This window comes from Sphingomonas sp. BK036 (assembly GCF_004216825.1).
In the GTDB taxonomy this organism is placed as follows: Bacteria; Pseudomonadota; Alphaproteobacteria; order Sphingomonadales; family Sphingomonadaceae; genus Sphingomonas.
Window position 1 is genome coordinate 170,774 of record NZ_SGXR01000007.1, and the last position, 57,671, is coordinate 228,444.

Sequence of the window (57,671 nt, forward strand, 5' to 3'; positions counted from 1 at the left end):
GGTCAGCCACTGGCCGCGTCCCGCACGACGATCGCGGCATGAACGATGCGGTAGGCGCGCTTGCGAAACGCCGGGATGCGGCAAATCGCTCGGCTCTCCGGGTCGCGGAACAGCGGCGTCTTGCCCTTGGGGTTGGCAACCACCTCGAAACGGCTGCGGTCGCTTCCGTCGCTGAAGCGCATGGGCTCATCGAAGATGATGGTCTGCCCGGGCTTCGGGGTCGGCTTGGCCCGGTCGAGTTTACGCGCGAGGAGGTTGGCGCGGCACCGCGCACGCCACGCCAAGGCATATTCGCTGTCCGTCTCGGTCAGCTCGTCGAGGATCGCGGCCGGGCACTCGCTTTCGTTCGGCCCGACCGTTTCATCCATGTCCTTATAGCCGAACGTACATCCGTCGCGCGCGCCGGTGCTGGTCTTGGTGAGGCAGACGATGCCGAACACGACCCGTTCGGCGTCGTCGACGAGGCGCTCGCAAGCGGCGTAATAAGTCGATCCAACCATGGCTGACGCGAGCACTGTTAGGCGATGGGTGTCACGCTGGTAGGTGAACTGGTTGTCGAGATAGGAACGCGCGGAGGCGTGGCAGCCCATATCGCGCATGAAGAGCCAACCCATGATAAGTCTCCGATGATGTGAGGGATCAGGCGGCAGCGGCGAGGCGCGGAGCGCCAACATCGCCAACCGTCGCGGTGAGCCGGCGCTGGAACGTGGCTGCATCCAGCAGCTCGGCGATCGGTGCGCGTTGAACGGGGCCGGCGTGTTCGCCACCCCGGCAGCGGTTGAAGGTGATTTCGCTGTCGGGGAGGAAGCTGTGCGGACGTACGCGGATCGATAGATCGGCGTGGCGCAACTCGGTCGTGCCATCGTCTGCGATACCGCCCATGGCGGTATCGATACGGACGTCATGCGCCTCGAGGCCGATGGCCTCGGCAAGCGAAGCGAGTGCGAGGCGTGCCTGCCGATGGAAGGTGCGTTTCGCCGTTGCGTCGCCGGCGACGCTGTTGCCGGCGATGTCGAGCAGCGCGGATCCGGCGATGGCGCTGTTGCGGTCTTCCGCCCGGTGAAGACGCAGTTCGTTTGTGCTGGGCGCACCACGTTCGGCGACGGCCGCCAGATTGCGGATCAGCAGCAGGATCGACGCATCGCGGTCGATCGGCTTGCCGGCACGCCGGCAGTCGTCGACGCCAGCGTTCAAGGCGTGGATCGCTGCGGGCAGGGTGCCGAGCGCCTCGGGAGACAGCGCCTCGTCGTGGCGGTAGTGGGTGTCGTAGAGCATGGTCGAACCTCCTGAGCGCCAAGGCGCGCTCAAAAGGCCGAAGGCTCCCTCTCCTCCGTGGACGTGGCCATGGTCAGAGCATTCCGCCTACAGGTTTGGCCGAGCGGGAGGCCGCGTCATAGCCGTATTGCCAAGCCGTGCGGAGCTTGCTCCCTCGGCGGTAATGGCAACGCTCGTTGCCCATGACGAAGCAGCGCCATCCCGATTTCTCGGCTTCCACAGCGGGTCTTCCCGCGTGGGACCGAGCAGGTCCATGAGATCGACTCGCGTGGCGGTGTTCATGGCGGGCCTGCATGGTCGCCGAATGCGCCGTCAGGGAGCGTCCAGCGATCCGTCAGGATCGAGAGACGCCAGACCGGGTCGTCGGCTTGCGCCAATTCGTCGGGATGGAGCGTCGCAGCAGGGACCGCCGTGCCACGATCAGCGAGCTGCGTGACGGTGAGCGTGCGATGGATGGTCTTGCCACTCGCGGCTTCGCGAGCCACGACCCGTCGGAAGGCGGCAGGGAAGACGAGCCGGAGCGTCGCCCATTGAGCGGGCGAGCCGAAGATGCAGGCTCGGCAGGACAGGCGGCCCCAACCCAGGACGTAGGCCGGGTGGGGACGGATCCGCACTTGCGCGATCACGTTCCAGATCAGTCGCTCGGTCCAGTCATGGACCGGGCGCCAATGATCGACCGCACGCGCGAGGGTGGAGGTGCGATGCGGCTCGAGCGTTGCATAGCGCGCACGCGAGGGACTTTCCTCGGCGCGCTCGCCGGTGATGACGAGCGTGCGGCCGTCGAGGAAGCGCGGCTGATTCCGGATCGAGGCCGCGAGGACGTCGATCTTCAGCGCGGGGCTGCACCAGCGCACTCGAAGATCGGGAGACGTCTGGGGAAAGAGCCCGCGCGTGCCGGCAGGGCCATTGCCCCCGGCACGGCCGATGCCGGTCGGCGTCTCGAACGCGATGGGCGCGGTCGGCGCGTCGTCGCGCGCCAGCTCGCGCGCGAAGCCGCCCTCGCGCCACGAGACGTAGAGCGCGATGCCGAGATGGTCGGCGATCGCGCGGACATAGGCGGGCGTGCACGGCCAATCCATGAAGGTCGGGCCGTCGCCATCGACATCATGGTGATGCAGCTCGATCGCGTGCGCCGGCACGCCGAGGCTGAGGAGGTGGAGCAGGGCGGCAAGGCTGTCCTTGCCGCCACTGAACGCCACGACGAAGCGCCGGTAGGCGCCAAGGTCGGGGTGGGCGGCCGGAGCGGTCATGCTGCTTCACGGATCTGTTCTTCGGGTTCGGCCGAGGCATCGAGGCCGGCTGCGCGAAGTAGGTAGCCGGCTGCGGCCTCGGCCTTGGCGGCTGCGGTCATGATCGCGCGCGAGTCCTTGCGCAGCACCTTAAGCCACGAGCCGATATAGGCGGCGTGGTCGTCCATATGCGACGTCGGCAGACCGAGATCGGCACCGAGCAGCGCTGAGGTCATCTCGGCGCAAAGCTCCTCGAACGCGTAGGCGTCGTCGCCGAAGCGCTTGCCGAACGTGCGATCGAGCCGGTCGGGATGGCCGGTCCAGTGGCCAGCCTCGTGCGCGAGCGTGGCGGCGTGGTAGGCACGGGTCGAGAACAGCTCGACGGGCGGCATGGTGATGGTGTCGGCGGTGCAGTCGTAGAACGCGCGATCGCCGCGCATGTGGACCGTTGCGGGCAGCGCATCGAGGAAGCGCTGCGCTCGCTCGGGCAGCGCATCGGCCGGGGGCACGATGCTGACTGGGCTCGTGTAGAAGTCGGGAGACAGCCCGTCGATCTGATCGCAGTTGAATACGGCGTAGGAGCGCAGCACGCGCCGCATTTCGTCGGTCGTGTCGCCGGTGACGACGGACTCGACGGTCTTGCTGTAGGATTTATAGAAGATCGCGATCTGCGACCGCTCGCCCTCGCGGACCTGACCGCCAAGCGCCTGCGCCTGCTTGTAGGTCATCCAGGTGCGCGAGTTGTAGCCCGCGCCCTCGGCGCAGAGCCACAACCAGAAGCAGTTAATGCCCTTGTAGGGGTCGCCGGTCGCACGCAGCGGACGGCCGCCCACGCCGGGGCGCCACGGCTTAACCCAGGGACGGACCCCGGATTCCAGCTTGTCGATGATAGTGTTGGTGATGATGTCGGCAGGCGAGGGCTTGTCGGTGATCTGTGCCAAGATCGGTCTCCTGATTGAGGTGAGGCAAACCCGTGTGAGCATCCTCCCCTCTGGAAAGGGACGGTGCCGGGTCACAAAAAGAGGGGCGACACTCCGAAGAGTGCCGCCCCCAGGTGCCTCGAAAGGTGCAAGCCGGCGTCAGGCCGCTTGGCTGAAATCCTCCTCTTCCTCGTGATCGATCACTGCGTCCTCACCGGTATCGAGGTCGGTATCCTCGTCCTCGTCCGGATCGGTGCCGATCTCGTCATCGGCGAAGCTGGAGCGCAGCGGGATGCGCGCCACCTTCTCTTGTGCCTCGAAGCGCATGGCTTCCGGCAACCAGCGGCAAGCCTTCTCGCGGACCTCGGCTTCGACGATGCCTTGGCCATTGCACAGCGAGGCACAGGTGGCAGCGAGGTCGCCCTTCTTGGCGTCCTTGTAGCGGCCGCGCAGGATCGGGCCTCCGATCTCCTCGAGCGCGTCGAGCATGACGGTCTTCTTGACCCGGCCGAAGAAGTTTTCGGCCGTCGGGCGCCACCAATTCTCGACCTGGATGTCGAGGACGCGACCGAGATGGTCGTGGAAGCCGTTGCTCCGATACCCCTCGGCGACGTTGAGCGTCGGTTCGAGAGTTCGTGCTATCGAGTATGAAACCCATGCGCCCCGGGCATCGTCATCGAGCGCCCGGAAGGCGTCGAAGCGCGCGGTCATGGTCGGGAGACCCGCCCAGCTCGTGTCGAGCTTCTGGCGCTGGTCCTCGATCGTCTGCGATGCCATCGATCCCTCGTCGCGGAAGGCGAAGATCGGGAAGCCCGCGGCGCCGGACTTCAGGGTCGAGTGGTTCGGGATGTGGGCCTGCTCGAAGACCACGTTCTGCGCCATCAGGAAGATGGTCAGGTCGAGTGCTAGTCCCAGGTCGCTGGCAACGTGAGCGACGAGGATCTGGCGGCGCTGCGTCGCCAGTTCGTCGATCAGCGTGGCGCTGAGCTTCGCACCCTGTTCGCCGTCGCCGGCATCGCCGTCCCCGGCTGCGCCGCCTGACCCCTTGGGCTGTGCGTTCGGATCCACCACCGGCTTTTCGCTGAACAGGCGGGTGTGGACGCGGGGTTCACCGTCTCCCCCGATATAGACGAACGTGCCGATCTGGCTTTTAAGCGTCGGATCGATCTCGTGACGGGCGTCCTCGATCGTCTCCAGTTCGCGCTCAATCGCCTCGATGCGCGCGTTCGCCGCCTCGGCTTCGGCGCTGCCGTCGGGCAGTTCCTGCTCGAGCTGGTCGATCAGCGCGTCGTTCTCGGCCGACAGAACCTCGACACGCGCGGTCTCGTCCTCGGTGAGAGCGCGGGCGGGTGCGTGATACTCGTGAAGCTGGCGTTCGAGATCGTAGGGGACGTGCGTCGCCGCGATCGGCGTGACGAACGCGAGGCCCTGGTCTCGCGCCAATTCGGCCGCTGCGGCTTCGAGCTTCGAGGCGGCGAGTGTCTCGATCAGGTCGACGTCGATCCAGTTCTCATCGCCTTCCGTGGCGAACAGGTCGCCCTCGATGCGACCGCCCGCTGCGACATAAGCTTCGCGCCCAACGAAGCGCGCTTTGGCGTCGTTCGCCTTGACGGTGCCGTTGAGGATGGCGCGGCGGATATTGTCGGGGTTGTCGCCGTAGTAGGACGTTTTCATTTGCGCGAAGACGCGCGTCTGGCGATCGACGTCTGTGGTGACGGCGTAAGCCTGCGCTACGCCGAGCGTGATCTCGCCGGCTGCGAGCGCCTCGAAGACAGGCGGGGCGAGTTCGGCAAGGCGAACGCGCTGCTCGACAAAGCGGGTGGTCACGCCCTGACGCTTGGCGACGTCCTCGGCGGTCATGCCCTTCTGGATCAGGAAGTTGAATGCGGCGCACTCGTCCGCCGGATTCATCGGCACGCGCTGGAAGTTCTCGGCGAGGCTTGCCTCGATCGCGTTGTCGTCGTCGCTAAGCACCAGGACGGGGACGGTGTGGTCAGCGGGGAGGGTGCCCTGATCGATCAGGAGCTGGAGAGCACGCAAGCGGCGACCGCCCGCCTTCACGGTGAACGTACCCGCCTTCTTCAGCGGAGTGACGATCAGGTTCTGCAACAGCCCCTGGGCAGCGATGTTGACGGCGAGGGTGTCGATCCCTGCGTCACGATTGGATTTGCGAACATTGTCCTTCGACAGCGACAGGTTCTTGACCTTTACGGACTGGATCATTGGTCGTCTCCGTTTGGAAATGGCGCGCCGCGTCCCGCGGTCACGCGAGCCTGGTCCTCCAAGCTCACAAAGCCGAAGGCTCCCTCCCCTCCCTTTGGTGGCCCGGAAAGAGAGCCCTGGTTGGGTCAGGCGGTGATGCGGTCGATCACGGTCGCGGCCGTCGCGACGGGAATGAACATCCGTGTCTTGTGCTGGATGATCTCGGTGAAGCATCCGGCCGCCTTCAGTTCGAGCAATCGCGTGTGCGGCCAGTCGAGCAGCTCAAGGCGCTGCTGGCCGGCGACCAGGCTGCGCTTCAGCCGGTACGTACCGAGCGCGGTGATCTCAGCCGTCCCCATGACGTGCTTGGCGGTCTCGGCACCCGACACCGTGATGGTGGCGGCGATGCCGAAGGCGTCCGCGAGCTTGGTCACGAGAGGGGCGGGGACGATGCGGCCAAGGAAGGACTGGCCGTCATCGGTGTTGAGACGCCAGACCTGGACGTGATCGTCGGGCAGGCGGTCCCAGACCGGCAGGAGCAGGCCGGTGACAAGGTAGAGCGTGTTGGTCCGGGTCTTGCCCGACATCTCCTCGACCTCGGCCTGCCAGAGCGCGGAAAACTCCGCCTCGCTTGCATCTTCCCACATCGTTTCGAGGAGAAGATCCTGCCGCATCCGTTCGGTGCGCGTCGGGCGGACCAGCTCGTACCGGCGCACGATCTCGCCATCGTCATCGGTGAGCGAGTAGGTGCTGCACCGGATGGCGGCCTTGCCCGACTTGCGGTTGACGATCGGGCGGGCGTCGTCGCTTAAGGTTCGCAAAGCGCGATCAAGCGCGAGCGGCTTGTAGCGCTCCTCGGTCTCCAATCGTAGGATCTCGGTCTCGGCGCCGCTGGTCTGGTCGCGCCGGATGACGGTGCGATCGAGGATGGTGATGCGCTCGGCGTTGATGCTCTCCACGCCAAGATCGAGCGTGCCGGTCTCTTTGGCCGCCTCGATCCGCGCCTCGATCAGCCCGAGATATTCGTCGAAGATCGCGTTTTGCATGGCGATGCGCAGCGCGAGGATGCGATTGAGCCAGCGCTGGATCGGGGGCATCTCCTCCTTCAGGCCGCCACCTTCGCCCTCCAGCTCAAGGCCGGTCAGTTGCTGAAACTCGTTCAGTGTGGTCGAGCGCAGCTTGCCATTGGCGAGCAGGCGGAACCACTGTTCGAGCGACTCCTTGGCATAGCCGCTTTCGAGATTGTCGCGCGGATCGAATAGGCCCTGACCGCCCGTCTGGCGCTGGCCGCGAGTGAGCGCGCCCAGGCTGTCGAGCCGGCGCGCAATCGTCGAGATAAAGCGACGCTCGCCCCGGCAGTCGGTCGACACTGGCCGGAACAGTGGCGCGGTTGCCTGATGCGTGCGGTGCGTGCGGCCAAGCCCCTGGATGGCGGCGTCAGCACGCCAGCCCGGCTCGAGGAGGTAGTGGTTGCGGCGCAACTGGTTTTCGCACGTCAGGCTCGCATGATAGCTGCGGCCGGTGCCGCCAGCGTCGGAGAAGATCAGGATCTTCTTCTGCCCCCGCATGAAGGCGTCTGTCTCGGCGAGATTGGTGCGGGGCGAGCGGCTTTCGACGCGCTGGCGGCCGTGGGCGCCCATGATGACGCGCCGGCTGCGGCCCGTGACCTCGGCGACTGCATCGGTGCCGAAATGCCCGATAATGTGATCGAGCGCGGATCCGACAATCGGCAGCGCGCAGAGCTGCTCGAGAAGATTGTCGCGCATCTCCAGCGCCTCTCGGGCGAAGACGGGGCGGCCGTCGTCGTCCGACATCGGTTCGGAGCGCGTTTTGCCGGTCTCGTCGACAAAGGTCTTCATTTGCCGGACCGGGAAAGCGGCCGTGAGGTACGACATGAGAAACTCTCTCGGCGAAAGTTCGATGTCGAGATTGGCGCGTTCCTCGACCGTAAGGGCCGCCAGTGCCCGGTTGAGCATCGCCTCGGACGTCGAGACGAGCTGGATGACGACGCTCTCGCCGCGCGCGAGATCGGCGCGGATCGCGGGCACGAGTGAGGGCAACTTCATGCCGATCAGGAGTTGACAGAAGAACCGCTGCTTGGTGGACTCGAAGATCGACAACGCGGCCGCCTTGGCGCCGCTGTTATAGGTGTCGTTCGAGAAGCTGTCCGTCACGCGGGTCGCGTCCAGGGCGGCGCGCAGGTTGCTGTGGATGATCGACCAGGCGTCGGCGTAAGCGTCGTACACTTCTATCTGATCGACCGTCAGCTTGTGTTCGAGGATCTCGTACTCGACGCCGGCGAAGCTCAACGCGCGCGAGACGTAGAGTCCTTGCATCTTCAGGTCGCGCGCGATCAACTCCAGCGCCGCGATCCCCCCTCGGCGCAGGGAGTCGACGAAGGTCCGGCGATCGGCGAACGCCGTGCCCGGACCCCACAGGCCGAGCCGCGTGGCATAGGCCAGATTGTTCACGTCCGATGCCCCGGTCGCAGAGACGTACAGGACGCGGGCGCGCGGCAGGAGATTCTGCAGGCGTACGCCGGCGATCCCCTGGTCGGAGCCTTGTTTGGTGCCGAAGCGGCCTTCGCCGCCTGCGACACCGGCCATCTCGTGCGCCTCGTCGAATACGATCATGCCGTCATAATCGTCGCCGACCCATTCGAGGATCTGCTGGAGCCGGGTGCCCTTGTCACCGCGATTGGAACGCAGCGTCGCATAGGTGAGGAACAGCACGCCTTCGGCCGCGCTGATCGGCGTGCCGAGTTTCCACTGGTTGAGATGCTGGATGTCGAGCGCAAGACCGCCAACGGCGGTCCAGTCGCGACGCGCATCTTCGAGCAGCGTCTCGGTCTTGGAGACCCAGATGTGCTTGCGACGACCGCGCAGCCACTGGTCGAGGATGATCGCGGCGACCTGGCGGCCTTTTCCGGCGCCGGTGCCGTCGCCGAGGAAGAAGCCAGTGCGGTACGGACGGCCATCCTCGGATGGTGCGATCGAGAGACCTTCCTCGACGGGTTTGAGCAGCCCGGGGATGTTGCGCTCGAAAGCGTCGCCGGCATAGATCAGCGTCTCGAGCTGCGCGTCGGAGAGCGTCTTCGCATCGACGACGGCTTGGGGCAGAGTCGGGACATAGATCGGCCGCGGCGCCGTGATGGAGCCCATGGCGATCGACTCTACCAGAGCGGTCGGATGCGCCGATGCGCAGGGGATGGCGATACGGCTGGGCCGATAGGGCAGATAGACGCCGACCGCTTCGCCGGTCGGAAGCGGCTCGGCGAACACGGTGTAGTCGATCGGGGTCGCGGTCTGCGACCGCGCGGCTTTTGCGGGCGGTGGGCCCAGGCGCGGTTGGCTCGCCAAGCCGCCAAGAAGCGAGCTACGCCCGCCGGGGCGGGTGAGCAGCGAGGCCGTGCGTGCAATAGGTGCGGCTACGGGCGGAGCGTTTCGGGCAGCGATTGCTGCGAGCGCCTCGGCGAGTGTCGCGCAGCGGATCAGCTCGGCCGGCGTGCCGGTTCCCTTTTCCAGCACCATGATCTTCACGGTCTGGCTGGTGCCATGCTTGGCATAAGCGTTCGCCGGCAGTTCGAGGTGCAACGTCAGCGTGCAGCCCTCGGTCGCCTTCCCCCAGGCGCCGCTTGACGTGTCGATGCGGTCGGGCAGGATGGCGGCGCAGCGGCCTCCGGTACCGAGACGCATCAAGGCGGCGCGTAGATGCCGCAACGCTGCTTGGCGGTCGGCATGACGACCGACGCTGCGCGAGAACGGGGGATTGATGAGGACGGCGGTTGGCCGGATGGCTGGTGCGAGGAAATCGTGGATCAACTCGGCATCGTGCCGCATGACAGCCACGCCCGGGAAGGCGGCTGCGAGCATCTCGGCGCGGGCCGGATCGATCTCATTGAGGACCAGGCGTGCACCGGCGCGATGCGCGAAGGCGGCGAGCAGGCCGGTGCCGGCAGAGGGTTCAAGGACCAGATCCGTGGCGGCGATTCTGCCAGCGAGCGTAGCGAGATAGGCGATCGGGCCAGGGGTCGAGAATTGCTGGAGTTCGATCTGCTCTTCGCTACGAACCGTGTGCGTAGGCAGGCTGCCGACCAGCGCGATTAGCGCGGCAAGACACGATCCTGGATCAGCAGAGAGATCGGCGCTCGCAAAGTGCATGACCTGGGCGAGTTCGAGCATGTCGTAAGCGTCGCGAAGCGACCAACGACCATCGGCCGAGGAACCGCCATAGGCCTGCTCCATGACCCACAGCAGGGTGTCACGCTTGAGCGATCCTTGTTTAGCGATGGTGTCGGCGACGGCCTTGGCGGCCGTGATCGAGGGTTCGGTAAAATCGAGTTCGAGAGCTGAAGCTGAGGTACGCATCGAGGGCTTCCTTCTTGTCGCCCGGTGCTCATCACCGGATCAACAAGCCGAAGGCTCCCTCTCCTCTCACCCGTGAGGTGGGGGTACCGCCTGACGGCCGCGCCACGCGTCGTTCCAGTCGTCATACCGCTCGGGGAGACGCACTTCGAGCACCCGCCCGTTGGCCACGAGGTGATCACGCGCGCGTTCCAGACCAGCCTCTGCCGGCTTGCCGCGGTCGCCGTAGACAATGACCCGCCGAACCTGCGTCGGGATATCGACCAGCGCCAACCGCTCGATACCTCCCAGCGCCCAGGTCGGCGTACCGAACCATTGCATCGCCGACAACGCATCCTCGATCCCCTCCGCAAGGCCAAGCTCGTCCGTCGCGGGTGCCAGGCGGATCGCTGCACCACCAAGCAGGCCGAGCGCTACCTTCGGACTTGGCAGGGGCTTGCGGGTGATGACCTGCAGATCAAGGAACGTCCGCTGGACGGCAACCACCCCGAGGTCGTTTTCGACTGCGGCAATCATTGCCGGCAGGATCCGACGCGACGGTCCTTTACCCAACACGGTTCGCGCATTGTACCGTAGCTTTGCTGACAACGTCGTCAGAGCGCGCGCGTTCAGATAGTCTTCGGCCGGGGTGCCGGCGATCGGGATGCTGGAACGCCAGAGGCGGCGCGCGAGCTCACTGAGATCGCGCTCGGGCATCCGCTCTGGCATATCGAGCGGGCTTCGATCGTGAAGGTGCATTCGATCGAGTGCTTTTAGAACATCCGTCGTTTCGCAACCTGCGAAGCAATGAAACAGGATGGCGCGATCGCCGAGGCGTACTGAGAGGCTGGGTGTTCCGTCATCATGAGCTGGGCAGCGGCACTCGCCGCGCGTGCCCCGCCACACGCCGCCAAGCTTCTCGACAATATCGCGCGCACGCGCTTGAGCATCGGGCGGCAATCGGGACATGAAGCTCGGTCCGGGCGAAAAGAGGGTGATCGACATCCATAGCTCCGACTTGGGTAAAATCGAAAATCCAGTCGCACCCTTTCCTCCAGGTCATGTCACGACCCGTCTATCCTGTAGTCTCCGACTGCTTTTCCATGCGCCTGAGATAATTATAGAGCGTGGACCGGCTGACCTTGTGCTGCCTGGCAACCGCAGAGGCGCTCATGACCTTGGTATCAGCCTGAATCTTTTCCCAGTCTTCTGCGCGTAAGATCGCCGTACGACCGGCTACGCGCAGCCCGTCCTCTTCAGGACCCTTCGCGGCCGACAAGGCCGTATAGGCAACAGTGATCGCGATCAGCGTCTCTTTCCATGCATCACGCCCGCTATGGAGATTGTTATGGAGGACCTGCAGGCAGATTTTTCGCTCGGTAATATCTGACAGCGTTTCCAGGAGGTCCTTGCCCGAGACGGCAATGCATTCGAGGCGAAATATGACCAGCGTATCATCGGTCTGCAGCCTGCTGAGCAGCGCTGACCGTCTCTTTAAATCACGCGGGTGGCGCCCACGCCCGCGATCAATGACGATCTCGCTGCAACCCGCGCTCTCGAGCGCAGCCACCTGCTCTGCGATGTCAACGTCAAAGTTCGATGCCCGGGCATATCCGATCGTCTGCAACTACCTATCCCTCCCAATTTCTCGCCCCGATCCGAGTGCGAAGCAGACATAATTCGCCGTCAGGACTTTACATAAATCAATTACTTACGGGCTAGGTTAACCATGCCACGAAAACGCTGCAATACACGACCGGAATCGGCCGGGAATTCTGCGAATGTTGAATTTCAGCATCTAGCCGGTCTGCGAACTGCGTTTCCTGGTTTGGGAGCCGGCAACGTCCCAGTTGAGTGCGTCGTCGCTTCGGAACCGGGTGTTGCAAACCCCTAACAAGATTGGCGCGGACCCCTTTCGCCGAGTGGCTTGGACATACGCGTTCGCCAACGGTCTATTCGAACCGGCTCTTGCTTCGGCGTTTGCACGCCCCATCCATGTCCCCACAGACACAGGTTCTGTAACTGCGCCGCCCGCAAACGGGCAAGCGACGTTGTATACAATGGAACTGGAGTTTGCCGCGGCGTGGTCGGTGCGTTGTCGATGACGAACGGCACGGCGCCAACGCTTTTCAAAACGCCTCACTTTCCCCTTTCGTTCTTCACTGGGATGACTCAGAATTGCTGTCTCATGCTGATCCGGCCTGAACATTGCTGGCTCTATCCGATCGATTGGCGCGAATTGTCGCAGCTCGTTCGCTTCAGGCGTGCCAAGCGGCGCTGCGATCATTGCCATAGGCCGCACGGGAAGGTCGTCGTACATCTGGGCGACGGGCGGTGGTGGGATCCAAACCGCAGTATCTGGCGCGATGGGCGCGGACGTAGGGTAAGGTTGCCCGGTGACAACATCATCGCATCCATCCGCTCAACGCGGGTCGTGTTGGCCTGCGCGCACCTAGATCATGATCCGACGAACAGTGCTCAGTATAACCTCGCGGCACTCTGCCAGCGCTGCCACAGGGTTCATGACGCGACCGAGCATCGTCGCCGGCGCTGGTCCAATGCTTTCAGGCGCCGTGCGCGCGGTGACCTGTTTGCCGGCGACTATCCGAGGGGAGGGGGAGGTCAGCCGGCACGAACACGCGGCACCTCGGAAAGCTGGGTCGTGTAGTTGGGTGACTTCATTTCGCTGCGTGCCTTCCACTCGCGTCGGAATCCCTGTGACGCCGGCACAGCGGCGAACTTGCCGATCCGACCATTGATCTCGTCCAAGGCCCCCATAACGCGCTCGCGCCGCTCGGTGTCGCCTTCGAACAGCGTCCGCGGGCGAAGTTCTGCTGCTACCAGATCGTCCAGCATGATCCCCGCCTTGGTGATGCCGTATACGTCGCGCCATGCGTGCTCGGCACCGCGGCGCGCAGCATGGATCAACTCCAGGCTATCGCTGGTCATCGGATGAAGCGTAATCGTGCGGGTCGCGCCATACTGCGGACGATCGGGCTTGTGCGATTGGGATGGAAGAAGACGGTGAGGCGCGCTGCGTTAAGGCCATGCTGGCGCAGCTTCTCGCCGGCGCGCATTGCGTATTGCGAGAGGGCGCCCATCAGCGTGCTGAAGTCGATGACCGGCGTTCCGAATGACCAAGTGACGGCCATGCCCTTTCGCTGCGGCTCGATCGTTTCGACTGCATCGGAAGGGACACCGCGCAGTTCGACAACGAGCCGCTCCACCACGACCGTCCCGATTCCACGCGCTTGTTTCATCGGCATGTCGCGCAACGCCTCGGCGGTTCTAATCCCAAGATCCGTCAGCTTGCGCGCGATCGCACAGCCGTCGTTGTTGCTTAGAACGATGACCGGTACGCCAATCAAACTCGAGTCAAACGCCCGCTCGCACGAGACGTAATAGTTGTTGCAGTCGATAAGCGCGATCGGGGTTGTCATGGCAACCGACGTGCGACCCCGTCGGGGACGCCCCAGATCTCGACATTCTCGTCGACGATGATGCGCGGATAACCGTCCGCCTCGGGAATGAGCCAGAACCGCCCCTCGATCCGCGCGAGACGTTTCAACGTGCGGTCGCCGTGGACGAGCGCAACGACGATTGCGCCGGCTCGCGGCTCCTTGGCTCGGTTGACGACGCTGAAATCGTCATGGAAAATTCCGGCACCGGTTATCGAATTACCGTCGACGCGCATGATGTAGCTCGCGGCGGGATGCTGCACGAGCCGCGCGCTGAGGTCGATCGGCTCTTCCAGATCGTTCTGGGCCGGGGACGGGAAGCCCGCCGATGTCTTGATCAGTAGGAACGCGAATTCGTGCAGCACCAGTTCGATCGGGACATGATGGAGGCGAACCGGAGACATGGCGACCATTCCATAATGGGAAGAGAGCCCTTCCTATCTCGAAATAGAACATATTGGGAACAGGTGAATCGCTGCAGTCGCGTTTAAGAGAAGGTGAAAGGCATGCAACGGCAGTCAGGCCGCCGCGTTTCCCAGCAGGGCAGGGGTCGAACGGCGCGTACGCGGGGTCAGGACGACGACGGTGTCGGGCTTCGTGATTCGACGACCCCGGCTGTCGATCCGTGGCGTCTCGGGGATCACATCCTTCAAGGTCACCGCATATTCCGGCAACCGATCGTCCGACTCGACTTCCTTCAGATGCTGCTTGAACTTTGATAGCGACGACGCCGAGCCGACCTTGGCCGACAGCATCTCGATGGGCATCTCGATCGCCTCACCCTCGCAGTGGCAGTGCGCGATCTCGTACAGGCGGCGTTCGATCGTACCGAGTCGAAAATAGTCGTGGTGGTACGAGTAGATATGACCGTCGCGCTCGATCGCGCGGTAAAGCCAGGCGCATAATCGGACCTTCACGACCCGCATTTGCTCCTCGCCATTGGGAAGCGTGATGTAATTTGCCGCGGCTTCCGCCAGCCACGAAAACCAGCCTTTGTCCTGTTGCGCCCCGGTACGGATGTTGGTCTTGATCTGCGTCCCCTGGAGCCGTTCGAGCGCGTCGGTAAAGCGCTGGTAATCGCGCTTGCCGGGGCGCGCGACGCCTGTGATGCGAAAGAAATCATGTGCAGTGAAGGTAAAATCCTGGCCGACCTCGCCTCCGCGCGAAATCTCCTGCGCCATGAGAGATGCGATGTAGAGGATGATCTCCTTGTCATACATCGTCGCGATCCCGGTCGCGCTGGGACGGATCTCGATCTTCACATTCTCCTGCTCATAGACGAGAGGCTTGTGAACGGCGACCTTCGAGAGAGCAAAGAAGGGGAAGTCCATCACGCTTCGCTCACCACGAACCTTGCCGTGGAGCGGGCTGTCGACCTCGAAGAGGTTGCCCTGTTTGATGATGACGGACTGTTTGGTGCTCATACCTACGCCCCTCCCGCACCGACTTTGTGCGCCGCTCGATCCAATACCGCTTTTTGGCCCACAGCGCAGCTATAGACCGTGACGACGTGCCCGAAAGCACGAGGATTTACCGGTCCAAGCCAGGGTGTTGCTGTCAACCGGGCCACCGACTCAGAAGGACAACGATAATCGCTCGTGCTTTCGGGCATCGCGTGATGCGAAGCAAGCTTGGTCGACGACCAGACGCTCAGTACGACGACCTGCCCGAAAGCACGAAGGATCGCGACAGGGCACGGCGTGCGATCTCGCCAACCGAACTAGGATCCCCGCCTTCCTGCATCCCGCGCATCGCCACGGTCCGGCGCTGGTCCTTGAACCCATGGAACGTTCGCCCGAGGTTGAGCTCGCCCTTCGACGCGCGCTCGCTCATGCCGCGGAGATAGGCCCCGGGGCGGCGCACCTCACCGGCCTGATATTTGTACACGGTCGCGATGACCCCGGCAGCGGCCCCTCGATCGCCCATCAAACGGCAGGCTTCGAGCCACGCGTGGCGGGTGATCGCGTTCTGCTCGACCAAGCGTTCCGCCAGATGGATGACGTCGCCCCATTGGCGAGTGTCGTACCGGAAGCCATGGCATAATTCCGGGGTGACCGCTTCGATGAAGCTGGGGTCGACACCATGCTTCGCCAGATCATCCTCGACATCGGACTGGGGAAGGGGAGACCCTGCAGCATAGGTTCTGCTACTTCTTCCCGCCGAGCTATTACCAGTAACTGCTTTAGCAGTTGGGAGTTGGTTTGTAGTTGTAGAGTGAATGCAATCTTTCGCATCCGTGGATGCAATATCATACGTTTCGTGAACCTCGTTAGCGGCCTCAAGCTGCCGCAGCGCCGCGGCTACGACGACTTCAAGCGCACGGCCGCGGCCTTCGATCTGCTCTACACAGCCTGTCAGAAGCGCGTCATCGCGCACATTGCGCATCTGCCGGGTCGCGCTAAGCGCCAGTGCCAATTCCTCGTCGGCCTTGGTGCCCGACAAGCCGTGATCGATGACGGTCTGCGCCAAGCTCGCGATACGCCGTCGGGCGGCCGACAAACGCTTCTTGAGGGCGTCGATACGCTCGTCGGCGTGTGCGCCGCGCTCGGCGATCGCTTGAAACTCCTCCATCCGCGTACCAATCGGGCTGAGCACGATGCCGTAAGCCCACTTGATGTGCCCGTCGGCACCTCGCACGCCGCCACGATGGCCGTTGGGGCTATCCCTGTGGCTGATGAGGCCGAGCCGGATCGCTCGATCGAGAATGTTCTGAACCTGTCGCACCTTGAGCCCGAGTGCACGGGCCAGCTTCTCGTTTCGCGGCCAGACGATCGGCTCCCGGCCAGGCTTCCAGTCCTCGGGTTTCGTCCATGCGAACATCACGTCGATGAGCTGGACGACACTTGGGGGAATATCGAGGTAGGAGGCGGCGCGCTTGAATGCGGCCAGCGCTTGGCCATGGCCGTAATTGTCCGGCAGTCCGCGGAATTCGACCGCCAGTCTGGCGGCTTCGGCCGCGGCACCGTCGAAACGGCGGAAGCCGGCTCCCGGCTGTTGAGCATAGGACATCGTTCGGTAACTCCCCTTTTGGAGCCCGTGCGGACACAGTTCCTCGATGCGCCGTGAGGCGCTCGATGCTTGTGATGAAGGGAAGTCTCGGCTAGGTAGTGACTGCAACCTCGCCCCTAGCGGGCACCCTTCGAAAAGCCCGGCCTTGTGCCGGGTTTTTCATGTCAGCACGGCTTCTCCCTGCATCACGTTGCACCGGCGCGGGGCTTCAGGCCCCGATCCGGCGGCTGCTGATCTTGCGTTCGGCTGCCCAACAGCAACGAATCGCGTGATCGCACGCAGGGACGATGCTTAACCATCGCAAGACCCGCGACTGCGGCCGATGCTCGTGCTTTCGGGCAGAACGATCAGAAAATGTTCGTGCTATCACGCAGATCGTCCCGGGTAAGGCGTCCGTGGTGCCGTGCATATGCGGACGCTTCGTCATCGGACTCGTGCTTTCGGGCATGCCGTCACACAAAGCACGCTCCCCCTATTGGGATACCAAAAGTCAGACGAACCGGTGGTAAACCACGATCAAACGAGCAAACTTTTGCTGCGAACTACGTCGGATACCGCCTTTCGAGGTTGCACCTGTCCATAAATAACAGTTAGACGTTATTCCTGGACAGGAGGTTGAGATGCAGCGAGCATTTCTGACGATCTGCGCAGTAGCCGGGCTGACCGGCGGCTGGTCCGCTCCGGTGCGGGCCAGCGACTGGGGCTGCGAGGTTCTGCTCTGCCTGTCCAACCCGGGGGGCGCGACCCAGTTTACGCAGTGCGTCGCACCGATCACCAAGCTCTGGTCGCAGCTCGCGATGGGGAAGTCGTTCCCGACCTGCACTGGCGGGGGTGTCTTGAAGGCAAAAGTCTACAACCAGAGTTCCCCAAGCCGACGCTTTGTCGTGATGACGTTCTCGAACGGGACGCAGAGGCGCTACTCGCTCGCCAACATCGAGACGGTCCCGTCGGGCGAGGCCAATCAACCCGGCGCCGAAGTGCGTCCATGACGATCTCGCTTCCCGCCGCCCTCGCGCTCGCCGCACAATGCGCTCCAAGCGTCGCGCCAGAGACGCTGCTGTCCGTCGCCCATACCGAGAGCAAGTTCGATCCGCTCGCGATCGGGGTAAATAGCGGCAAGAATCCCCCGCCGATGGGCACCGCGATCGACGCGGCGCAGACTGCACGGCGGTATATTGCGGCCGGGTACAGCGTCGATCTCGGGATCGCACAGATCAATAGTGCCAATCTCGGCTGGCTCGGTCTCAGCGTCGAGGATGCGTTCGACCCCTGCCGTAATCTGGCAGCGGCGGCCCGCGTCCTGTCGGCGAACTATACGGTCGCAAGTCGCCGGTACGGCGGAGTGTCCGCACTCGGCGTCGCCCTATCGATGTATAACACCGGCAACGCGCAGCGTGGGTATCGCAATGGTTATGTCGGGCGCGTCTACCGAACGGCGGCATCGCTTGTGCCGGCGATCACTGGTCGGTCCAGCATCCAACTCCCGGTGGCGGATGCTGCGGTCCCGATGGGAAACCCGCTCGCCCCGACACTGGCGCATCCCACGGGGGCCGCTCTCGCGAGGGAAGAAGTCGCAGACCCGGCGACGGGGGCAAAACCGGCACAGCCCATCCCCGCGAAATGGGACGTGTTCGCCGTGGCGCGGCGATCTTCCGTAATGATTTTCAAAGGAGTAGGACAATGAGGTTAGCACCGGTGAGAGCGTCTTGGATGACGCCCGAACGACGTGTAGCACTACGCAATCTTGGTATCCTGGCACTGCTCGTGATCGTAGTCTCGGCACTCAATCCCGATCCGGCCTGGGCGCAGGGCACCGACGGAATCACATCGATGGCCGACAATATCCTCAACTGGCTCACCGGCACGTTTGCCAAGACGATCGCAACGATCGCCGTCGTGATCGTAGGCTTCATGTTCTTCACCGGCCGGGCGTCACTGCCGCTCCTGGTGACCGTGATCGTCGGCATCTTCATCGTGTTCAGCGCTAAGTGGATCGTCAGCACGATCACCGGCGGCTGATGGACAGCGCGTGGGCGCCTGAGCGCTCACGCCGACCAGGAGAGCTTTCATGGCGGAAAAGCTGACCGAGGATTCGCTGTTCCTCGCGGTGACGCGCCCGGCGATGGTGCTGGGCGTCCCGATCGAGGCCTTCGTGCCGATCGCGCTCGGTAGCGTCATGGCGCTGATCATCACGGGCAACCCGCTCTACGCGCTCGGCATCGGCGGGGCGGCGCTCGCGGCGTCACGCCTCATCGTGCGGCATGATCCCAACACCTTCCGGCTGATGATGCTGTGGACCTATACCAAGGCCCGCTGCGTCAATCGTGGGTTCTGGGGCGGTAGTTCGTACTCGCCGCTCCCGACGCTCGGATATCGGCGCAAGGGCTTCGGCCGTGGCTAAGGCAGGCCTAGCCGGGGACGTATCGGGCGGAACGCCCTTCAAGATCCTGAAGCGCGAGGTCGAGCCGACCCGCTTCCTGCCCTATACGCGGCACGTGAACGAGCACGTCATAGCGCTCGACAACCGCACGCTGATGATGTGCTTCCGTCTCGACGGCCTGTCGTTCGAGACGAGCGATCCGTCCGATCTGAACAACTGGCACGAAAAGCTCAACGGTGTGTGGCGCAATCTTGCGGACGAACGGCTGTCGGTCTGGACGCATCTCATCCGCCGGATCGACGACGGCTATCCGGAAGGGCAGTTTCGGTCGACCTTCGCGCGCGACCTCGATGCCAAATATCGTCGCCGGATCGGCGCGAAACGGATGTTCATTAACGAGCTCTACGTGACGCTGCTGATGCGGCCAGCCGTCGGCGGCGCTGACAAGGTCGCGGACCTGCTGCGACGCCTGGCGCGCGCGAAGAAACTGGACGAGGAGCTTGACGAGGACGTCGTGCGCCGTCTCGAGGATAAGGCGCGTGATTTCGAGAAGCTTGCCGGGCGCTGCTCGCCACGGCGCCTCGGCCTGTACGAGCGCAACGACCTGGCCTTCAGCCAACCACTAGAACTCATCGAGGAAGTGATGACCGGCAGGCGCATCCGTGTGCCGTTGGTCAAGGGACATCTCGGATCGTCGCTCTATACATCGCGCGGGATCTTCGGGGCGGAGGTGATCGAAGTGCGGTCGGCCGATCGCTCAGCCTTTGGCGGTATGTTCGGCATCCGTGAATATCCCGCGACCACGCGGACAGGGCAGCTCGGTGCGCTGCTCAGCGTCCAGTTCCCGTTCGTCGCCACCCAGTCCTTCTCGTTCATGGCCAAGGCGACCGCCTCAGAACGGTTCAAGCGCAAGCAGAACCAGATGTACTCAACCGAAGACGCCGCGGAAACGCAGGCCGACGCGCTGTTCGATGCGGCCGACGATCTCCAGAGCAACCGGTTCGTGCTCGGTGACCACCATTTCTCGCTGGCACTCTACGGCGATACCATCCGCGACCTGAACGATCACATGTCGATCGCACGGGCCGCGCTGGCCGATTCCGGCATGGTCGCAGCCCGCGAAGGACCGGCGCTGGAGGCCGCCTATTGGTCGCAGCTGCCGGGCAATTTTGCCTGGCGCACGCGCCCGGCGGCGATCACGTCACGCAACTTCGCGGCATTCTCGCCCTTCTACACCTATACCGCAGGACGCCCGACTGGCAATCACTGGGGCTCGGCCGTGGCGCTCCTGAAGACGTCGGCGTCCTCGCCCTACTACTTCAATTTCCACAGTGGCGATCTTGGCCATACCCTGATCATCGGTCCGTCAGGTGGCGGCAAGACCGTCATCCAGAACTTCCTGATGGCGCAGCTCGAGAAGACCGGCGCGCGCCAGATCTTCATCGACAAGGACCGCGGCGCCGAAATTTTCGTGCGGGCGTCGGGGGGCACATATCTGACGCTCCAGAACGGCAAGCCGACCGGCTTTGCGCCGTTAAAGGGGCTGGAACAGACGCCTGATAACGTCGCGTTCCTGCAAACGCTGGTACGCAAGCTAGTGACACCGGCCGACGGGACGCTGAGCGTCGCCGAAGAGCGGTTGATCGACGAGGGGCTGGCAGCGGTCGGTCGGCTGCCGGCAGCGGCACGCTCGCTGCGGGCGCTGCGCGAGTTGCTCGGGCAGCGCGACGCCGGTGGAATCGGCGCACGGCTGGAGAAATGGTCGCAAGGCGGGTCGTTCGGCTGGGTCTTCGACAATGACCGAGACGAGTTGTCGCTCGATGCTCGTTTCGTCGGGTTCGACATGACCGACTTCCTCGACAATTCCGAAATCCGCACGCCGGTTATGATGTACATGTTCCATCGGATCGATGCGCTCCTTGCCGCAAACGAAGATCCCGAGGTCGCGCGGCGCACGCGTACCGTCATCGATATCGACGAGTTCTGGAAGGCGCTTGGAGACGAGGCGTTTCGCGCCTTCGCGCAGGATGGTCTGAAGACCTATCGCAAGCGCAACGCCTTCCTCGTGTTCGGCACGCAGAGTCCGGCTGACGCCCTGAAGTCGGACATTGCCCATAGCATCGTCGAGCAGGTGGCGACGCAGATCCTACTGCCGAACCCCCGCGGTAAGGCGCAGGACTACATCGGCGGGCTTGGCCTGACCGAGGCCGAGTTCAAACTGATCCGCGAAGACCTTCTGCCGGAAAGCCGACAGTTCCTGGTCAAGCAAGGTCACGATTCCATCGTCGTCGAGCTCGACCTGAACGGTCTCGATGACGAACTGGCAGTGCTGTCCGGGCGGAGCGAGACGGTTGCGATCATGGACATGGCGCGCGCCGAGATGGGCGACGACCCGGCGCTCTGGCTGCCGGCTTTCCACCGCAGGCGACGCCTGGAACAATCGGATCGACGGACACGAGGAGAGTGACATGGAATATATAGGGATCATCGCGGCGACCGTGTTAGCGGTCGGGACGGGCAGCAGCTCGGCGGCATGGGCGCAGGCCGGGCCGGGCATCCCGACATTCGACGTTTCGACCTATGCGCAGACGCTCGCCACAGTCAGGAACACGATGGCCGCGGTCGAGCAGGCCAAGGCGCAAGTCGCCGAAGCGCAGCGGCTCTATGCCAGCATGAACAAGCTGACGAACGTCAACGGCATCGCGACCGTGCTGAACGACGGCACAGTCCGGAACGTTCTCCCGGCCCAGGCGCGAGACCTCAGCAAGCTCATGTCCGGGGATCTTTCGAACACCGGTGCGGTAGGAGATCGAGCAAAGATAATCCTAGATCGATACAAAGTCGATGTTGGCCTTTCATCATCGGATACTGATCAGTTCTATAAGGCGGCCATAGATCGAACCAACGGGCAAGCTGCCACTCAGGCGGCTGTTGCAGACATCGCATACGACGTTGCAAATCAGCGCACACGCGGCCTCGAGGAACTTCGAACATCACTCAATAACGCAACAGATGCAAAGCAGGTCATGGACCTTCAGGCGCGATTAGCCGATGAGAATGGCCACATCGCCAATGATCAAATGAAATTGCAAGCTATCGCGATGCACGAACAGGCGGACCAGACCCTCAAGGTTCAGCAAGATACGCAGATGAATCTGAAAACGCGATTGCAGGTTCTGGGAGAGGGCTCATGAGGTATTCGTTAGGTAATGCCGCGATGATTGGCGTGTGTATTTTGTCGCTAGCCGGATGCTCTAGGGAAACACATAGCGTCGAAGAATTTGGCAACGACGACGGTCTCAGGGCTCATACGATAACCGATTGTCGGACCGGCAAACTGGACAGTGAGCCTGTCGAATGCAGTAGAGCGCACGATGCCGATCGTTTGTCGCAGCGCCTCAAGACGCTTGGGCAGTAGAGGCAGCGTGGCCAACGGTATCACCTTTTTCAGCACCGCATATACGATGTTCGATGCGAAACTGGCTGATTTTCTCGGTCCGCGACTAACTGCAGTGATTTCCGCCGTGTCCGGCCCGCTCGCCGTCGCGCTAGCTATATATCTGGCTTTGGTTGGATATGCGGTGCTTCGCGGTCTCGTCGATGAACCATGGCGCGAATGGTTCTACCGGATCCTCAAATTAGCGCTGGTTTGGGCGGCCGTGCAATCTGCTGGCTATAATGAGTGGATAGTCCAGCCGCTTTTCCACGACGCTCCCAATGCTATCTCGCAAGCGGTCGCTGGCAAGGACAGCTCTGACGCGGGCACAACCTTCGATGACTACGTCAACGCCACCAATCCCATAGCAGCCCGCCTTGAAAAGGACGCCGCAGCCCGGAGCCCATTCGACCTATACAAATTGATCGACTGGAGCCTTGAGATCGCGCTAGTCATCCTTACAGGCTTGTCTGCCTGAATAGGGTTCGCGATCATCGTTTTCGCCAAAGTTGCGTTAGCAATTATTGTAGCGCTTGGACCAGTTTTCATCGCTCTATCATTATTCAACGCAACCCGCGGATTATTTTATGGATTTCTCAATCAGGCATTCAATTACATCGTACTGATGGGTGTTGTAACGGCAATCACCGCTCTGATCGTTGATGTCGGGTCTTCCTCAACTGCGAATGCAGCCGCCCAGATCGATCTGATGCAAGCTGTGTTCCTGTTTTGCATCTACGTAATTCTGGGAACCATCTTCTTCTTCCAAGCCCCGTCGATCGCGGCGGGCATCGCCGGGGGCGCGGCGGCAGGCGTCACCGACTTCGCCCGGCAGACGCTCGGCGCTGGCGGCGCGACCGGACGGATGTTCCGGGCGAAGCAGTCGCGTGCCGATCGCCGCGCGTCCCGAGCCGCCAACCGCGCGATGGCACGCGGCGGATCGATCTCGAATAACTCATGACACGGGAAGGGCCGACGATGGACAGATCTGCGGGGCATCGGTCTAGGACGACGGCGAGGTTGCGGTGCGCGGTCCTGCTGATGGCGATCGGCAGTGGAGTAGGCCTTACCGGATGCACCGGCCAGAAGCTCGCCAAGCTCGCTGTCTGCGACGGCAAGCATCTGCGACCCGGCAACCCGTATGGCAGCATCCTGCCCGGTGCGCCGATCCCGGCGACGATCGCACCGACCGGCCCCGGTGTACCCATCGCAGCAAGCGCACCGCCAGCGGCGACGGGATTCAGGACATCGGCGGCGTACCTCGTCGCCCCGTCTCCCGGCTGTTGAAGGCGGCGACATGGCCGAAGGTGTATTGATGACCGATCTAAAACAGCATTTCGCCGAGGCGCGAAGCTGGGAACAGGACGCGCGGCGCAAGGAGATCAAGTCGCGGCGGCTAGCCTGGACGATCTGCGGCGTCTCGCTGGTCCTGAACGTCGTTGCGGTCGGCGCGATCGCGGCGCTGACCCCGCTCAAGACCGTTGAGCCATTCGTAATCACTGTCGATCGCAGCACCGGCGCGACCGAGGTGACGACGGCACTGACCGGCGACAAGAATGTCACTTATAATGAGGCGGTCTCCAAATACTTCCTCGCGCAGTATGTCCGCGTGCGGGAATCCTGGGTGCCGGCAGCGGCGGCGGAAAACTTCAATTCGGTGGCGATCCTGTCGCAGCCCAAGGAGCAGACGCGCTACCAAACCTATTTCGATCGGAAAAATCCGGCGAGCCCGCAGGTCCTCTACGGCCCCCGCGCCGTCGTCGAGGCCTCGGTGCGCAGTATCACCTTCGTCAACGCAAAGGTCGCGCAGGTGCGGTTCACCCGCACCGTGCGCCCCGATGTCGGCGACGTGATCGCGACCAATTGGCTGGCGACGATCACGTTCGACTTCACGACCGCGCCGATGTCGGAAGGCGACCGCTTTCGCAATCCGCTCGGCTTCCAGGTCTCGACGTACCGGATCGACCCGGAGGTAGTGCAATGAGGCGCGCCGTGCTCCTTGCCGCGCTGTTTGTGACCGCAGCGCCCACGGTCGCGCGCGAAACGCCGCATCCGGGACCTGCGGATCCGAGGATCAAATGGGTTAATTACGATCCGGCGCAGGTGTACCGGATCGTCGGGGCGTTTCGTAGCGCCACTCAGGTGGTTTTCGCGGCGGACGAAGAGATCGCGCATGTCGCGCTGGGGGACACGATCTCATGGGAGGTCGCGCCGGTCGGCAACATCATCTTCATCAAGCCACGCGAGCGGGCGGGCGCAACGAACCTCATCGTCTCGACGACAAAGGGCGGTGTCACCCGCAACTACCAGTTCGAGCTGACGGCGCGCGCGGGCGGGATTTCGATGAAGACGCCGGACACGTTTTTCCAGGTCCGTTTTCAGTATCCCGAGGACGAGGCGTTGAAAACCGCTCAGGCGGCGCTTGCGCAGCAGGCCAAGCAACTCGCCACGCTGGAGGCCGGCGCGGTGAAACTCGCACTCGACCAAGGCGTCGTCGAAGGGCCACGCAACATGACGTATCAGGTGCAGGGCGCCTCAGAACTCCAGCCGTCGGAAATCTCGGACAACGGGCAGTTTACGGTGCTGCGTTTTCCCAACCGGCGCGAGATTCCGGCAATCTTCGTTGTTCAGCCAGATGGCTCGGAAAGCCTCGTCCCATTCGATGTGCGCGACGATTTCGTCGTCGTGCATCAGATTGCCAAACAGCTACGACTGCGTCGCGGCAAGCTGGTCCTGTGCATCTACAACGAAGGCAATCCGACCTACGGCGTCGACCACCGCACCGACACGGCCTCGCCAGATGTCGATCGAACCATGAAACGGGAGCAGCCGTGATGGCAATCCAGCGTGACGATCCGGAAGTGATCGACGAACCCCAAGACGGGGAAGGGGGATCACGCAGACGCGTCCGTCCCAATCGCGACAGGACGCCCGAGGCAGGCGACGTCGATCGCGGCGCGATCGGGTCGGTCGCGTCGTCCAACCGCGCCAACATCATGAAGGGCGGGGCGTTCGCCGCCGTCGCCGCGGTCATCGGCGTCTTCGCTATTACCCAGGCCAGCGGGCCGACGACGCGCGTGCTGACCAACGCGGAAAAGCAGGCCGCGGCAACGCCTGCGAAGGCGGTGGTCGAATATGTCCCGGCGAAGGCTGGGCCGACGGTTGCCACGGCCGCGCTCGACCCGAACGCACCTCAGATCACGCCCGGCCAACCGGCGATGGTGGCGGGCCCGAATGGCCAGATGGTCCCCGCCATTCAACCGGGTGGAACGCCGCCCGCTAGCCCTGCCGGACGTCCGGTGCAGACGCCGGCACAGGTCATGGCCGATGCGGCTCGGCGTTCGCGGATCATGGTATTCGGCGACAGGAGCCGACCGGGCGGAGAAGCAGGAGCGCAACCCGTGTCGGTGCCCGGCAGCACGCCTGGCGGCTTCGAACAAGCCAGCAGTAATGCCGATGACGCCAACCAACCGACCGAACTGGACCGCTTGCGACGGCAGTCCGCGATCGGAGAGTCGCGCGCGACGATGATCGGGAACCGCAACTTCCTCGTGACAGCAGGGACGCTCATCCCCTGCGTGCTTCAGACCGCGCTCAATTCGGCACAGCCCGGCTATACGACCTGCCTGATCCCGAAGGACGTGTATTCGGAGAACGGTCGGGTCGTCCTGATGGAGAAGGGCACGAAGGTCGTCGGCGAATATCGCGGCGGATTACAGCAGGGCCAGAACCGCCTATTCGTACTCTGGACCCGGGCGGTAACGCCGCGCGGCGTCGCGATCGATCTTGCGTCGCCTGGGTCCGATTCGCTTGGTCGCGCCGGGTTCGCAGGCGGCGTCGATACCTTCTTTTGGGCACGGTTCGGGGGCGCGCTCCTGCTGTCGCTCATCGACGATGGCGCGCAGATCGCTGGCCAGGCGCTGCAGAATCAGGGCACCAACACGACCCAGGTGCCGGGGCAGGCGGCCGACGTCGCGCTTCAGAACACGATCAATATCCGCCCGGTGCTGAAGAAGAACCAGGGCGAGGAGGTCGGCATTTTTGTCGCGAAGGACTTCAACTTTGCCGACGTATACGACGTCCAGCTGAAGCGCTGATGCGCATCGGTGATGTCTCGGTGCTGGAGCATCATCTCCAGCCGGTCATGCCATTCCTCGAGCCGGACGACGTCACCGAGATTGTCGTCAATCGCCCCTACGAGGTCGGCGTCGAGGGGCGGGGGGGCTGGATGTGGCACGAAGCCCCCGAACTCGATCCCGACTGGCTGATGACGCTGGCGCGCACGTCGGCTGCGCTGACGCGGCAGGACATCACCGACGAGAATCCGATCTGCTCGACCGTCCTGCCGACGGGTGAGCGCGTGCAGGTGCTGATCCCCCCCGTCGTACCGCAGGGCACGGTCTCCTTCACGATCCGCAAGCCATCGACCGTGTCGAAGACGATCGGCCAATATGGCGACGAAGGCTTGTTCGCGAACACGCGCGTGGTGACCGAGGGGCTGTCCGACGTGGATCGGCAGCTCATCGATCTGCGGGATCGGGGGGAGTGGATCCGGTTCTTCGAGCTCGCGGTGCGCGCGCGCAAGAACATCCTCATCAGCGGCGCGACGGGTTCGGGGAAGACCTCGCTGTCGAAGGCGTTGATCCGGCTGATCCCCGACCACGAGCGGCTGCTGACGATTGAGGACACGCGCGAGCTGACGCTCCCGCATCGCAACGTCGTCCATATGATCTATGCCAAGGACGGGCAGGGGCTGGCAAAGGTCGGCCCCAAGGAGCTGTTGGAGAGCGCGCTGCGAATGCGCCCCGACCGGATTTTGCTCCAGGAGCTGCGCGACGGCACAGCCTTCTTTTACCTGCGCAACGTCAATTCGGGCCATCCCGGCTCGATCACGACCGTCCATGCCAATTCGGCAGCTGGCGCCTTCGAACAGCTGACCTTGCTGGTGAAGGAGTCCGAGGGCGGGCGCGATCTCGGGCGCGAGGACATTCGCGGGCTGCTGCATTCGCTCGTCGATGTCGTGGTGCAGATGCGCAAGTTCGAGCCGGCGGACGGCGAGCCGGCCAGATTCAGGATGACGGAGATGTATTTTGATCCAGTTCGCGGAGGCCAGCCCTAGGGGCAAGATCGCGATCGCCGCCGGCATCGTGATGCTCGCCATGATCGTCGTTGCAGCGATCGCGGTGCTGTTCGCGTTGTTCGGTCTCGACCAGATCAGCGGAACGATGCGCTGGTCACAGGTGCCGCGCTTCTTCTGGTATTATCGAGGCGACCCGGCGGTGCGGACCTGGCTTGGACGCGGCGCGATGATCGGCGGGTTGATCGTCGTGCTTTGCATGCTGGTGCTTTTGCGCCGCGGCGTATCGCTGCACGGTGCCGCGCGGTTCGCGTCCGAGCGCGAAATTCGCAAGGAAGGGCTGCGCGACAGCACCGGCATCATCCTCGGCCGCAAGGGCGGGCGATACCTTGTGTTCGGTGGTTCCGAGCACGTGTTGCTCGAGGCGCCGACGCGCGGCGGCAAGGGCGTCGGCGTCGTCATCCCCAACCTGCTCAACTGGCGGGACTCGGTCGTCGTGCTCGACGTGAAGCGCGAGAACTGGGACATCACCGCCGGCTTTCGAAAGGAAAGCGGGCAGGACGTCTATCTGTTCGATCCACTGGATATCGAGCGGCGCACGGCACGATATAACCCGCTCAGCTACATCGCCCGCGTCGATCCTATCGAGGTAATCAACGAGTTGCAGAAGATCAGCGTGATGCTGTTCCCGGCGCCCGAGCGCGGCGATCCGTTCTGGACCGAGGCCTCGCGCGTCGGGTTCGTCGGTGTCGGCGCCTATCTAGCCGCTACGACCGATCTGCCGTTCACGATCGGCGAAATCTATCGCAACCTGACCAATGGCGACCCGAAGAACCGTTTACCCAAGGTCATCGCGGAGCGGGACGCTGCCGGCGACCCGCTATCGGTCGGTTGTGTGAGCGCGCTGGCTGACTTCACTTCGGCCTCGGACAACACGTTTTCATCGATCAAGCAGACGATCACATCGCGGCTCAATCTGTGGCTCAACCCCTATGTCGATGCCGCTACGTCGGCGACCGACTTCGATCTGCGCGAGATCCGCCGTCGCCGGATGACGATCTATCTCGGCGTGTCGCCCGACAACATCGACCGCGTCGCGCCGCTTTATAACCTCTTCTTCCAGCAGCTGGTCGACCTCAATACACGCGACCTGCCGGAGAATGGCGGCGGCCAGATCCAGGTGCTGGTATTGCTCGACGAGTTTGCGAGGCTGGGCCGCGCTGGTGTGATCGCCAGCGGCTTCTCCTATGTCGCAGGGTATGGCCTTCGGCTGCTGCCGGTGATCCAGAGCCGGGCGCAGCTGCGCGCGATCTATGGGAACGACGTTGCGGACGAGATTGTCGCGAACTGCGGCGTCGAGATCGCGTTCACACCGAAGGAATTGCGCGTCGCCAACGAACTTTCGGAGCGGCTTGGCTATTACACGACCAAATCGACGTCCAAGAGCCGTAGCATCCATGGGATGCTGGCGAACCGCAGCCAGTCCGAGTCCGACTATCGCCGCGCGCTGATGCTGCCCCAGGAACTGATGCAGATGCCCAAGGGCCAGCTGCTCATCCTGCGTGGCGGTATCCCGGTGATCAAGGCATCAAAGATCCTGTATTTCAAATCGCGCGACTTCCTCTCCCGGGTTCGCGAGGCACCGGCGTTCGCCAGCCTCCCGCTGACGGCGCCCACGACGCTGCCAGTAGCGGCCCAGGTTGAACCGACTGCCCCCGTCCAGTTCGAGCCGGAGCAGCTTGCCGAGGAGAAGGCGGTCACGCTCGACATGCTCGTACGCAAGCCGGCGGCGGCGGTCACTGGCGCAAAACTCAGCGAGGACGAGGCCGAGGCAGCGATGGACGAATATTGGCAGCAGATCGGGCTGTCGCGCGCCGCTTGATGGCGGTGAACGAAGGAGGTTGGCATGGCAGATGATAGCCCAGCAACGACGACCGGCGGCGACGCGGACGAGAACGGGCTTGGTTTCGGCGGCGAGCGCGATCGGGGCGAGAGAATCCCGGACCCGGTGGCGAACGATCCGGTGCGAACGGTAGTCCGGGGAGAGCCAGCCGACTATCAGCGGCGCCGTTCGTTTGATGCCGGTGATCTGCCCGAGGGTATGGAGGCACGCTACCTGATCGAACGTCGGCGGTTGACCGGCGAACAGCGTTATTACGAGAATGCCTCCGACACGAAGCCCGCCTTTCGCGATAAGGGTGATCGCCTTGTCGCTGTTAACAACAGCCGCGACCTGATCCGCGATATGCTGGAAATCGCCGAGCATCGCGGGTGGGACCGGGTGCGCGTGTCGGGCACGGAGGAGTTTCGACGCGAAGCATGGCGGGACGCGGCGCTGCGCGGCATCGAGGTGGACGGATATCGTCCGAAACCGCGCGAGCTTCAGGACGTGGCGCGCACGCGCGACAAGCGAGATGCGAGGGCGAATATGATCGCGCCGGGTGGCGATCGAGAAGACCCAAAGGTAGCGCGCCAGGTAGATGCCGATCGCGAGGAGATGGCGGCAGGATCGCCCGGTTCGGCACGCGCCGACTTCAATGCTGGTGTTTCCGGTCGGCTCGCCGATGTCGGTGAAGCGCATTATGGCGGAAAGCCGAGCGGGAAGATCACGCCCTATGCCGACATCGTTCTGGATAACGGTCAACAAGAGCGCGCCTGGGGGGTCGGATTACCCGCTGCCCTGCGCGAGTCGGGGGTAGCCGTCGGCGATCAGGTCACACTACGTAGGCTGGGTACCGAGCGGGTCCAGGTCACGGTTGCAGTACTGAACGCCGAAACCGGCGAGCGCAGCTCGGAAGTTCGTAACGTGAATCGCAACCGCTGGTCAGCAGAGCGCATCCTGTCACCGGAGATGGAGGCATCGCTTAAATCTGCCGAACCGTCAGGAGATCAGGCGCGAGAGGCCGGGATCGATATCGGTCGCGCAACGCCGCCTCAGGATACGGAAACTCGAACGCGCGCCCGCACCAAGCCGGCCGACGATCGCCGTGGGGAGCGCGCATCCAATACCGGCGATGATCTGCTCAGTGTGAGAACGGCCCCCACGCGCGAAACAATGGAGCCGGTCACACCTTCTCGAAACGCATCACATCAAAGCGGGTTAACGCCAGACCAGGCAGCGCGCGGGACGGGGATGGAACAACCACGCAGCAATGCCGATCCGGTCATGCCCAGCGCTCCCGACAGCAATAACGACGTCCAGAACCGGCGAAGCGGACTGTTGCATGAAACCGCTGCCCGATCCGAGACGATCGACAGGTCCGCGACCACCGAAAGACCTACTCCAGGGAACGGTGGGCGCAACCGCGATCCGAACGTTGCCGTAGAGCGCCGCAATGTAGATCAGGTTATCAAGGCGGACGGTCGCGATCCCAATCAGCAGCTTGCTGATCGATTTCGGACAGCCACCGCGGTCGAGGCCGCACATGATCCCCAGCTGCGGGCTGCGCAGAGCCAGTTCGTCGCGGCCAAAGCCATCGTCACGTCGACCCTCGGTCACGAGCCGATCGCGGCGCAGCGCCTCATCAGCCAGTCGCGCGAGACGATAGCGCGTGCCATCGAGCAGGGGAGAACTGTTCCTACGGCCGAGCTTAAGGGCCCCAGAACAGCCTCGATCAACCGTGATCGATCACAGCCCGAACGCACGCGGTCTCCAGCTGCTGCTGAAGGCGCGCCTATTACAAAAACTCCATCGCGAACACGATCGCGATAGCGGCTTGGCGCCCCCAAAAACCGCGAAACCTGGTGGAAAGCAGCCAGGCCGTTATCGGGCGGCGATCGCCGTAAGCAGCCGTTCGTTCATTTGATAGGGCAGGGGCCCAATTGGCTGATCTCTGGTGGAAAGGTGGAAACCGGAATGGCCGGTTTGGAGCGAACATCTCAGGTAAACGGACGTTCGTTGGCGCACCTTGGAGGCACGGCTAGACTTCGGGCATTCTCGATCTACGCTTGGGGGCAATAATAATCAGAATAGAGTTTTCTGCAGGGAAGCAAGGCGTGCGGGCCGACCGGCGGCGCAGCCCATGCAGACTGCTCCTCTGACGTGGCTCGCGGACGCGCGCAGTTCGATCACATGTGCTCTCGCACCATCGGGCGGCATTCGTCGGAAGTGCATCCGGACCCGGCGCTTCCTGCGACTTTTGTGGAGCAGCGCGGAGGCCGACATTGAAAGCAGCTGTCGCGTCACCTAAAGAACAAACAGGGAAATGATCTGAGCGGGGACTGATCGATGCCATCGGCCAATACGTCATCTAAGCGTTATCTTGCCGCGCTCGCGGAAGAGCTCGACATCAGCGACACCCGCTACGAACAGGCCGAGAAGAGTTACAATTCGCTCGGTCGCTGGCTTAATAGGCCGGAGTCGATGCTGAAGGACTACGGTCCGGCGGTCTACGTGCAGGGCTCCTTCGGCCTCGGCACTGTGATTAAGCCGATCAACGAGGACGAGGAGTACGACGTCGATGCTGTCTGCGAGCTCAAGTATCTCGGTAAGACGCAGCTGACTCAGCAGCAGCTCAAGGAGCTGCTACGCGTGGAGATGGAGTCCTACCGGCGCGCCCAGAGTATGCACAAGCCGCTTCACGAGGGGCGTCGGTGCTGGACGCTAAATTACGCGGATGGCGCGCAGTTCCACATGGACGTCGTGCCGGCGCTGCCGAACGGGGAGAGTGTGCGCAGGATCCTGCAGGCCAACCGCTACGACGCTCGCTTGGCCGGGACTGCGATCGCCATCACCGACAACGAGCGTTGGGACTATCGCCAGATCACCGACGATTGGCCGCGCTCAAATCCGAAGGGCTATTTGGAGTGGTTCAAGACCCGGATGGCCGTAGTCCTCAACGAGCGCAAGCGCGCGCTCGCGAGGTCGATGAACGCCAGCGTCGAGAAGATCCCGGACTACAAGGTGCGGACGCCGCTCCAGCACTCGATCATGATCCTCAAGCGCCATCGGGACATGATGTTCGCAAGGGACGAGATCAACTGCTGCCCGATCTCGATCATTATCACGACGTTGGCCGCGCACGCGTACGAGGGTCAGGAGGATGTCGCCGACGCATTGCTCTCGATCCTGTCGGGAATGGAGCGGCACATTCTGCGCGACGGCCACAATCGCGCCCACATCGCAAACCCGAGCGATCCCATGGAGAACTTCGCCGACAAGTGGGCTGAGCATCCGGAACGCGAGCGGGCCTTCTACACGTGGCTGCGTCAAGCGCAGGCCGACTACGCGAAGGTCGCGGCGATGGAGCAGGGCTCCAGTATGGCCGACGCACTCTCGCCTCATATGGGAACCGGGCTCGCGAAGCGTGCCGAGACACGGTTTCGCGGTGGCTCCAGCGGACTTCTCCGTAGTGCAACGGCGGCGACGGCCGCGACCGTGACTTCGTCGACTCCGTCGTTTGGGTCCGTCGCGCGGGTTCCGAGCAAGCCGCAGGGCTTTGCGTGATCTGGTGGATCGCGCAGCCCAGTCGTGCGCGCAGCGAGGGTTACGCTATCGACGCGCTGCAGGAGCAGCACGAATGGCTCAGGAACGTCGAGTGGACCTTCGGGAAGGGCGGCAGCCTCTCCGCTAACTTCGAGATCGAGCGCCTGGGTCGGCTGATCCCGCTGACGATCAGCTACCCGCGCTTCTTCCCGGACATGCCGCCGCAGGTGTTTCCCCGGGAGGAGATCCGGCTGTCCAGCCATCAGTGGGGAGCGGGCGGCGAGTTGTGCCTCGAGTATCGCCCGGACAACTGGGATCCGGCCTTCACCGGTGCGATGATGATCGAGAGCGCGCATCGGCTGCTGCAGGGCGAGGAGCCCGCACACGGTGTGGCGGCGCGCGTGGAGAGCGCGCACGCGACCACCGTCGGGCAAGACATTCGCGGCGTCCGAATGCGGTTTCTACTCACGAACGACTTCGCCGACGCCGTGTCGTCGCTGGAGATCTGCCGGCCCGTCGAACTCGAGCTGTCCGAGAAGGCGATTGCCAGCCACTGGGTGGCGGTGCCGAGACGGCTCGGCCCCGAGGACGCGGCGCTGTGGTCGGCGGGGCCCGACGTGGCGCTGTTTCGCCGGCGCAAGGGCTTCGCCGTGCGGATGGGCGCTGGCGTGAAGGCGACCATCCGCACCGAGTATGATCTGGTCAAGGTGATCGCGGAGACGATCGGCCACGAAGGCCTGTTGGAGGTGGTCAGGGGTTCGGAAGAGGACGCCGTCGTACTGGTCGAGTGCGATGGCGACTTCCACCTCATGTGGCTCCCCAGTGGCGGGGGCCCGCGTGAGATGATCGGCTACACTACCGTGAAGGCTCCTTCGAGCGCCAATCGGCTGCCGGGCGGATACGACCGGCTGGCGTCGGCATCCGTCGGCATCGTCGGCTGCGGGTCGGTAGGCTCGAAGGTCGCCGCGTCGCTAGCCCGGGCCGGACTGGGCAGGTTCGTGGTCGTCGACGGCGATGTCCTCTTCCCCGGCAACCTCGTCCGCAACGATCTGGACTGGCGCTCCGTGGGTCTCAACAAGCCGGACGCCGTCGCCAAGCGGATCCGCGAGATCAGACCGTCTGCGCACGTAACGGTCAGGCGGCTCGTCCTGGGCGGCCAGGAGAGTTCGTTATCGACGGATTCCGCGCTGGTCGATGTCGGAGGCTGCGACCTGATCATCGACGCGACGGCCGATCCCCAGATCTTCAACCTGTGCGCGTCGGTCGCGCGCAGCGAGAAGAAGACGCTCGTCTGGGGCGAAGTGTTCGCCGGCGGGATAGGCGGGTTCGTCGTCAGGCTCCGACCCGACGTCGAGCCGGTTCCACACGCGGCCCGCCGGCAGCTGCTGCGCTGGTGCGACGATCGGGGGCGGCCGATGCCGCTGGGAGAGGAGGTCCAGTATGGGCTGGCCCTCGACGAGCGCCCTCCACTGATAGCAGACGATGCCGACGTCAGCGTGATCGCCGCCCACATGACCCGGATGGCCCTGGACGCGCTGACGAGGCAAGACACGGCCTTCCCGCATCCGGCCTACGCGGTCGGTCTGAAGGCGGAATGGATATTCGAGGCGCCGTTCGACACGTGGCCGATCAGCCTTGTGCCCGAGGGGGAGTGGGGGCCTCAAAAGGACGAGAACGCGGAGGCCGAACTGGCCGCTCTGGCCAAGCAGCTCTTTCCAGACGCCGGCAAGGGCGACGCGGAATGAGGCTGGCGATGCCCCACGAGTTCAGGACGCGCCTCCACGAAGTGGTGAAGGAGGCTGGTCGGCGCGAGATCGGCGGCGTGCTAATGGCAGAGCAGATCGAGCCGGGCAGCTTCCGCCTCGTCGACTTCTCGGTCGATAGCCGCAGCGGCGGTGCCGCGCACTTCGTCCGGTCAGTGGAGCATCATCAGGAGGCGCTCGCGGCGTTCTTCGAGCGTACCGGCTCGGACTATGGGCGCTTCAACTATCTCGGCGAGTGGCATTCGCATCCGAACCACCTGCCGGTGCCCAGCGGCGAGGATACGGCCTCGATGCGGGATCTCGTCGGCGGTGAGCGCGACATCCCGTTCGCGGTACTTCTGATCGTGCGCGCTTCGAGGCGGGGCCTGATGTGCACGGCGACATTGTTCGAACATGGCGCGGACGCAGCCGAGGTTGCGCTGCAACCAGAGTGACTTGGCGCCGCGGCTAACGGAAAGTTGAAGAGAATGGCGAAGACGAAGCCCCCTCAGAAGATCGCCGCCGCCCTGTGGGCGCTCGCCGGTGGGCGATGCGAGTATCGCGGCTGCAACGAAAACCTGGTCGGAGATCTGATTTCCGGGAAGCGGGACGCGCTGTTCGGCTACATCGCCCACATTGTCGGCGATAGCGAGGACGGTCCCCGGGGCGACAAGGTCCTTTCGCCGAAACTCGCGAAGGAGCTGAGCAATCTGATGTTGCTATGTGGAAGGCATCACAAGCTCATCGACGTCGAGGATGAGGAGGGGCACCCGGTCGAGTTGCTCCACACAATGAAGGATGCCCACGAGACGCGCATCGCCACGAACACCGGCATCAGCGAGGAATACGCCTCTCACGTCCTCCGCTTCGGTGCATCCATCGGCAACCACGAGGCGCTCGTGTCGACGCAGGCGATCTTCGCCGCCATGCCGCCCGACCGGCATCCGGCCACCAGCCAGACGATCGATCTCGAGATGCTCAACCAGGCGATCAAGGATGACGAGCCGGAGTTCTGGGAGCTGCAGCGGAAGAACCTCGACCGGCTGTTCGCGGATAGGATCGGCGGGCGGATCGAGCGGCAGGAGATCCGTCATCTCAGCGTCTTCGCGCTCGCTCCGCAGCCACTGCTGATCGAGCTTGGCCGTCTGCTTAACGAGATCGTCCCGATAACCGTGCACAACCGCCACCGCGAGCCGACGGCGACATGGAACTGGCAGCGAGACCGGCCGGTCCTCGACTTCCTCGTGTCGCGTCCCGAGGCTGACGCGTCGGGGAGGATCGCACTGAAGATCGCGGTGAGTGCGACCGTGAACGACGATCGGATCACCAGGGTGCTCGGTGACGATGCCGCTATCTGGACCATCACGATAGCGAAGCCCGGCAACGACGTCGTCCGCCAGCCTGAGGATCTGTCGGTTTTCCGCACCACGCTCCGTGAGGTCTACAACGAGATCAAGGCGCAGCACGGCGAGGGTCAGGTGATCCACCTTTTCCCGGTGATGCCGGCATCGCTCGCCGTCGAGACGGGACGGATCTGGATGCCGAAGGCTGATCTCGAGATGCTCATCTATGACCAGAACAGGGAGAAGGGGTTCGTGCCGACGCTGTCGATAGGGGCGCCGGTGGCGAAGTGATGCCTATGGTTGTCGGGAGCCGGAGTTTCGCTCCGGTGGAACTCGGTGCCGGATAGGTGTCGTCGCTTCGGGCCAATGGCTGGACGTCGTGTTTTACGGATAGATGCGCTGGCCCGCCCTACTGACGAATGTCCGTTCCGGTCAGAAGATCCAGTTCGACGTTCACATCCCGGAGCTTCAGCGTCTTGAAATGGGCATCGGCTCCGAAATAGGTCGCCGGCCCGTCTTTGGCCGACGCAGATGCAACATGCATGCCGACCGGCGCGCCCTTCGTGAACCAGCCGCTGTAGTGGTAGAAGGCTGAATAGAGCATGTTCAGCGCCGCCGTCTCTCGATCCGCATAGAGCCTGCGAATGGCCGCCATCACGGACGACAGACCGGCAATGTATTCTCTTGCCATCGGAATGATGGGGATGATGGTCTCGCCGTTCGATCCTTCTCGAGCCATGGCATCCGTCTCGTCGAGAACGGACGTCTTGAACTTCCCGTTCATCCGAAGCTCCGAGAGCAGAAGGTAGGGCGTGACCGTGACGTGGTGCCGTTCGCTCTCCGGGCTCGATCCGGTTGCCGCCCGCATGTGCGCGACGCCGGAGACCGACACCCCGTAATGCTGCGCATGGTTGCGCAGCGCACTCATGAAGCGATAGCCCAGCGCGCCGTCGTAGGCGCGGCTAAAACCAGTCTTGATCGCATTCAGATCGCTGTCGTTTTCGCTGCCGCCGATGGAGGAGGCGAGGCGTTGGCTGTGGTCTTGGAACGCGCGAGAGGCGGATAGAAGGTTCGCAAGCGCGCGATGGCAAGATCGGCGGGCGGTATCAAAATGGTCGTCGCGCCGACGCTGGGCAAGTTCGAGGGCGGACAGCCGGAGGACCGTCTCTTCGAGTTCGAGATAGTTGCCCATGGTCACGTCGTAGGCTTCCTCCATCTCAAGGAGGCCGCCTAGGAGGACGCGCCCCGCCTCGAAGCTCTGGTATTGATTCAATGTCATGGCGGGCGTCGCTGGTCGCCCTTGCGTAGGCCGGACGGCGGGGGAGAAGGCGAGGACGCGATATTCTCCCTCGTCGGACGGTGTGAAAAGGCCGGTGAATTCTGGATCAACTAATTCCATCAGGCGTATCTACTCGGGATGGCGGCGTCCTCGGGTAACGCGCACCCCGTCACGCACGATAAGTTTGGTCGGGTGTGCTCAAAGAGCAAGCCGGCAAAGAAGTCACGATGGAAGCCGACCGATGCCAGATTGCGCCGCCCCACCGGCTACGCCTGCCGCATCGAGACTGCCTGCTCGATCAGGTCGACGGTCTGGCGCACCTTGCCGAAGAGTTGATCGAAGGTGAGGACGATGACGTTAGCGATGCTGTTCCGGAACAGCTCAAAGCTTCTCCGCTGCGATTCGTCGAGAACCTCTGCCTCGAGGTCGCCGATGACGACTAGCGCCTTCGGATTGAACACCCGCATCGCACGCGCATCGGGATCGCGCGTGAGCGAGTAGTAGTCTTTCTGAAGCGTGTCGCGGTAGCCGAGCACCTGCATGACGCTCCCGATCAACTCGGCACTCGGCGCGTGCATGTGGCGGTACTCGGAGCCGATCAGCTCCGCGTCGGGCCGCTTGATCTCCACCAGCGTTACGCTGAGCATTGTGCTGCTCTGGTAGAGGAAGTCGACCACGTTGCCGTCGACGTTCCGCACAACCTTTCCGCCGACATAGCATTTGCTGCCGTACTGGACCGTGTCGCCCGGGACGGCGAGCGCCAGCAGTTCCGGAACGTCCACGAACAGCTTGTGCCAAAAGCTTTCGGGTTCGTTGCCGGCCCGCTGATGCCAGACCTGCAGCGCCTCGGCGAGGCTCGACGCCTGGAGACCCAGCGCCTGCTGCTGTCCGCCCGAGCCGGCCTGCCCGAGCCGTTTTTTGGCCGCCGACGCAAGGGCGTCCGAACGGAGCTTCTGCAGGAAGTCGGCCGAGTAGCGATGCGGTTCGGCATCGACGAGGCGGTGATGCGACGCGCAGAGAAGGATAAGGTTCGCTGTGCCCGCTCCCGTCGGGCGAGCCGGATCGTACCGTGGCCCTCCGGCGGAAACGGCGCGAATGTGTGCGATCTCGAGATAGCTGCGGTGCTCGCAGCCCGGAAAGGCGCAGCAGTTGCCAGCCTGCTCCAAGATCGCGCGGGTGGGCGCCTGCTCCCGCGTTCCGGCACGCAGGAGCGGGCCTCGACCTGAATCCTCTATCGTCATCCGTATGGTATAGCCCGGCTTCGACGAAGATAAACGCAAAGGCGTCCAACCTCCCCATGCTTCGCCGTGGATCAGCCTTTGATGAAGGCGAGCAGGTCCGGCCGAGCTGAGCTGGCATCGCGCGCGGGCCTATACGGGCAGTGCATCCAAGATTTGGCGCTTCACGCATCCAACGTTCGGAGAGGAGACAATCGAGCCGCAGGTGCGCCTCTAGACAGACAACGCCGATCTGCTGAACCCGGCCCTTCTTGGGGGGCAAGGGCTCGCGATGCGGCCCAAGTTCCTGGTCTGGCGTGAAGTGCGCGATGGCAAGCTGGCGGTCGCGATGCCGGAATGGTCGGTGAACCCGCTAAGGCTTCACCTCGTCATGCCGCCAAGCCCGCTGCGACCGCTCCGGATTCAGGTGCTCAACGATTATCTTGCGCGGGAGCTGGCGAACGCGTCATGAGGCTGCAGCGCACGTTGAGCCGTTTCACGCACTTGAACAAATGGGCGAAGTTGGGGCGCGGACTTGTGACCGCGAGTGACCGTTTCTGGGTCGATCACGATATGCGAGCGAATGTTTTTCCTTCAATGGATCGACGCTTGGAAGACCCAGCTTAAACCATCGACATGTCGAGGATGTCCTCGGCTGTAAACCGAGGTATGCCGAATGCACTGGCAAGTCTATTAGTGCTTCGGCGACGGAATGCTTGGGGGATGAGAATGCGGATAGTGCGAGCCAGGATCGAGAACTTCCGACTTCTCCGTAATGTAGAATTTGGGTTCGAGGCACGCACGACGCTGATCGTCGGGCGGAACAATAGCGGGAAGACGTCAATCGCAGAGCTGTTCCGGCGAATCCTGTCCGGCGGCAGTCTGGCATTACGGCTTGAGGACTTCTCGCTGGGGTGCCAGGAGAGCTTTTGGCAGGCGCTGCAGGCCTACCGCGCTGACCCGCAGTCCGCCGACGCTTGGGAGCAGCTGCCATCGATCCGGCTGGTCCTCGACATCGAGTACGACACGGACGCTCCGGATCTCGGGCCGCTGGGCAACTGCATCATCGACCTCAACGACGACTGCCACGAGGCTCGCCTGGAGTTTCGGTTCGGCCCAAAGGCTACGGCACCCGAGACGTTTTTTGCTGACCATTTGGTCCCGCTGGAGGATGCGGCGAACGACCGCTCCCGTTTCTACAGGAATCTCGGCCAACGGCTCCCCACCGCCTATGTGGGAACGCTGGAGGCCGTTGATCCCAACGATGCCACCAACCGCAAGTCGCTCGAGACCAAGTTGCTTACGACGCTGGTTGGGGTCGGCTTTATCAACGCCCAACGCGGTCTCGACGACGACACCATTCGTGAGCGTGATGTCTTGGGTAAGGTCGTCGAGGTGCTGTTCCAGTCGGCCCTGACTGATGACATCAATCCCGAAAGACGGACGACCGCAGAGCAGCTCAAGGAAGTGGTGGAGGCGATCCAAGGCGACGTCCACGATAGCTTCAACTCGGGTCTGACCTCGCTGCTGCCGACGTTCGACCTGTTCGGATACCCCGGGTTGTCGGATCCCGGACTCGTGACTGAGACGAGCTTCGACGTGAACAAGCTTCTCAAAGACCACACGAAAGTCAGGTATCGGGGCGTCAACGGTATGACGCTCCCTGAGACCTACAGCGGTCTTGGGACCAGGAACCTCGTCTACATGCTCCTGCAGCTGTTGAGCTTCTTTCGAGAATATCAGGCAATGCCGACCTCAGCCGGCGTCCACCTCATCTTCATCGAGGAGCCGGAGGCGCACCTCCACCCTCAGATGCAGGAGGTCTTCATCCGTCAGCTTGAGCGGGTCACGGCCGCGTTCGTGGCGCAGCTGAACGCCGACCAACCGTGGCCGGTGCAGTTCGTCGTGACGACGCACTCCCCACACATGGCGAACGAAGCAAGGTTCGAGAGTCTCCGCTACTTTCTCTCCGTCGCCGATGGCGAGGGAGTGCGCCGTTCGCTCGTCAAGGATTTGCGTCAGGGCATGGCGGGTGCCGAGCCGGCGGTGCGCGAATTTCTCCACCAGTATCTCACGCTCTCGCGTTGTGACCTGTTCTTCGCCGATAAGGCGATCCTGATTGAGGGCACGTCGGAGCGGCTCCTGCTTCCGTCCATGATCCGAAAGACTGACGAGACGGCGGCCGGGCAGCCGCAGCTCAGCAGTCAATACCTGACAGTCATGGAGGTCGGCGGCGCGTACGCGCACCGGTTCTACGATCTTCTCAGCTTCCTCGAGCTGCGCACGCTCGTCATCACCGACATCGACTCCGTGGCTCCCAATGCCAACAATAAGCGTGTCGCGGTCCCGGTGGCGCAGGGGGCCTTCACTAGTAATGCGTGTATCAAGGACTGGTTCGCGCCCGATGTCTCGCCTGCGCAGCTTCTGGCGAAGACAGCTGACGAGAAGACAAGCGGCGGCAGGCGGCTGGCCTATCAGATCCCGGAACAGGATGGCGGCCCCTCCGCCCGGAGCTTCGAGGACGCGTTCATCCTCGCGAACCCGGATCTGTTCGAACTCGGCGGGGGCGATCGAGCGGCGCTCGCTTACGAGCATGCGGCCGAGCAGAAAAAGTCTAGCTTCGCCCTCGAGCACGCTATCGAAAGCACAGCTTGGAGGACGCCCAGATATATCGCCGAGGGTTTGCGGTGGCTCGCCGCGGGAAATCCCGCTCCGGTTCTTCCGCCCGACGCGGTGGCGGCGGAGCTGGTCGCTGAGGTGATCGGCATAGACGTTGCCGACCACGGACAGCCGGCCCATGGCTGATGGGGAGAGCCCGGCTGACGCTGCCGGCCGCGCCGCGTTGGAGCGCGTTTTTGCATGCTTTGACGAAGGGCGTAGCTTTCGTCTCGAGGCCGGTGCCGGTGCGGGCAAGACCTACTCGCTGGAGAAGGCCCTCCGCAGGCTGCTCGCACTGCGCGGTTCCGAGCTCATGCGCAACCGGCAGCAGATCGGCTGCATTACCTTCACGAACGTCGCGAAGGACGAGATCGCGTCCCGCGTCCAGGCGCATCCCGCTGTGCGGCCGGAGACGATTCACGGCTTCTGCTGGTCGCTGTTGCAGGACTTTCAGCCAGAAATTCGTGCATTAGTACCGACGCTCGAAGGCTGGGCCGACCGGCTCGCCGAGGCGGATGTCGCCGAAATTGGTGTCCGGACCATCCAATACGAACTCGGCTATCCTAGGGTGACCGAAGCGGAATTGACGCTGCGGCACGAGGACGTGCTCACGCTCATGACCGCACTACTCGCCCGGCCCAAGTTCCGGGCCGTGATGACCGCGCGCTTTCCGGTTCTCCTTATAGATGAGTATCAGGATACGGACGCTGGCTTCGTGAACGCTCTGAAGCAGCACTTCCTCGACACCGGAACCGGCCCGGTCGTGGGACTCTTCGGTGACCACTGGCAGAAGATCTATGGCGACGGATGCGGAGCGGTTGAGCACGCCGCGCTCCAAGTCATAGACAAGAACGCGAACTTCCGGTCGGTAGGACCCATCGTTTCGGTGCTAAACCGCATGAGGCCTGCGCTTCCGCAGATCCCGAGCGACGCCGACGCGCCGGGCGAGGCGCGGCTTTTCCATACCAACGCTTGGCCGGGGCAGCGGCGCACGGGTCAGGGGGGCGGGCACTGGACTGGAGATACGAGCGCCGAGGCGGCCCGCGCCTACTTCGACCATCTCAAGGGCAGGCTCATCGGCGAAGGCTGGGATTTCGCGGTCGAGCGGACGAAGATCTTGATGCTCAGCCATAGCGTCCTCGCACGGGAGCAGGGCTATCCGACGATCCAGCAGATCTACGGTCAATTCAACGACCCGTGGCTGAAGAAGGAAGATCCGCACATCAAGTTCCTCGCGGATCAGGTGGAGCCAGCATGCGCCGCCTTCCAAGCGCAGCGCTACGGCGAGATGTTCGGATGCCTCGACGCCGGTCACCCAAGCATCCGCCGTCATAAAGACAAGGCGGCGTGGTCCCAGTCTTTCCAAGAGCTCATCGAGCTCAGGCATAGCGGGACCATTGGACAGGTGATCGACTTCATGCGGGCGCAGGGGCACATGCGCGTTCCCGAAGCGGTTATCGATCGCGAAAATCGGCTTGCTGCAGTGGGAGATGTTCCTACGGAAAACGAGCCGCGCAGGGTGACCCAGCTACGGAGGCTCCGCGACGTTTCCTATGCGGAGCTGATGGCGGTGGATGCCTTCATTGACGGCCACACGCCGTTCGCGACAAAGCACGGGGTTAAGGGAGCTGAGTTCGAGAACGTCCTCGTTATCGTCGGTCGCGGTTGGAACAAGTATAACTTTGGTCAAATGTTGGAATGGCTTGATCCGGGACCTCCTGGAGACAAGACGGCCTCCTTTGAGAGCAATCGTAACCTTTTCTACGTGGCCTGCTCGCGTCCGAAGCGGAGGCTGGCGCTCCTGTTTACGCAGGTGCTCAGCCAGGCTGCGCTGGCAAAGGTTCTTGACTTGTTCGGTGCGGAAAATGTTATTGCTCTGCCCGCTGACCCATCCGTCGCGTGATCGACTGCTTCCCACCCCTTCCGCGCTATTCGCTCTGCTAATCTAGGCCGTCGCCCGCTGCTAAGTTCGACATGAACGGGTGTCCGAAGTCGGGAAGCGGCCAGGCGCCTTTGAACGTCTGGTTGTGGGCGTTTTAAGACGGGGTATCGCCGGGGTACATCGCCGCATCGAGTGCGGCGGAATACAGCATAGCAGCGGGATTGGCTTGGTCGTGGCGGAGTGTGTCTCCGTCGCGGCAATGTCTGGTTTGGAGGTTAGCTGCCGTTTGCCGTTAGTGATATGCTAAGTCGATGACCGACCGTTATGAGCCTGATTCCGACTTTTTGAAGGCGGTAGTTGCCGAGGAAGTGCCGCTTTCAGGCTCGGACTTTGCTGACGTGAACATGCGGCAACTCATCGCGATGACGCGGGACGACGACCCATCTAACCGTGATTGGGCGACGATGCTCCTTGCGTCAGAGGGCGCAGATACGCCGGAAATTCGCGAGGCATTGCTATCGGCCGCGAACGACGAAAACGACGTCGTGAGAGCAGAGGCGCTCGTCGGTATTGCAAGGCGCGATCGAGATCTGGCGCTACCGCTCGTCCTGAAAGCGTTGTCTGGCGAATGGGCGATCATGCCCCTTTTTGAGGCCGCTGCATTGGTTGCTGATCCGGCCTTAGTGGATGTGCTAAAGCCTTGGACTGAACCGTCAGATAATGAGTGGCTCGACCAGCTCGCGTGCGACGCCCTAGCAGCTTGCGAAAAGGGCCAGCCCACCTGTAACTGATCAATGTCCGCTCTTGGGCGTAAGGGGACTGGCGGCTTTCTGGTACGGCAGGTGTGAAAGCGGACGTTCGCTCTTTACGGCAACTCAGAGAGCAGATCAGAGGAGCAGACAAGTACGGCAACGAAGTGCGCTGTCGCCAACAAGAAGGTCCAAGAGGTTTTCACAGCAAAAGTGCGGCCAATCAGTGCCCCGTACAAAGGAAACTGGAGCAGCCCCACGCTCATAGCGACAGGCCCTATTGCCCCCTCAAGCTGACTAAGGAGCATGCTGAAAGGGAAGAGCACGCGTGCCGTGACGTAGGAACCGTGCCCGGCGCCACCTGACATGATCGCTGCAAGGATCGCTGGCCCCGTGACGAGGGTTCCAATCCCGACCCCGCGCCATGTTGGCTCGAAGCGCCTTAAACCGCCCGTTCGTAAATCGGCGTCGAAAAGCGAGACCCTGCTGCTAGGGAAGTAGTTGACTGCAATCTTTTGAAAATTGCCGGTCAGGGAGGGGTTCCGATCGGTAGTCCCCTACCATGTAAGTTTCAACGCAGTTCCGATGGCTTAGCGATACTTTGCCAGAGCCGAGCTTTCGGCGCCGATCCACAGCCGGCGCCATCGAATGATGGGAGCACAAATTTGGTTCTCGCTCGGTAAAATCGTGACGGAAATATCGCGGCCATGCATCTATGCTGTGGTCAGGAGCAAAATGAGGCACGTAACTACTGAACTCGTAAACTGGGTTGCCCGGCAGATTCTGCCGCACGAGCCCGAATTGCGACGGTGGCTCCGGGCCGGATTTCCCGGCATTGATGTAGATGATGTCGTCCAGGAGTCCTATTGCCGGTTGGCCGCGTTGGCAGATTTCAAGCGCGTAGAGGATCCGCGTCGTTATCTGTTTCAGACAGCACGCAACGTGGTCCTGACCGAGCTACGCCGGGCTCGCGTCGTGCGTATCGAGGCCGTTGGAACCATTGCCGATCTCGAACTTGCACTAGCTGCCGACCATCTGTCACCTGAACGTATCGTCGCAGGGCGGGGACTATTAGCGAAAGTCGAACATCTTCTAGCCGCGCTTCCAGAGCGAAGCCGAACCATTTTTCGCATGCGAAAAGTCGAAGGACTATCGCAGCGCCATATCGCAGAAGCATTGGGCGTGACTGAGATGATCGTCGAAAACGATCTGGCACGGGGATTAAAAATTATCCTTGGTGGCCTTTCAACAGATGACAGGGCAGACTTGCCATCGCGAAACGAAAGGAACCGCAATGCGCGACCATCCTGACGCTATCGACGTTGCTGCAGCGCGGTGGGTCGCGCGGCTGGATCGCGCACCAGACGATGCGAACTTGGCATTCGAGGTCGACCGTTGGTGTGCAGAACATCCGCGCCACGTTGGTGCCTTGCTGCGTGCTCGTGCTGTTTGGAGTGGGTTGGACGCGGCCGATGCCCGCATAGTAGCGAGACCGTTATTCTCTCGTCGGCTAGTACTGACGGTCAGCGGGGCCTTAGCGGTTGCTGCCGCGGCCGTAGGCGTGGTCTGGCTAGAAACACACGGCAGTATGGGGATAGAAACGGCTGTCGGTGAACGCCGTCTAGCCAAGCTTGAAGACGGATCAACCATCGTTCTCAACACCGCTAGCCGCACTCGCGTTCGAATGACGCCGGAGCAGCGGTCGGTAGCGCTTGACGATGGCGAGGCCTGGTTCGCGGTAGCAAAGGATCATGCTCGACCGTTTGTGGTCTCTGCAGGCGACGTCCGGGTTCGTGCGGTTGGGACGGCCTTCGCGGTTCGCCGTTATCTGGGCCGCGCTGAAGTGACTGTAACGGAAGGGCGTGTTCGAGTCTGGTCAGTTGCTGCCCCGGAACGCTTCGTCATGTTAAGCGCTGGCAAGCAAGCTAGCGTAGCAGATGTGTCCGGTACCGCCGAAACCGTCGTCGCAAATGCGAAGCCCGCCGAGTCATTAGCATGGCGACAGGGTGAAATCATACTCGATGGTATGACTTTTGGCGACGCTGCAGCCGAGTTCAACCGGTACAATAGGCGACAATTATCCGTCGATACACAACTCGCCGACCGCAGGATCGTGGGTTGGTTTCGCACCGATGATCTGGACGGATTCGCACGCGCGGCTGCGATGATGACGGGTGCGAAGATCGAGAGGGACGGCACTGATTTACGGATCGTAAAATAAATCTCGCAAATCCTGACGGAAACGGGAGTGCGACGCATCTTCTCCTGCAGACGCGCAAAAGACGCGGTCGGCAGATCGTAAGGGGAGGATTATAATGCGTTCGCAGTTCTATATGGGCCTTATGTTGACCAGCGTCGCGGTTGCCGCATCGCCAGCAGTTGCTTTCGGACAGACCCGAAACTTTGATGTCGCCGCGCAGTCTGCATCGACCGGTATCGTCGCATTCGCACGCCAGGCGGGCATTCAGATCATTGCGCCTGAAGACGCTACGCGCGGTCGACGGATCGTCGCAATCAAGGGCAATCTTGCAGTCGCCGACGGCCTCCGCCGGATCGCTAGCGCCTCAGGTCTCAAGATCGTGTCATTCAATGGCCGCACGGCTGTGCTCGCGACTGGGGTTATGGCGCCGCCCCGCTCGACAACTCAAGTATCAACCGCAGTTGCGCAGGATACAACCGCCCCAACTGCGGTGAGCGCCTCTGAGGAGAACGCGGACATAGTCGTCACGGGGCAAACAACCCGTAATCGAGCTCTAATAACATCGTCAGCTGATATTACGTTAGCGTCGCGTGCTGATATCGACCGCAAGGCTCCGCGGTCAACCGCCGACATGCTCGAACTGATTCCCGGCATCTTCGTCGAGTCGACCGCGGGCGCCGTATCCAACAATTACTCGGTGCGCGGTCTGCAAGGTGGCGGCCAGCGCTTCATCCAGCTGGAAGAGGACGGGATGCCGATCCTGTACAGCGGCGGCGGTGCCGATTTCTTCTTCGACCAGGACCTGACCATCGATCGCCTCGAAGCGGTGAAAGGCGGCTCGTCGGGCGTGCTGACCGTCAATGGTGCCGGCGCGACGATCAACTTCATCTCAAAGACGCCGAACTTCACGCGTACCGAAGCGATGGCGCGCGGCAGCTACTACAATTACGGCCAGAAGCGTGGCGAAGTCTACCTGTCGTCGCCTATCACCGACAAGCTGGCATTCAACGTGGGCGGCTATTTCCAGTCGAGCCCCGGCGTGCGCGACAACCCGTTCGACTATCGCGGCTGGCGCATCAAGGGCGCGCTGGAATATCGCCCCGAGGCCGGTGGCTATATCCGGATCTCGGCCAAGGGCGGCGATATCGAGAATGCCTATTACGCGGATCAGCCGTACCGCTTCACCGATGGCGAGCCGAGCGGTATCCCAAGCCTCAGCACTCAGTTCGGCAATGTCGGCGGTGATGCATTCAAGAGCATCCAGGTCCCGGTCTCGACCTTCGCGCATCCAAGCGGCTTCCGCGAATTCCGTTATCAGGATGGTATCAAGTCGAAGACTGCTCAGTTCCGCATCGACATGGAAACGCCGGTCAGCGACAGCGTCAACCTGTTCCTGCACAGTCGCTACCTGAAATACTCGTACGACTTCAACGGCCTGTTCCCCGGCTCGGGCACCGGAAACGCCGGTCTGACCAGCGCCGTCAACTATCTGACGCCCGGCGCCGGTTCGCCGATCAACGACCTTTTGACCGCGGGTCGAACGGCGTTCCCGACCGCGACGCGGTTCGGCATCCGCAACCTGCGGACCGGCACCGTGCTGGGTAGCAACCAGACTGCGGATCTGAATGCGCTGAACGGCAATGGCTTTCTCCAGCGCACGACGCTCAACCACGATTACATCGACGGCAAGGATTTTGGTTTGAACGGCGGCGGCACGTGGGAATATGAGAGCGGCGGGTTCAAGAACTCGCTGACCGTCGGCGCGATGTATTACGACGTGACGCGCGAGCAGGACCAGTCGGCGACGGCGAGCGTCGTCAACGACGTGCGGTCGAACAGCGACATCTACGATATCGTCGCGCTGAACGCGGCAAACGGCGTCGTCGGCACGCTGTCCGACAACGGCCTGGTTTCATATGGTGACTGGGGCGCGGGCATCCGCACGCGCAAGGACTCGACCGTCTCGTTTTATGCCAATGACGAGCTGTCGATCGGCGACCTGCATCTCGACGGCGGCATCCGCTGGGAGCGCGACTCCGCGACGTTCCTGGACGGCCAGGCAGCGGCGGTGAACCAGCCGGTGCAGCCGAACGTGCCCGGCCTCATCCGCACGGTCGGATCGACCTTCGACGGGACCTTTGCACGGACGCAGCGGACGCAGTCGAAGGCAGCGTACACCGCCGGCGCGAACTATCAGTTCACGCCCAACCTCGCGATCTACGCACGCTATGCGAACGGTTTCCAGACCAACAACACCGATCCGATCACGACGATCGAGCTATATGAGGCGGGCGTCCGCTATCAATACCAGCGCTTCATCAGCGGCTCGGCGACTGTTTTCCAGACCAACTTCAAGAACCAGAACTACAATTTTGCCAACCCGACTAACCCGTCGCAACAGCAGAACATCAACGCCGACCTGCGCACCCGCGGCGTCGAAGTGGATGTGAACGTCCGTCCGATCACGTGGTTCTCGGTCGATTTCCAGGGCGTGTTCCAGCAACCCAAGCTACTGAACCTGGAGATCGACGGCGTCAGCCAAGGTGCGCAGTACGAAGGCAACCGCCCTGAACGGACGCCCGCCAAGCTGTTCACGATCACGCCAGCGATCAAGCTGCCGCATGGCCTGGGCGAAGTGTACGGCCGCTACAAATATGTCGGGCGCATCTTCGCCGATGCCGGCAACGGGGTCGCGCTGCCCAGCTACGGCGTGACCAGCGCGGGGATCACGATTAACGTCAACGAGCGGATCCAGGCGAATTTCAACGCGGACAACATCTTTAACGTCGTTGGCCTGACCGAGGGCAATCCACGGCAGGGCCAGACACAGGCGGTAACCGATGGCTATTTCTACGCCCGCGGCATTGTCGGCACGACCTATGGCGGATCGGTCACGCTAAAATTCTGATCGACCGACGATGTGGGGGTTCAAACGGGGCGGCGAGCAGGCGACTGTTCTGCCGCCCCTTTTCGCGGAGTGACAATCATGATGACGATAGCGCGCACGGCGATGGCAGGTGGCCTCGCACTTCTCACCTGCGCGGCGGCGCCGATCACGGCTCGACCAGAGCTTGCATATCAATTGACCGAAGGAAAGAACCTCAACGCCTTCGTCCGCGACAAGGCGGTGGCGGCGCATGTCCTACTGCGCAACGGTGACGATCCGCGCATCCTGGTAGCGTTTCCGGCGGGCAACAGCGGTGTCGGCCTGTGGTTCGCGAACACCGCACGCCCCGTGACCTGGCGGCTGGACCAGGCGCCGCTACCGCTGAACCGCGGGAGCCTGCACGGTATCGTCGCGGTCGCGACCGCCGATGCGGCGCGGTTGGTCCCGAAGCAGGCGGTGTTGTCCAATATCCGCTTCCTGCGCGACTATCAGGCGGTCGGTACGTTTCCCAAAGAGCTCACCGCGACGCCGGTAACCGCCGGGGACACGATCACGTGGCGCCGCAAGCGCCTCGACGGGGCGGCAGGCTATGAACTGACGCTGCGGGTTGTCGAGGGGCGGATCGATCAGGGCGCGATCGTTGCCGGCGCGAACGGGCAGATCCGGTTGGCGATCACGGCCCTAACCGGCGACGCACCGCTGACCCCGATCCCGGCGGCGGAGTTGCTCAATGCGACGGCGGCCGCCGATCCCGCGGCGCGCAATGCACTGGCGTTTCTCAGCTACCGGGAGAAGTTCCTGGCAGGTTCCTGGCGCTTCGATACCTATTTCGGGCGCGACACGCTGATGTCGTTGCGGCTGCTGATGCCGGCGCTCAACCCCGTCGCGATCGAGTCGGGCCTCAACGCGGTCATCGCACGATTGTCGCCTGGCGGCGAAGTCGCGCATGAAGAAGGGATTGGTGAATTTGCGATCCTCGCCAATCGCAAGGCGGGCCGCAGCGGTGACGCCGCCGAACTCGACTATGGCATGGTCGACGACGATTACATGCTTGGGCCGGTCGCCGCCGACTATCTGCTCGGGGCGGACAAGGCACGTGCGTTGGCCTATCTGGCCGCGCCGCTAGCAAGCGAGAGCCAGCCAGAGCGCCGCGAGCCGGTCGGTGCGGCGCTGGTTCGCAATCTCCGCTTCGTGCTGGCGCAGGCAAGTGCGTTCGCCGCAGACCCATCGGCCCGCAACCTCGTTGCGATCAAGCCCGGGCGGATGACCGGCGAGTGGCGCGACAGCAATGAAGGCCTTGGCCGCGGTATCTACGCCTATGACGTGAACGCCGCCCTAGTCCCCGCGGCGATCGAAGCCGCAGACCACCTCGTGCAGGCCGGACTACTCGACAGATATCTGTCGGCGGACGATCGCGCGGCGTTTGGGCGGGCCGGCACGATGGCCGACGTCTGGCGGACAAAGGCGCCCGCGCTGTTCCGTGTCGAGATCCCTGCTGCAACGGCCGCGGCGGACGTGCGGCGGTATGCAGCGACCCTCGGCGTGCCCACAGCACCGGCGCTGGCGGCACTGGGCAAGGCCCCGGTCGTATTTCATGCGCTGTCTTTGGGCGCCGATGGCGCGCCGGTGAAGATCGTCAATTCGGACGAGGGCTTCGCGCTGTTGTTCGGGCGACCGTCCTCAATCGATCTCGATACCTTTGTGGGCGGGATCATGCGGCCCTTCCCGGCGGGTCTGATGACCGACATTGGCTTGCTGGTAGCCAATCCGGCGTTCGCCGATGGGGCAGCACAGGCGCGCTTTACGCCCGCGGCATATCACGGCGCAGTCGTCTGGTCGTGGCAGCAGGCGTTGTTGGCGGCGGGGCTTGAACGCCAGTTGCACCGGACTGACATGCCCACGGCGACCCGGACTCGGCTCAGGACCGCACAGGCGGCGTTGTGGCGCGCGGTCGCTGCAGGCAGGACGATCCGCGGATCGGAACTCTGGTCTTGGGCGTACAAGGACGGCGGCTACCACATCGTCGCATTCGGCGCGGGCAAAGCCGATGTCGACGAATCGAACGCGGCGCAATTATGGAGCACGGTCTATCTGGCCGTGCAGCCGCCCGGAACTCGCTAACCGGCGAAGAAACCAGTGATCGTCAGGCGTCCGGTTTGCGGATCGGACGCCAACGACACACCGTCCGCGATCTCACCCGAATGCAGCAGGCTGCTGCGATACAGCAGCGCCCGATTGTACACGCCGTCGATGCGCGCAATCCGTTCGAACAGCGCCGTGTCACCGGCGATATAGGACTCGGGGGCGCCGTGCTTCACCAGATCCCGATTGAGCGCGGCGAAATAAGGATCGCGGCGACTGGCGTCGATCGTCTCGAACCCGGTCGAACGATGCCGGTAGAACGCGGTACCGCCGGTTTCGTCGGGCACGAGATAATGGATCAGCGCTAGCCGTCCAGACTCCATCGCATCAACGTGCGGCAGGCGTTGTTCGATCGACAACGCGGACGGCGCCATCGTCACGATCGAGAAGCGCGCCTCAAGCAGCGACAGCCCGGCCGACATCCCAAAAACCTGCTTCGCGATCGTCGCGATGAGCGCTCCTTGTTCGCGCATATAGCTATCGGGAAGCGACGCGGCGATGCCGGGGTAATGTCGTCCTGCCGGGCCATAATCCTGCGTCGCGGCAAAAACTCTCAGCGCGTGGGGATCGGGGACGAAGTGATCGATGACGACCACGGGTTCCCCCTCTGTACCGATACGACGTGCCCGCACGTCGGGCGTCGTCATCGCGCGGCAACCTGCGGGGCAACGAGCGCTGCGATCGCCGCGTCATGCAACGGCAGCGTCGGCGCCGCACGCGCGATGACCGCCTCGATCTGGTCGAGCTGGCGGCGGTTTGTTGCCGCATCGAGGGTATCGGCCAACGGCGCATGGCCCAAGGCACCCACCCCCTGCCCCTCCAGCACGGCGAGCCAGCTTGCCTCGCGGAACAGTTCGTCGGCACTCAACATCAGACGTCCGGCGCGCGTATATTGCGCCATTTTGTCGACCAGCGTGGGAGGCGGCGTCATATGACGAGTGTGTTGCCAGAGCGGCGCGTCATGGCCCTGCGTGGCGTGATAGTGCAGGATCAGAAAGTCGCGGATGCCGTCCATGTCACGTGCGAACAGCGTGTTGAACTGACGCGCCAGTACGGGGTCGCAATCGGCGTCCGGGAAGAGCGTGATAAGCTTGGCGATTCCGCTCTGGATCAGGTGGATACTGGTCGATTCGAGCGGCTCGAGGAACCCCGATGCCAGCCCGATCGCGACGACATTGCCGCGCCATGCCTCGCGCCGGAACCCTGCGGTAAAGCGCAGCATCCGTGGATCTGCCAGCGCTTCACCGTCTAGGTTGGAGAGCAGGGTCGCCACCGCCTCGTCGTCCGACACGAAACTGCTCGCATAGACGTAGCCGTTGCCGGTGCGGTGCTGGAGCGGGATCCGCCACTGCCAGCCGGCGGGGCGCAGCGTCGACCGCGTAAACGGCGTCGTCGCGGCGATGCGCGCGCACGGCACCGCGACTGCGCGGTCGCAGGGCAGCCAATGCGACCAGTCCTCGAACTGCGCGCCCATCGTCTCGCCGATAAGCAGGGCACGAAAGCCCGAGCAGTCGATGAAGAGATCGCCCTCCAATCGCTCATCCCGGTCGCTCGTCAAAGCGGTCACGAAGCCCGTGTCGGGATCACGCTTGATGTCGCGCAACAGGCCCTCGTGTCGGACGACACCGCGTTTTTCGGCAAGTTGGCGCAGGTGGCGGGCGTACAGGCTGGCGTCAAAATGATAGGCATAGCCGAGCGTCGAAAGGATCGACCGCGGATCGTCCACGGGCTTCGCGAAGCGGCCGGCGGCGGCAAGCTGCGCGGCGAGTGAATAGGTTGAAAGCGGCCGATCGAGCCCATCCCCCTTAGCCCGCAGCCAGTGCTGGTGGAACGGCACTGGTCCAAGATCGACGCCGTAGCGACCAAACGGGTGGAAATACCGCGTGCCAGGTCGCGCCCAATCGACAAATTCGATGCCGAGCTTGAAACTCGCTTTCGTCGCCGCGACGAACGCCGCCTCGTCCAGTCCGATCAACTGGTTGAACCAATGGATCGTCGGGATAGTCGCTTCGCCGACACCGATAGTGCCGATTGCGTCAGATTCGAGGATGCTGATCTCGACCAGGTCGCCGAACGTGGCGCTCATGGCTGCGGCGGTCATCCACCCCGCGGTTCCTCCGCCAAGGATTACAAGACGTTGCACGCGCTTCATGCCACGCAGTCCTGCGCAATTTCTCTTGGATAGCAAGCTGCTTCCTTACTCATGCCGGCGCGACGGTTAGCGTCGATGGGTACCCGGTAGCCTGCAGTCCCGGTTGGCCAGCGGCGTTCTGCCGGCGCGTGATCGGTCAAACTAGCCCGCGTGAACTAAGCCGTGCGCAAGCTCCGTAGCGAGGCAGCCAGTCGGACACGTTGGACCCAATGTCGGACGCTCGGGTTGCGAAGCACGGCTCCCGAAAGCTGCCATTCGTTCAGCGCGATTTATCCCCGGTCCGGTCACTCCTGATGCAAAAATTCAAAAGTTTTGCATCAGGCCAGCCGGGCAAGCGGTAGTTTGCCGGCGCGCAACATAGGCTTTATCCGCAATCCTCGGATGGGGGAGCGACATGCCAGAGTTTCAAGGGAAGAAGATCACGCGAGCAGAAGAGTCTGCTCGTCATGCGTACCGGCGTTCGTTGGAGAAGTCTCTTCGAACGCAGGCAAGGAACACGGGCTGGAAATCGGCTGGCGGGTCAATCTTTCGCGAACAGGCAGGCTGGTTTATTGCGGCGAGTCCAGGTGTTTATATTTACGAGCATTTAACGAAAGCTGTCATTAGGGTGAAGCCGATGGCAATCGACCCTATTTTTTGGGACCTTGTGGGTCTGCCCGAAAATCGGGAGCAGCCGCTTTCTTTCCGAGCCAACGGGGCTTGGACGTGCCGTCCACCGTATTTTGCCGAACTCGATATCGAAGAGCACACCGACTCCGCAGTCGTCGCCGATCGTATGATCGCCGCTGCAACAGATCAGCTAGAAAATGTACTGCGGTCTTACACCCTTGATGCCTTCCTACTCACATGTCGCGATGGGGCCGAAGCCAATGAAAGCTACCTTCCATGTATCGTCACCACTCTCATCGCCTTGGGGCGCGAAGACGAGGCACTGGTGGCTTGTGAAGGAGCTTCTACGCGGGGGTTTGGTGGGGGGTTCCTTGCCCCGGAAGGCTCATTCGTAGACATGGCGACCGCCTATCTGCGACGGCTGGTCGCGGATGCTACACGGCATTGAATGCCCGCCATTCGCGCGCTGATGCAAAAGTCACGGATTTCGCATCAGCCCGAGAACGGTAGGAAAGCTAGGTATCTGCCGATGCAAAAATCCGATGCATTTGGCGGGCGCGTTCGATGGCGGGTTTCTCGGAGTGCGGCCCCGAAAGCCGCCCGTCCGCTTTCCTCCCCAAAACGGCCATTCCGCTTTCGCCCAATCCTTGCCGTTCCCGGCTACCGTTACGCTTCCCGTTTGCGGACATCCGTTAATTCGGTAAGTTGGTCGCGGGACCTGACGCTGTCGGAACCGACGGAACTAGCGACCGTAGCGTTTGGCGGGTTCGAGCCCCACTCGTAGGTCCGGTGCCGGCCGATTGCGAACATCGGCTTGGCAGGGCATCTTGCACAGATGGCACAGTCCAATTCAGTGGCGCGGCGGACCCGGCTTGGTACATGGCGCGGGGTCGGTATTGGAACCCTCGTCACGGGCCCGGCTATCCTTGCAGCGATCATGTCAGGTGGCGCCGGGCATGGTTCATACATCACGGCACGCCTGCTGTTCCCTTTCAGCATCCTCATCAGTCAGCTTGAGGGGTCAATAGGGCCTGTCGCTATGGGCGTGGGGCTGCTCCAGTTTCCCTTATACGGCGCACTGATTGGCCGCACTGTTACTGCGAAAATTTCTTCGATCTTCTTGTTGGCGACAGCGCACCTCGTTGCCGTACTTGTCAGCTTCTCAGGCCTGCTTTCTGAGTTTCCGTGAAGAGCGAACGTTCGCTTTCCTCTCCAGGCCGGCCGTTCCGGGTTTCCTTCAATCCCGGTCATTCCGCTTCCGCCCACTAGCGGATATTGCCGTCTGTTGGCACTCTCGCCCGCGTGATAACTGAAACGATCAGTGCCGCATTGACGTGGGCAATCTTGCTGCTGGTCCCGCCCGTCGCGGGCTATTGGCTTGGGAAGGTCAGGTCGCCTTTGACACGCTTGTCTCTTCTGGCACTGCTTATATCGACGCCGGTCATTCTGCTGACGACCGCTATGATCCTGCTGCCCTCGGCGCCGCCGAGCGATTTTGACTGGTGGATGGCGGGCATAATCATGATCACGCCGGCCATCGTGATCTGGGCGATTCTCGCCGGGACAGGCTACATTTTCAGCCAAAGGAGCTTCCGCTGACCGTTCCATTCCGGCCATTCTGCCTCCGCCAAACCGTCGCCGTTTGAGCACCTTGTCGAATTGCAGAAAACCGAGCATTGATTGCTCAGTATGTATCAATAAAATGGGGACATGAAAGCGCCGTTACTTCGATACGCCATCACAGCATACAGTGAGTGGGAGACACTCGACGTTGAGACCGATTGCCCCGATGATGGATACGCTATCAATAAAGCACGTCGCTATGGATCGCTTCAACACATCAGCACGAACTTTCCATCAGTGATCTTCGCTCATGTCGCGTCTGATGAGCCAGACGCCCCCCGCGACGTAGGAACGTGGGAATATCGTTTGAGGCATACCAAGAAACCAGGTTTTATTTGGCATCCTGGAACATGGCTGCAGCGCCCGATGCCGGAAGATCGACCTGCTATTCGACGTTGGGCGGCGGGATTTGCGGACGGTAGTTAACCGTTGTTCGATTTCGGAGGCCGACTGTCTGCTTTGGTTCCCATACCGTCATTCGGCTTCCCCTGGTGTCGGACAATCACGTTATCGAGGTGCCTCCTGATTGCGGTCGTTCGTACTATCGTGGATGGTGCGACGATGAAGGCTCCAGTTTCTCTTGCGCTGCTCGCGGCACTTCCTACGCTTGTGCATGCTGATCCAATCGCGAGCGGTCCATTCTATCTGCGACATGACGCATCGACGGCCGAAAAGAACGATATCGTCGCAGTGACCGTTGATGCTCAGCAGTTAACTGGCGGCACAGTATATCTTTGTTCAACATCTGATTCTCTGTCGTTTAGGAGACAGTCTCAAAACGCTGTGCGTGCTGAACTAATTGCCAAAGGCATATCAAGCGGCATAATCAGCGTTGGACGGCGCTGCAGAAGCGCTTTGCGTCACCCTCCCGTTTCAGAAGCTGCGAAGAATGCCGTAGTGTTAATAGTAGGGCCAAGCGGTCGCTAACCGTGTTTTTTCGCTGATAGCAGACGGGCCGCTTTCCTTCCCCATCTAGGCCATTCCGCTTCCGCCCAGAATAAGTCATTCGGGATGGCTGTTGCGCTTCATGATTGCGGACGTTCAGCGGGAGGGTTAGCTACCGCTCATGCGAACCGCCCTGAACGCGCCTGATGAAGCTCTGGATGATGCCGAGCGAGTGTTTGTAGCCAAGGTCCGAGAGCACGGCTGGTTCGATACCGCAGTGTTTGGCGACACTGAAGGGCCGGGGTTCTCGTTTACTACGGGGTTGTGGGTGAACACGGGTCAGCCAGAATTGATCATGTTCGGCATGAAGCGTGAGATAGCCCATGACGTGTTCTGGGAGTTGTTCCGAGAGGCTAAGGCGGGGTTACCACTGCCGGTAGGCGAGCCAACCGATAGAGCGTTTGAAAACCTGCTTGCCTATGCCTTTCCGGTGGCAAAGCGGTTCTACCGAGATCACCTCGGCTGGAGCCGATGGTTTTACGGTAGCGACGATTTCCCATGCCTTCAGATTGTTTGGCCGGATCGGAGTGGCGTTTTCCCATGGGAGCAGGAGTTCGACACAGCTTTTGCAATCGACCAGATCGATCTTACAGAAAATGGGTGGGAGTCAGCACTTACGGGGTAAGTCCGCTTTCCTTCCCATTCCGGCCATACCGCTTTCGCTCAATAGCGCACGCGGGGGCGGCGTGTTAGCAGAAGAGGTGTCACGTCGATTCCTTGCCCATCCTCTCGTCATTTGGCTTCTCGTCGTGAGCGCTGCGTTCGTGGTTGAGACTGCCTTTCGGGGTAGGACTGAGGCCATTGCGAACATCCCATTTCGAGCAATAGCAGTAGCCGTCACGATTTTTTGGACGCGTCGTTCAGCGCGGAGCCGCCTGGCCGATCATTGATTGGCACTAAGAAAACCGGTCGTTCGTGATGCAAAAATCAAGGATTTCGCATCAGCCCGAAAACGGCAGGAAATCGAGAGCCCCGGCGATGCAAAACACCGATACGTCTGGGATACCCTTTCAATGGTCGATTTCATCGGATGTGGATCGCAAGCGGACGTTCCGCTTTCCTTCCCCATCACGACATTCGCGAGCGGGTAGCCGGGCTTCACAATCGGTCATTCGAAGATGAACCAACGTCCGAAGTTGGGAAGCGGGGGAAGGGGCGTGAGCGTCTGATTGTGGGTCATCTGAGCATCAAACGGGATCGCTAGCGTAATCTGCAGCCGGGAAAACCTGTGCGAGAGCCAAGCCTGCAATACGTGCAGTTGCAAGAAGCTGATCCAGCCCATGCCCATTGCGCGCCTTGGCGGAGAGTCCCGACATGGTCGTGCTGACGAAGTCGGTCAGGCGCCGGGCATCTTCCGGATGGCGGGCAGCGATATAGTCGCGAATCACGGCTTCGGCGGCAAGGCTGATCTCACAGGCAGCTTCGCGCGCGTCGACATCCTTCGCGCGGATGCCCTCCACCACCATGCATCCGCTCGCCATTGGGTCGG

General features: G+C 62.6%; 47 protein-coding genes and 1 pseudogene (1 of these 48 cut by a window edge). 30 read left to right on the top strand and 18 right to left on the bottom strand.

Going from position 1 to position 57,671, the window contains the following annotated elements; translation table 11 throughout:
• Positions 1 to 2: 2 nt before the first annotated feature.
• The 13 genes from EV283_RS16650 to repC form a co-directional block, all read right to left on the bottom strand.
• Positions 3 to 614, bottom strand: coding sequence for a hypothetical protein (locus EV283_RS16650; RefSeq protein ID WP_130327250.1), 612 nt, complete (start codon positions 612 to 614; stop codon positions 3 to 5).
• Positions 615 to 639: 25 nt separating this feature from the next.
• Positions 640 to 1,275 carry a hypothetical protein gene (locus EV283_RS16655; protein ID WP_130327252.1) on the bottom strand — a complete coding sequence of 212 codons (636 nt, stop codon included), beginning with the start codon at positions 1,273 to 1,275 and terminating at the stop codon, positions 640 to 642.
• Between the two features lie 278 nt (positions 1,276 to 1,553).
• The gene (locus EV283_RS16665; protein ID WP_130327254.1) at positions 1,554 to 2,525 is read right to left on the bottom strand and encodes a phosphoadenosine phosphosulfate reductase family protein; all 972 of its coding nucleotides are present in this window, start codon (positions 2,523 to 2,525) and stop codon (positions 1,554 to 1,556) included.
• Positions 2,522 to 3,445: a zincin-like metallopeptidase domain-containing protein gene (locus tag EV283_RS16670; RefSeq protein WP_130327256.1), complete on the bottom strand. Its 924-nt coding sequence runs from the start codon at positions 3,443 to 3,445 to the stop codon at positions 2,522 to 2,524. The genes EV283_RS16665 and EV283_RS16670 overlap by 4 nt, the downstream gene beginning before the upstream one ends.
• A 138-nt stretch (positions 3,446 to 3,583) precedes the next feature.
• Positions 3,584 to 5,647 (bottom strand): ParB/RepB/Spo0J family partition protein, encoded by a 2,064-nt coding sequence (locus tag EV283_RS16675; RefSeq protein WP_130327399.1) that lies wholly within the window; start codon positions 5,645 to 5,647, stop codon positions 3,584 to 3,586.
• A gap of 125 nt (positions 5,648 to 5,772) precedes the next feature.
• Complete coding sequence (locus tag EV283_RS16680; RefSeq protein WP_130327258.1) at positions 5,773 to 9,993, bottom strand: strawberry notch-like NTP hydrolase domain-containing protein; 4,221 nt, start codon at positions 9,991 to 9,993, stop codon at positions 5,773 to 5,775.
• 66 nt (positions 9,994 to 10,059) lie between these two features.
• Entirely contained in the window at positions 10,060 to 10,974 is a 915-nt protein-coding gene (locus tag EV283_RS16685) for a toprim domain-containing protein (RefSeq protein ID WP_242616033.1), read from the bottom strand.
• Positions 10,975 to 11,044: 70 nt separating this feature from the next.
• A complete protein-coding gene (locus EV283_RS16690) occupies positions 11,045 to 11,596 on the bottom strand; it encodes a recombinase family protein (RefSeq protein ID WP_130327260.1) in 552 nt (183 codons plus the stop codon).
• Positions 11,597 to 12,591: 995 nt separating this feature from the next.
• Positions 12,592 to 12,918, bottom strand: a complete 327-nt coding sequence (locus EV283_RS19340) for a DUF4113 domain-containing protein (protein WP_207223170.1) — start codon at positions 12,916 to 12,918, stop codon at positions 12,592 to 12,594.
• Positions 12,915 to 13,409: a hypothetical protein gene (locus EV283_RS19345; protein WP_207223171.1), complete on the bottom strand. Its 495-nt coding sequence runs from the start codon at positions 13,407 to 13,409 to the stop codon at positions 12,915 to 12,917. The genes EV283_RS19340 and EV283_RS19345 overlap by 4 nt, the downstream gene beginning before the upstream one ends.
• Positions 13,406 to 13,831: a S24 family peptidase gene (locus tag EV283_RS16705; protein WP_165391817.1), complete on the bottom strand. Its 426-nt coding sequence runs from the start codon at positions 13,829 to 13,831 to the stop codon at positions 13,406 to 13,408. The genes EV283_RS19345 and EV283_RS16705 overlap by 4 nt, the downstream gene beginning before the upstream one ends.
• A gap of 114 nt (positions 13,832 to 13,945) precedes the next feature.
• Positions 13,946 to 14,851 carry a replication initiator protein A gene (locus EV283_RS16710; protein ID WP_130327264.1) on the bottom strand — a complete coding sequence of 302 codons (906 nt, stop codon included), beginning with the start codon at positions 14,849 to 14,851 and terminating at the stop codon, positions 13,946 to 13,948.
• A 226-nt stretch (positions 14,852 to 15,077) separates the two neighbouring features.
• A complete protein-coding gene (gene repC / locus EV283_RS16715) occupies positions 15,078 to 16,436 on the bottom strand; it encodes a plasmid replication protein RepC (RefSeq protein WP_130327266.1) in 1,359 nt (452 codons plus the stop codon).
• A 620-nt stretch (positions 16,437 to 17,056) separates the two neighbouring features.
• On the opposite strand from repC, the gene EV283_RS16720 reads away from it, so the two are divergent.
• The 18 genes and pseudogenes from EV283_RS16720 to EV283_RS16810 all read left to right on the top strand — a co-directional run bounded on the left by EV283_RS16720 (position 17,057) and on the right by EV283_RS16810 (position 36,130).
• On the top strand, positions 17,057 to 17,425 hold the full coding sequence (locus tag EV283_RS16720) for a hypothetical protein (protein ID WP_130327268.1): 369 nt from the start codon (positions 17,057 to 17,059) through the stop codon (positions 17,423 to 17,425).
• The gene (locus tag EV283_RS16725; RefSeq protein WP_130327270.1) at positions 17,422 to 18,120 is read left to right on the top strand and encodes a lytic transglycosylase domain-containing protein; all 699 of its coding nucleotides are present in this window, start codon (positions 17,422 to 17,424) and stop codon (positions 18,118 to 18,120) included. The genes EV283_RS16720 and EV283_RS16725 overlap by 4 nt, the downstream gene beginning before the upstream one ends.
• Before the next feature lie 26 nt (positions 18,121 to 18,146).
• Entirely contained in the window at positions 18,147 to 18,455 is a 309-nt protein-coding gene (locus tag EV283_RS16730; RefSeq protein WP_242616034.1) for a TrbC/VirB2 family protein, read from the top strand.
• A 49-nt stretch (positions 18,456 to 18,504) separates the two neighbouring features.
• Complete coding sequence (locus tag EV283_RS16735) at positions 18,505 to 18,837, top strand: type IV secretion system protein VirB3 (RefSeq protein ID WP_130327274.1); 333 nt, start codon at positions 18,505 to 18,507, stop codon at positions 18,835 to 18,837.
• A complete protein-coding gene (locus EV283_RS16740) occupies positions 18,830 to 21,283 on the top strand; it encodes a VirB4 family type IV secretion/conjugal transfer ATPase (protein ID WP_130327276.1) in 2,454 nt (817 codons plus the stop codon). The genes EV283_RS16735 and EV283_RS16740 overlap by 8 nt, the downstream gene beginning before the upstream one ends.
• 1 nt (position 21,284) lies before the next feature.
• Positions 21,285 to 22,010: a type IV secretion system protein gene (locus tag EV283_RS16745; protein WP_165391818.1), complete on the top strand. Its 726-nt coding sequence runs from the start codon at positions 21,285 to 21,287 to the stop codon at positions 22,008 to 22,010.
• A 270-nt stretch (positions 22,011 to 22,280) separates the two neighbouring features.
• Positions 22,281 to 23,213 (top strand): annotated as a pseudogene (locus EV283_RS19500) (type IV secretion system protein).
• A gap of 80 nt (positions 23,214 to 23,293) precedes the next feature.
• Positions 23,294 to 23,539, top strand: a complete 246-nt coding sequence (locus EV283_RS16760) for a hypothetical protein (protein WP_130327285.1) — start codon at positions 23,294 to 23,296, stop codon at positions 23,537 to 23,539.
• A 28-nt stretch (positions 23,540 to 23,567) separates the two neighbouring features.
• Positions 23,568 to 24,236 (top strand): virB8 family protein, encoded by a 669-nt coding sequence (locus EV283_RS16765; protein WP_242616035.1) that lies wholly within the window; start codon positions 23,568 to 23,570, stop codon positions 24,234 to 24,236.
• Positions 24,233 to 25,087 (top strand): P-type conjugative transfer protein VirB9, encoded by an 855-nt coding sequence (virB9, locus tag EV283_RS16770; protein WP_130327289.1) that lies wholly within the window; start codon positions 24,233 to 24,235, stop codon positions 25,085 to 25,087. The genes EV283_RS16765 and virB9 overlap by 4 nt, the downstream gene beginning before the upstream one ends.
• Positions 25,087 to 26,349 carry a type IV secretion system protein VirB10 gene (virB10, locus tag EV283_RS16775; RefSeq protein WP_130327292.1) on the top strand — a complete coding sequence of 421 codons (1,263 nt, stop codon included), beginning with the start codon at positions 25,087 to 25,089 and terminating at the stop codon, positions 26,347 to 26,349. Before virB9 ends, virB10 begins: the two co-directional genes overlap by 1 nt.
• A gap of 5 nt (positions 26,350 to 26,354) precedes the next feature.
• Positions 26,355 to 27,371, top strand: a complete 1,017-nt coding sequence (gene virB11, locus EV283_RS16780) for a P-type DNA transfer ATPase VirB11 (RefSeq protein WP_130327405.1) — start codon at positions 26,355 to 26,357, stop codon at positions 27,369 to 27,371.
• 31 nt (positions 27,372 to 27,402) lie between these two features.
• The gene (locus tag EV283_RS16785) at positions 27,403 to 29,211 is read left to right on the top strand and encodes a type IV secretory system conjugative DNA transfer family protein (protein ID WP_130327403.1); all 1,809 of its coding nucleotides are present in this window, start codon (positions 27,403 to 27,405) and stop codon (positions 29,209 to 29,211) included.
• Positions 29,212 to 29,235: 24 nt separating this feature from the next.
• Positions 29,236 to 31,041, top strand: coding sequence for an LPD7 domain-containing protein (locus tag EV283_RS16790; RefSeq protein WP_130327294.1), 1,806 nt, complete (start codon positions 29,236 to 29,238; stop codon positions 31,039 to 31,041).
• 516 nt (positions 31,042 to 31,557) lie between these two features.
• Positions 31,558 to 32,775, top strand: a complete 1,218-nt coding sequence (locus EV283_RS16795) for a nucleotidyltransferase (protein WP_130327295.1) — start codon at positions 31,558 to 31,560, stop codon at positions 32,773 to 32,775.
• On the top strand, positions 32,772 to 34,499 hold the full coding sequence (locus EV283_RS16800) for a ThiF family adenylyltransferase (protein WP_130327297.1): 1,728 nt from the start codon (positions 32,772 to 32,774) through the stop codon (positions 34,497 to 34,499). The genes EV283_RS16795 and EV283_RS16800 overlap by 4 nt, the downstream gene beginning before the upstream one ends.
• A complete protein-coding gene (locus EV283_RS16805) occupies positions 34,496 to 34,951 on the top strand; it encodes a Mov34/MPN/PAD-1 family protein (protein WP_130327299.1) in 456 nt (151 codons plus the stop codon). The genes EV283_RS16800 and EV283_RS16805 overlap by 4 nt, the downstream gene beginning before the upstream one ends.
• Positions 34,952 to 34,984: 33 nt before the next feature.
• Positions 34,985 to 36,130 (top strand): SAVED domain-containing protein, encoded by a 1,146-nt coding sequence (locus EV283_RS16810; RefSeq protein WP_130327301.1) that lies wholly within the window; start codon positions 34,985 to 34,987, stop codon positions 36,128 to 36,130.
• Between the two features lie 118 nt (positions 36,131 to 36,248).
• On the opposite strand, the gene EV283_RS16815 is transcribed toward EV283_RS16810, so the two are convergent.
• Together EV283_RS16815 and EV283_RS16820 are read right to left on the bottom strand one after the other, a co-directional pair.
• Positions 36,249 to 37,238, bottom strand: coding sequence for a hypothetical protein (locus EV283_RS16815; protein ID WP_130327303.1), 990 nt, complete (start codon positions 37,236 to 37,238; stop codon positions 36,249 to 36,251).
• Positions 37,239 to 37,384: 146 nt separating this feature from the next.
• Entirely contained in the window at positions 37,385 to 38,359 is a 975-nt protein-coding gene (locus EV283_RS16820) for a Shedu anti-phage system protein SduA domain-containing protein (RefSeq protein WP_130327305.1), read from the bottom strand.
• A 229-nt stretch (positions 38,360 to 38,588) separates the two neighbouring features.
• Here EV283_RS16820 and EV283_RS16825 point away from each other — a divergent pair, with 229 nt between their 5' ends.
• From EV283_RS16825 to EV283_RS16860, 8 genes are all read left to right on the top strand, one after another.
• Entirely contained in the window at positions 38,589 to 38,807 is a 219-nt protein-coding gene (locus tag EV283_RS16825; protein WP_347400227.1) for a LysR substrate-binding domain-containing protein, read from the top strand.
• 257 nt (positions 38,808 to 39,064) lie between these two features.
• Positions 39,065 to 41,140, top strand: a complete 2,076-nt coding sequence (locus EV283_RS16830) for an ATP-dependent endonuclease (protein WP_130327309.1) — start codon at positions 39,065 to 39,067, stop codon at positions 41,138 to 41,140.
• Positions 41,133 to 42,896: a UvrD-helicase domain-containing protein gene (locus EV283_RS16835; protein ID WP_130327311.1), complete on the top strand. Its 1,764-nt coding sequence runs from the start codon at positions 41,133 to 41,135 to the stop codon at positions 42,894 to 42,896. The genes EV283_RS16830 and EV283_RS16835 overlap by 8 nt, the downstream gene beginning before the upstream one ends.
• A gap of 290 nt (positions 42,897 to 43,186) precedes the next feature.
• Positions 43,187 to 43,666: a HEAT repeat domain-containing protein gene (locus tag EV283_RS16840; RefSeq protein WP_130327313.1), complete on the top strand. Its 480-nt coding sequence runs from the start codon at positions 43,187 to 43,189 to the stop codon at positions 43,664 to 43,666.
• A gap of 606 nt (positions 43,667 to 44,272) precedes the next feature.
• Complete coding sequence (locus EV283_RS16845) at positions 44,273 to 44,935, top strand: sigma-70 family RNA polymerase sigma factor (protein WP_242616036.1); 663 nt, start codon at positions 44,273 to 44,275, stop codon at positions 44,933 to 44,935.
• Complete coding sequence (locus EV283_RS16850; protein ID WP_165391821.1) at positions 44,919 to 45,845, top strand: FecR domain-containing protein; 927 nt, start codon at positions 44,919 to 44,921, stop codon at positions 45,843 to 45,845. The genes EV283_RS16845 and EV283_RS16850 overlap by 17 nt, the downstream gene beginning before the upstream one ends.
• Positions 45,846 to 45,966: 121 nt before the next feature.
• Positions 45,967 to 48,732 (top strand): TonB-dependent receptor, encoded by a 2,766-nt coding sequence (locus EV283_RS16855; RefSeq protein WP_242616039.1) that lies wholly within the window; start codon positions 45,967 to 45,969, stop codon positions 48,730 to 48,732.
• A gap of 78 nt (positions 48,733 to 48,810) precedes the next feature.
• Positions 48,811 to 50,832 (top strand): hypothetical protein, encoded by a 2,022-nt coding sequence (locus EV283_RS16860; RefSeq protein ID WP_130327319.1) that lies wholly within the window; start codon positions 48,811 to 48,813, stop codon positions 50,830 to 50,832.
• Here EV283_RS16860 and EV283_RS16865 read toward each other — a convergent pair.
• Both EV283_RS16865 and EV283_RS16870 read right to left on the bottom strand, forming a co-directional pair.
• Complete coding sequence (locus tag EV283_RS16865) at positions 50,829 to 51,500, bottom strand: DUF6445 family protein (RefSeq protein ID WP_130327321.1); 672 nt, start codon at positions 51,498 to 51,500, stop codon at positions 50,829 to 50,831. The genes EV283_RS16860 and EV283_RS16865 overlap by 4 nt on opposite strands.
• Positions 51,497 to 53,005, bottom strand: coding sequence for a tryptophan halogenase family protein (locus EV283_RS16870; protein ID WP_130327323.1), 1,509 nt, complete (start codon positions 53,003 to 53,005; stop codon positions 51,497 to 51,499). The genes EV283_RS16865 and EV283_RS16870 overlap by 4 nt, the downstream gene beginning before the upstream one ends.
• A 394-nt stretch (positions 53,006 to 53,399) precedes the next feature.
• Between EV283_RS16870 and EV283_RS16875 the strand changes: the two genes are divergently transcribed.
• The 4 genes from EV283_RS16875 (at position 53,400) to EV283_RS16890 (ending at position 56,807) form a co-directional block, all read left to right on the top strand.
• Positions 53,400 to 54,062 carry a hypothetical protein gene (locus EV283_RS16875; protein ID WP_130327325.1) on the top strand — a complete coding sequence of 221 codons (663 nt, stop codon included), beginning with the start codon at positions 53,400 to 53,402 and terminating at the stop codon, positions 54,060 to 54,062.
• A 387-nt stretch (positions 54,063 to 54,449) separates the two neighbouring features.
• Positions 54,450 to 54,803: a hypothetical protein gene (locus EV283_RS16880; protein WP_130327327.1), complete on the top strand. Its 354-nt coding sequence runs from the start codon at positions 54,450 to 54,452 to the stop codon at positions 54,801 to 54,803.
• Between the two features lie 113 nt (positions 54,804 to 54,916).
• Positions 54,917 to 55,213 carry a hypothetical protein gene (locus tag EV283_RS19350; RefSeq protein ID WP_130327330.1) on the top strand — a complete coding sequence of 99 codons (297 nt, stop codon included), beginning with the start codon at positions 54,917 to 54,919 and terminating at the stop codon, positions 55,211 to 55,213.
• A 1,090-nt stretch (positions 55,214 to 56,303) separates the two neighbouring features.
• Complete coding sequence (locus EV283_RS16890) at positions 56,304 to 56,807, top strand: DUF4262 domain-containing protein (RefSeq protein WP_130327332.1); 504 nt, start codon at positions 56,304 to 56,306, stop codon at positions 56,805 to 56,807.
• A 562-nt stretch (positions 56,808 to 57,369) separates the two neighbouring features.
• On the opposite strand, the gene EV283_RS16895 is transcribed toward EV283_RS16890, so the two are convergent.
• Positions 57,370 to 57,671: the 3' portion of a TetR/AcrR family transcriptional regulator gene (locus EV283_RS16895; RefSeq protein WP_207223172.1), read on the bottom strand. It continues 316 nt past the right edge of the window; the window shows 302 of its 618 coding nt (coding positions 317-618); its start codon lies off the right edge, out of view; it ends in the stop codon at positions 57,370 to 57,372.

Excerpts from the sequence above, each read along its gene's own strand:
- EV283_RS16705 (WP_165391817.1), bottom strand. The coding sequence starts at position 13,831 with ATGTCTCCGGTTCGCCTCCATCATGTCCCGATCGAACTGGTGCTGCAC.
- EV283_RS16855 (WP_242616039.1), top strand. The coding sequence starts at position 45,967 with ATGTTGACCAGCGTCGCGGTTGCCGCATCGCCAGCAGTTGCTTTCGGA.
- EV283_RS16860 (WP_130327319.1), top strand. The coding sequence starts at position 48,811 with ATGATGACGATAGCGCGCACGGCGATGGCAGGTGGCCTCGCACTTCTC.
- EV283_RS16680 (WP_130327258.1), bottom strand. The coding sequence starts at position 9,993 with ATGCGTACCTCAGCTTCAGCTCTCGAACTCGATTTTACCGAACCCTCG.
- virB10 (WP_130327292.1), top strand. The coding sequence starts at position 25,087 with ATGGCAATCCAGCGTGACGATCCGGAAGTGATCGACGAACCCCAAGAC.
- EV283_RS16810 (WP_130327301.1), top strand. The coding sequence starts at position 34,985 with ATGGCGAAGACGAAGCCCCCTCAGAAGATCGCCGCCGCCCTGTGGGCG.
- EV283_RS16730 (WP_242616034.1), top strand. The coding sequence starts at position 18,147 with ATGACGCCCGAACGACGTGTAGCACTACGCAATCTTGGTATCCTGGCA.
- EV283_RS16830 (WP_130327309.1), top strand. The coding sequence starts at position 39,065 with ATGCGGATAGTGCGAGCCAGGATCGAGAACTTCCGACTTCTCCGTAAT.
- EV283_RS16835 (WP_130327311.1), top strand. The coding sequence starts at position 41,133 with ATGGCTGATGGGGAGAGCCCGGCTGACGCTGCCGGCCGCGCCGCGTTG.
- EV283_RS16845 (WP_242616036.1), top strand. The coding sequence starts at position 44,273 with ATGATGGGAGCACAAATTTGGTTCTCGCTCGGTAAAATCGTGACGGAA.
- EV283_RS16725 (WP_130327270.1), top strand. The coding sequence starts at position 17,422 with ATGACGATCTCGCTTCCCGCCGCCCTCGCGCTCGCCGCACAATGCGCT.
- EV283_RS19345 (WP_207223171.1), bottom strand. The coding sequence starts at position 13,409 with ATGACAACCCCGATCGCGCTTATCGACTGCAACAACTATTACGTCTCG.
- virB9 (WP_130327289.1), top strand. The coding sequence starts at position 24,233 with ATGAGGCGCGCCGTGCTCCTTGCCGCGCTGTTTGTGACCGCAGCGCCC.
- EV283_RS16820 (WP_130327305.1), bottom strand. The coding sequence starts at position 38,359 with ATGACGATAGAGGATTCAGGTCGAGGCCCGCTCCTGCGTGCCGGAACG.
- EV283_RS16745 (WP_165391818.1), top strand. The coding sequence starts at position 21,285 with ATGGAATATATAGGGATCATCGCGGCGACCGTGTTAGCGGTCGGGACG.
- EV283_RS16735 (WP_130327274.1), top strand. The coding sequence starts at position 18,505 with ATGGCGGAAAAGCTGACCGAGGATTCGCTGTTCCTCGCGGTGACGCGC.
- EV283_RS16815 (WP_130327303.1), bottom strand. The coding sequence starts at position 37,238 with ATGGAATTAGTTGATCCAGAATTCACCGGCCTTTTCACACCGTCCGAC.
- EV283_RS19340 (WP_207223170.1), bottom strand. The coding sequence starts at position 12,918 with ATGACCAGCGATAGCCTGGAGTTGATCCATGCTGCGCGCCGCGGTGCC.
- EV283_RS16880 (WP_130327327.1), top strand. The coding sequence starts at position 54,450 with ATGGCACAGTCCAATTCAGTGGCGCGGCGGACCCGGCTTGGTACATGG.
- EV283_RS16785 (WP_130327403.1), top strand. The coding sequence starts at position 27,403 with ATGCTCGCCATGATCGTCGTTGCAGCGATCGCGGTGCTGTTCGCGTTG.
- EV283_RS16685 (WP_242616033.1), bottom strand. The coding sequence starts at position 10,974 with ATGTCGATCACCCTCTTTTCGCCCGGACCGAGCTTCATGTCCCGATTG.
- EV283_RS16710 (WP_130327264.1), bottom strand. The coding sequence starts at position 14,851 with ATGAGCACCAAACAGTCCGTCATCATCAAACAGGGCAACCTCTTCGAG.
- EV283_RS16795 (WP_130327295.1), top strand. The coding sequence starts at position 31,558 with ATGCCATCGGCCAATACGTCATCTAAGCGTTATCTTGCCGCGCTCGCG.
- EV283_RS16655 (WP_130327252.1), bottom strand. The coding sequence starts at position 1,275 with ATGCTCTACGACACCCACTACCGCCACGACGAGGCGCTGTCTCCCGAG.
- repC (WP_130327266.1), bottom strand. The coding sequence starts at position 16,436 with ATGTCCTATGCTCAACAGCCGGGAGCCGGCTTCCGCCGTTTCGACGGT.
- EV283_RS16790 (WP_130327294.1), top strand. The coding sequence starts at position 29,236 with ATGGCAGATGATAGCCCAGCAACGACGACCGGCGGCGACGCGGACGAG.
- EV283_RS16805 (WP_130327299.1), top strand. The coding sequence starts at position 34,496 with ATGAGGCTGGCGATGCCCCACGAGTTCAGGACGCGCCTCCACGAAGTG.
- EV283_RS16665 (WP_130327254.1), bottom strand. The coding sequence starts at position 2,525 with ATGACCGCTCCGGCCGCCCACCCCGACCTTGGCGCCTACCGGCGCTTC.
- EV283_RS16870 (WP_130327323.1), bottom strand. The coding sequence starts at position 53,005 with ATGAAGCGCGTGCAACGTCTTGTAATCCTTGGCGGAGGAACCGCGGGG.
- EV283_RS16760 (WP_130327285.1), top strand. The coding sequence starts at position 23,294 with ATGGCGATCGGCAGTGGAGTAGGCCTTACCGGATGCACCGGCCAGAAG.
- EV283_RS16850 (WP_165391821.1), top strand. The coding sequence starts at position 44,919 with ATGCGCGACCATCCTGACGCTATCGACGTTGCTGCAGCGCGGTGGGTC.
- EV283_RS16865 (WP_130327321.1), bottom strand. The coding sequence starts at position 51,500 with ATGACGACGCCCGACGTGCGGGCACGTCGTATCGGTACAGAGGGGGAA.
- EV283_RS16890 (WP_130327332.1), top strand. The coding sequence starts at position 56,304 with ATGCGAACCGCCCTGAACGCGCCTGATGAAGCTCTGGATGATGCCGAG.
- EV283_RS16875 (WP_130327325.1), top strand. The coding sequence starts at position 53,400 with ATGCCAGAGTTTCAAGGGAAGAAGATCACGCGAGCAGAAGAGTCTGCT.
- EV283_RS16840 (WP_130327313.1), top strand. The coding sequence starts at position 43,187 with ATGACCGACCGTTATGAGCCTGATTCCGACTTTTTGAAGGCGGTAGTT.
- EV283_RS16675 (WP_130327399.1), bottom strand. The coding sequence starts at position 5,647 with ATGATCCAGTCCGTAAAGGTCAAGAACCTGTCGCTGTCGAAGGACAAT.
- EV283_RS16650 (WP_130327250.1), bottom strand. The coding sequence starts at position 614 with ATGGGTTGGCTCTTCATGCGCGATATGGGCTGCCACGCCTCCGCGCGT.
- EV283_RS16720 (WP_130327268.1), top strand. The coding sequence starts at position 17,057 with ATGCAGCGAGCATTTCTGACGATCTGCGCAGTAGCCGGGCTGACCGGC.
- EV283_RS16765 (WP_242616035.1), top strand. The coding sequence starts at position 23,568 with ATGACCGATCTAAAACAGCATTTCGCCGAGGCGCGAAGCTGGGAACAG.